The sequence below is a fragment of the Chryseobacterium sp. DT-167 genome (genome assembly GCF_058310155.1).
Map to the genome: position 1 here is coordinate 1 of NZ_JBZEEQ010000017.1, position 57,671 is coordinate 57,671.

The window sequence follows — 57,671 nt, forward strand, 5'->3', positions numbered from 1 at the left end:
AGGAAATACCATTTCTTATGACTTAAACGGGAACATGACCAGTCATCTAGATAAAGGAATTCTTGAAATAAAATATAGTGAGCTGAATCTGCCATCTTATATAAAATTTAATAATTTTGTACAAAGAGTTGGCGGTGATGTATACCGGAACCTGAGCTATTCTTATCGCGCAGATGGAGTAAAAATAAAAAAGACACACCATTATTTCTCAGGAAGAAACAGAGCAGATGCTTTTGCAGTTACAGAATACATTGACGGATTTCAATATAGTGAAGATACCGCAAATATTGGCCTTGCCGGGCAGAACTTAAAGTTTTTTTCAACTTCAGAAGGATATTTTGATTATCAGAATAATCGTTATATTTACCATTACATAGACCACTTAGGAAATGTGAGAGTCAGCTTTACTAGAGAAGGCGGCACGGCGATCATTGTAGAGCAAAACGATTATTATGCATTTGGGTTAAAACACGGCGGTCCTACTGTTGATCTTAACGGAGTGAACTACAAGTATCAATACAACGGTAAAGAATATCAGCAGGAAACCGGCATGTATGATTACGGTGCAAGATTCTATATGCCTGATTTGGGAAGATGGGGTGTTGTAGATCCTTTGGCAGAAATGAATACCAGATTCTCACCGTACCATTATGCAGCCAACAACCCGATGAGATTTATCGATCCTGATGGAAGAAATGCAATGGATACGATGATGCAGCTTGGCGGAACGTGGCAGAATGTAGGATATGGTTACTTTAATGCTGAACTCGGGAAATACATCGATTACGAAGGAAATGTGATGAATGCTGCTCAGGTTCTGGAATCAAGAGCCTTTATTAACGGCGGTGGTGGAGCTGGAAGTGGTGCTGTAGATGTTGTTCTGCAAGAACTAGTGATGACTGGTAAGGGCAGTAAAAAAACGTTTAATAACTTTGAAAATCTGGACTATAATAGATTTATCCTGTCAAACAGTATATTAGGAGCTTTAGGAAACTGGAATTATGATGTTAACAGTGCCAACATGGGACAATACATCATGAACTCTAAAGCCTCTATGGAGGTGGCAGCGGTTGAAAGATTCTTATTTATTGATATACCTTTGTCTTTTGCGGGTGGGGAACTTCTTGCTGCTGGATGGAGAGCTGGTAATTTTAGTAAACTTGGACTCAATTTATATTCAAGAATTATCTCTTCAAATACAAATAGAGTTTTTTGGTCTGGAGGTCGAGATGTATTAAAAGCAGCAATGCAATATGCTGAAAATAACGGAGCTATTACTCTAGAAATGACAAAGGTAGGAAAAGGATTAAGTTCTTTTGGCAATGTATTGGAGAAAGTTGTTGGAAGAGAGACGTCTTGGAAAATAATGGAACCAGTATGGAAAACAACATCCAAAGCTTATGCAACCGGAACAAAAGGTGTTGTACAAGTTTTTCATAATGCTACATATGGTATTAGAATAGACAGCGTTTGGGGAACAACAGAATATGGAATTTTAAATGGAAGAAATCCGATAATATATAATAACGTTTTTATACCATGATAGATATAAAAAAAACAAAAATTTATTTTTCATATAAAGGTAATATTGATGCCTATGCTAGGGCTACGATTAATCGTCAACCTGAAATTACTACTAAAGAATGGATGATGATTGATAGTTTTGTTCAAGACACATTGCTTATAAAAAGAAATAAAGCTTCAACTACTTTTGCTGAAAAGTTGTTTGAAAAAATGAATGAGTATTGTGAAAATAAAGAAGTAATTGATTATATATTACAAAAGGTAAAATGATTGTTATACTCAAATATAAATCTTATGACTACTATCACGAAATTTGGTAATGTTCCAAGTTAATGATGGGCATTAAAAAAAATACAACTCGCTGATTTTCAATGTCTATTAATAATTATAAATAAGAGTAGGCATTCCCTACTCTTGTTTATTTTTGGCGATAAAAACATATCTAAATGACTGAAGATCATTCCTCGTGTATCAGAATTAGTGATGAGCTAATATTATTTAATTTTTATTTTTAATCAAATTATTTAAATTTACCTAAAAATATTACCAAAAACTCTGAAGTTAGCAGTTATACCTACAGAGCAGACGGAGTAAAAGTAAAGAAGCTCTTTAACGGTTTAGAAACAGATTATCTGGACGGTTTTCAGTATAAGTTTACCCATGCCTGGGAAGCTCCTTCGGGAACGATGACCAGTGTTGAGATGAAACTGAGAATCATCCCTACATCAGAAGGATATTATGATGCTTTGCGGAATGCTTATTTTTACAATTATACCGATCATTTAGATAGGCGAGTAAAAGAAAATCTTTTACGAAGACTACGAACGTAGTTCAGTAAGAGTAAGCTACAGTGACAGAGACGGTAATGATGAAGTGACGGGTGATATTGTAGTAAACAATTGTTATGATACTCCGGACGGACAGATATGTAACAATTACATTATCACAGGCGAAACGGAAGGGGTTACCAATTACTATCCTTTGGAATGATGGACACCATTGAGTACAACATTTTTGATAATGCCTACCTATATAAGTACAACGGTAAAGAACTCCAAGAGACGGGAATGTATGACTACGGAGCAAGAATGTACATGCCGGATATCGGTAGATGGGGGGCATAGACCCGCTGGCCGAAAAAGCCCAAGATTGGACTTCGTATCGATATGCCTTTAACAATCCAATAAAATATTTGGATACAAGCGGCTTATACGAAACTGATGGTCATTTTTGGACTGTTTATTTAATGGCAACTATGATGGGTAGAAAAGATGCTTACACATTAGTATATTATGCTGAAGCTCCTGACAATATAATGGCTAGAAATGGTGAAGTAATTTCTACTGTTGGTTTTATGGGCTTACCGACCTCCAAATCAATACAGAAGAGTACACATGCATTCATTGGGGGTTCCTCCCAAAATGCACGTAATATTGCATATAATATGTTATATAATGCTAGTAATAATGAAGACATTGGAACTGCTCTACATTATTATGGCGATAGTTATGCTCATTCTCAACTTGGCAATGAAGAAATGATGTATTCTCCGGGAGCGGGTCATCTGGGAGATTGGCACGATCCAGATTATATTTCTAAGAGACCAGAATTGTATCTTGACTACGTAAATAATTTATCAAACGCATTAGGTTCTAAAATTGGTGGAGGAAAAATTGATATGTTTACATTCAATTACGTTGCAAGTAGTGGTGGAACTACTGAGCAAAATAGTGCAGTTTTTGAAACTGAAATAAGAATCAGGGAGGGAGCTCGCACATTCTCCGTAGCAGGTAATCAAGTTGGAGTGATTAATAATTATATGAAAGCGAGAAATGGTCATTTTAGAGGACAGGCTAAATCAAATGTAATTAATACAAATGTCGATATGTATAAGAGAAATAAAAAAGGAGAATGGGAGAAGACAACCGGAAATAGAACTTTTGTAACTTTTGCCCAATAAAAAAACATTATGAAACAAAAATTTTTATTCAGTTTGTTATTTCATGTGCTGTTCTCAGTATTATCCTTCATTTTAATAAAATTATTTTTACATGATTTCGATCAAGAAATGTATTCTTATTTTTTTTACTTTTGTATCGGATATTGTCTTGTGAATTTAATATCTATGCTATTATTAATGCTATTATTACCTAAAGCAGTCAGTAAAAGTTTACTATATTTATGTGTTTTTTTATTATCAACTTTTGTATTAAACTTCTATTCATTTTTTATATTTAAAAAGATTTTATTTTTAGATATCTTTGATACAATGTACAAATCTAGTAGTGGTATCGCACTAATATTACATATAAGTATTTTGCTTTCAATTCTGACTATTTCTTTCAAAAAAGATTACTTAACTTAAAAATTCAATGTACATGGCTAATAACGATGACAATTGATCTAAATAACTAATAACAATTTCAAAACCTCAATTCTGCCGTTTTGTACTCTACTGCTCTAAGTTATAAACTTGGAGCAGTAAATAAGCAAAATTTCTGAAATTTTAATTTCTTTATTGATGTAATGCTAGCCTTGTCTATATATTATCACTAAAAAAAACTTAGAAGCACTTATCAAGTTGATAGATTAGTCAATGTTAGGCAATTTAAAAATTTTCACACAATAAGATAATATTGTCACAAAATGCAAAGTTGTCATTGATCCGATGATAATGAATAGTGATAAACTCGAAGTGTCTTGAACCTATGATGTATCAAGATTCTATTTCACAGATATTAAACTACTAAAAAAAGAAGGGATGTTTTTACATCCCTTCACTTTATTACTGAGGTTGAATTTCAAACAAGGTATCACCGCAAGAAGTTTCATCCAACTGTCTCAGGGTCTGCCCGTTGAATGTACAGACCTCAATTCCATTGGTATCACAACTTTTCGGTGTATCCACGCAAGCTGCTTCGCCCATGTTACCTAAACGGTAACCAATTTCAACAGCTTTCTTGCTGTCACTTTTTTTCGCTGCAAAAGCAGCTCCCGTAGCCATTACCATAATGACTGCCGGCATAATGAACTTTTTCATAATAAAAAATGTTAAGTGTGTGCCTACTCTGTAAGGTTTTCGGCTTTCCCTTTATTTTAAAGCTTTCAGGAGACTTTCCCTGAAGCCGTAAGAAATGATTTCAGTTCCGATGATTGCATACAAGTGATCTTCTGTAATCATTAAGCCGCTCACTTTTTTATGATTGCGATCCGGAATATAAACACTGCCCACATAGGTGCGATTCTCAATGTTGTAGATATCAATAATACTTGCTGATTTCCATTTTTTCTTGGATTCATTTTTTCCCATGAGATTTGAGTTGTTGAATAGGTATTTTTTGTAAATCGCCTGCAGCTTATTCACTCTGTAAGATGGTGCACTCATTTTTTTGCGTCCATCAGATAAGGTGGTTGTTTGTATTTTGGCAATTGAAGTCGTATCAATGGTATTCTGGATGAAGTGATCACCAAGATTTTGATTCATTACGATCAACTGATTTCTGTAAGTGTAGGTGTAGATCAGTTTTTCTCGATCTGATTCTGATATCAATAATCCATCAGAATCAAAGATTCCGTCCATCTGTTTTTTTAGTAGTTCAGGATGGAGCTTTACTTTTTTTGCATCATTCAGATCAAGAATTCCCAATGTAAAGGCTGTGGTTCTACCGCTGATCGTACGAAACACCAATCTTGTACTATCTACTACAGCAAGCTGATCAAAATAAGCATCTTTATAACTTATAGTTTCAGCAGCAGAATTACCAATAATTCCTCTGAAAATAACCGGCACGCTTCCATCATGTAAGTAGTAATAAGGTGATTTGATTTGTAATCTTAAATTCTTATACAGGTAAACATAGGTGTCTAATTGTATTTTAAAATCCGAGGATGTGGAAAGATTTTTGGATAGAATTTTTGCTTCTAAAGGACGGGTGATATTTCCTAAAAATATGTTGGTTAGATCTTGACCCGCAAAATAATAGAAGTCACTATCGAGTTCTCTCTTTTCCTGCTCGATCAATCCATTAGGAAAAAACCTTCTCGTAAAATTATTCTCTTTTTTAATAATATGTTCTGATGAAATGAATAGAATAATAACTAATGCAATACTCGATAGATTGCTGATGACAAGGAGGTAAATACTTTTCCTACGAGATAAATTTCTGATTATATTTTCTATATAAATAGCTGCAATTCCAATTAAAACGCAGATTATATTAAATATGAGATGTTCCGTCCAGTTCATTTTCTCCAGAATACCTCCGCATGAGCAGGGAACAAATTCACTGTAGTTTAAGATCAGGAATATATAGATGGTAAAAGCGGACATCAAAGCAGTGGAAGCGTAGAGGCCCGATAATCGGGTCAGCGGAATGGTGAGCATTGCTACGATAATGAATTCAATAAGGATGACACCATAAGAAGTGGCTTCTGCATAGGCAGTTAATAAAGGAGACTGTCCAATCTGCACCTGAAAGTTTTCAAAATCCAGTATTTTGCTGATTGCTGCATAACAAAAAAGCAGTATAAAAAAATAGGTAATCACTTTAACGATTATAGGATATGTCTTTCTCATGGTAGATATTTATAAATTTTAACAGACTTGAATCAATCTCCATTTGATCTTCCTTCCACAATAGTCAGGCATTTTCTCACCCTTCAATAATGTGATTGTCGTTCTAAAATTCCCCATACTTTCCCAAATGCCGCTTTCTGGACATGGTAAGCCTGTGACAACTGATATGGGGGTATGGGGAATCATAAGTCATCTATTTTAATTAATTATTCGGAACAACCCGCCAGTTATCGCCATCTCTTACCGGCGGGTCGGGATCTACAATTTCTTCTGATGTTTTGGCAGAATCTCCTTTCATCATCATAGTTTTTTCAATCTGATCAGATCGATCATCACGTACATTGATTTCCTCATCTCGATGGGTACAGTTTTGCATAAAAACTGAAGCTATCGTTATACTAAAAATTGGGATAAAATTTTTCATTTTTAATTTTTTTGGTTGGTTATCCCGGCCGGATTGAATTAGAATTCTGAAGCCAAAGTTATAGGACGAAAATCCCTGAAAAAACTGTTCTATGGGGCGATTTTAAAATAGGCACGGATCAATTTTAAAATTGATACATCAATAAATTACCTTTTATCGCCTTATCAATCGGTATTCCGTAAAAACAGCCATGGGTAAGGTTTCAGTTCTCCGAAAACTGCTTTATTTAAAGGCAAAATGTTTAATTTTGAGATGGTGAGGTTCTAATAATCAGTACATGAAAAAGTTAAATTACTTTCTCGTCCTATTTTCTGCATTTTCACACCTGCTATTTTCCCAGCAAAAAAAAGAAAAGACGTTCAGTGTGATCAGAAAAAACTACGAAAAAATGACCATTGACGACATGGATGCGATGCCCTATGTGAAGCTGTACATACAGAAGGCTAAAAGTGAAAAAAATCTTCCGAAATTAATTCAGGGATATCGGGACGGTCGGCAGTTTGATTACCACAATAAAATCAAGTATGCTGACAGTGCGATAGCGGTCAGTTTAAAACACGGAACCAAGGACGACATCAGCAAAGATCATCTAAGCAAGGGCATCATCTACTATTTTTATCAAAAAAAATACAAACTGGCTTTGGATGAATATCTGAAGGCATATGATTATTCAAAAGGCTCAAAAGATGACTATCACCATCATAAGGTAATTTATCATCTGGGAATTGTCAAAGAACATTTGGGGTATTATGATGAGGCTTTAGAACACTTTGAAGACTGTGCTGCTTTTTATAGTTTAAGACCCAAGAAGAAACTTCACGACAATGAGCAGTTCAATTACAAAAAGGCTTATCTGAACAGCCTTCATCAGATGACAGTCATAAACCGATACGGTAAAAACTTTAAGAAAAGTGACAGCCTTAGCCAGTTGGGCTATCAATTGACCTTAAATGATCGTGATTTTGCACTTGAAAACTCCTATTTTCTTAAATGCATCGGCATTTCAAAATTTCATAAGAAAAAGTACGCTGAAGCAGAGAAAGACCTGGAAAGAGCACTGCCTGTTATTCTGAAACGAAATGACTTTGCTTGGGCTTCAGTCATTTACTATTATCTGGGCAAAATCTCCGAGGCGCAAAATGATATTGATCGGGCGATCCAGTACTACGGTGAAATTGATATGATCTTCGAAAAGCATGAATTTATACTGCCTGAGGTTTACAGGAGCTATCATTTTCTTATTGAATATTATAAAAATAAAAAAATTGATGAGAGCAAACAGCTTTATTACACCAATCAACTGCTTAAAGCCGACAGTTTAATCTCCAAAGATTACCCTTATCTGTCCTTAAAGCTCCATAAAGATTATGACCGCAAAACATTGATCGAGCAGAAGGACGATCTGGAGAAGACCAGTACAAGAAAAATAAGATTTGCAAAGATCCTCATATTTTCAGGATCAATTGTCCTTGTGCTTTTTGCCGTTCGATACATCAAGGACCGGAAAATAAAAAAACAATATGATCTGCTGCAAAAAAGGATAGCTGACGGTACCTATATTGTCAAAGACATCATACAGGATGAAACCGTTGAAGACACATCACGGAAAACCTCTTTGACACCAGAAATGAGTCTTGAGATCAGGGAAAAACTTGAGAAATTTGAAAAGGAAAAACAATTTTTGAAGAAAGGACTCACCGAAAAGGACGTTGCAGTAAAACTGTCAACCAATTCCCATTACCTGTCGGTCTACATCAATGAACACAAGGGGATGAACTTCAATAAGTATATGGCGGAGCTCAGGATCAACTATATCACCCATCTTCTCAATACCAATAACATGTATCTCCGATTTACCATTGAGGCGCTGGCGAAGGAGTGCGGTATTGCATCTCGCCAGAATTTCTCCAACCTTTTCTTTGATATCAACGGCATACGTCCGACCGACTATATCAAGAAGCGAAAACAGGAGTTGGGGATCAGCTGATTGTAGCATGTATAAACGATTTTTTGTAAATTTCTGAAAAAAGGACATGGTAACAAAAGCTGTTTTTAGAAAAATCACAAAATTACATGACGATCTGGAGTTGAAGATCAATGAAGTGTACGACGATGATCAGGATATGGTCAAGGTCGCAGAGAAGTCCTTGATCATGATCGATGAATCCATCAGAAAGTTAAAGGAGATGATCTCGTCCCATCATTTTGAAACTGTCGCCGAAGAGGTTTACTTCTTTAAAAAACTAAAGCCCCAATTCATTTCAAAATTCATCTACTATTCTACGATTTTAGAACTCGAATCCCACAAACCAAATGCCGGCGACAAGACTTTGAAGAAATACTATGAGGCAGAGCAGGAGAAGCTCAACAATTTTTATCTCGAGCAGGCAGAGTTTTACAGTTATTACCGGCGGGAGGCGACCTATCTCGATCACAAGATATTTGTCAGAAATTCTTACGACCTGAAAATGAAATTGTCGTTCGGTTTTTACAATTTTGACACCAGTTTTACCACTTCTCACGATCATTTGATCGCAAGATTCATTGCCATCCGGCAAATCGACCAGTATCTAAAAAAGCAGCTTCAATACCTAATTAAAAACCCCAATGGCAAAGCTTTGTCGCCATTGGTTTGGTCAGCCTCCAAGGTGGGCTTGATAGAACTGGTTTATGCCCTGTATCAAATGCGGTGTTTTAACGGCGGCAATGTGGAACTCAGTGAGGTCATCAAATTTGTGGAGAAATCTCTGGACACGGACTTGGGGAACTTTCACAAAACGATTTTTGAGATCAGGAACCGTAAACAGGGTCCGACAAAGTTCCTGCATTTGGTCAGTGACCATCTCACTCAGCACTTTATGAATACCGAAGGGGAGTGATTTTTTTTGAAAACCTCAAATGGGATTGGACATTTGAGGTTTTCTTTTAATCTTTATTGATCAGATGTTTGAGATCAGGGTCATTTGAAATTCTTTCCATTTCCTTTTCAATAATGCTGCGGATATCAGCTTTGATGTTCTTGTAGTTGTCTTCAATCTCTTCCCGCATACAGTTATTTCCCTGCTCATCGACAAACGAGCGGATCTGAGGTATTTTTTGATAATCCTTTTCCTCCGCAGAAAGTTTAATGGTGTCAACGACAATCTCCGAATGGAAGATTTTTTGTTCAATTCGTTCATCAAAATTGTCAGAAACCGCACCGACGAAAAATCCCTGTGTCAATGTTGAAATCTTAGAGGCTGGGATCAGGCTGTCCAACTGTGTAGAAATGGACGTTGAAGTGTCATTTCTATTGATGGAGATGCTTTGTCTTTTCTGCAAGACCTTCCCAAACCTCTCTGACAATGATTTAGCGGTTTCGCCGACCACCTGTCCGCTGAAAATATTGCCTACGGTGTTCTGGATCACTTTGCTTTCTTTATCTCCATAGTCCCTTGTCAGCTGGGAGAAATCCTGAAACCCTAAACAAACCGCCACCTTGTTGCTTCTAGCCGTTGCGATCAGATTGTCCAGTCCTCTGAAATAAATCGTAGGAAGTTCATCAATGATGACTGAGCTCTTCAGCTGACCTTTCTTATTGATCAGTTTGACAATTCTTGAATTATACAGTCCCAATGCCGCAGAGTAGATATTCTGGCGATCCGGATTATTGCCTACACATAATATCTTCGGTTCATTCGGATTGTTAATATCCAACGAGAAATCATCTCCTGTCATCACCCAATAGAGTTGCGGAGAGATCATTCGTGACAAAGGGATCTTTGCTGAGGCGATCTGTCCCTGCAATTGATCCTGTGCGCCACCTTGCCAGGCATCCATAAAAGGGGAGAGGTAGTTCTCCAATTCTGAGTAGGAAGTAAGGATCGTAAATACATCCTCATATTTTTTATTCAGCAGTTCAATGGCGTGGGGAAAAGTACAGTATTTACCATCCTCATAAATTTTCAGAAACCAAATGATGGCTGCTAAAAGGATGATCGGGCTTTCCACGAAAAAATCGCCCTGCTTTTGGATCCAGCTTCTGTTCAGATTAAGCATAATGGTGTAAGCGGCCTCATAGGCATCAGAGATGTCCGTCATAAAATCCGGATTCAGCGGATTGCATCGGTGGCTTTTCCTGGGATCATCAAAGTTGATGACGAAGAATTTTGGCTTTACCTTGTACTTGTCACTGTGCTTCAGCAGATGATTATATGCAATGCTGGAAAGGTCATCGAACTTAAAATCGTAGATGTACATCGAGAATCCCTTTTCAATATGCTGTCTGATATAATTATTCACCACTGCATAAGACTTTCCTGAACCCGGAGTGCCCAGCACGATCGTAGCCCTGAAAGGATTGACCACATTGATCCATCCGTGATTCCACTTGCCTTTGTAGTAAAATTTTGTGGGAAGATTGACGGAATATTCGTTTTTCATCAATTTGGTCTCTTGTTGAAAGCTCTCATTCTCGTTATTGAATACATCATCCATTAAGTGATTTTTTAGAAGACGACTCATCCATACGCCTGCCATCAGTAAAGCAATATATCCGAACGAGATCGTAAAGATATAAATGAAAGCGCCAGTTACTGTAGACAGCTTGAGCAACGGAGTATTCAAAAAGAACAGCACAAATCCAATGCCCAAAGCCACGTAAATTTTGGACCAGGTGATCTTTTCGTTCTTCACACCCTTTGTGCCCAAGCAGCTCAATGCCAATAATACCAAGGCAAAGACTTTAGTGTAAAAGGGATGTGAAAAAAGTCCGGCTGTCCGCTGAAAGTTGATCAATATCTTGTTGATCACCGCCAATGTCCAGCCACGTTCTACAAAGAAACCGTAACAGAACCAATGAACGTGCATCAGAACCAAAAGAATACTCACTGCCCGCATAAATGCCATAACCTTGGCAAGTCCTCTTAAATCGTCTTCTCCCTGCATTATTTAAGTTTTAATGTTGGGGCGTGAAATTAGAGGCTGTAAAGAATGGTTATAGTAATGTGGCAGTCATTGACCGGAAGTTGCTAACTTTGTCCATTGTGACTGCTTCAAAATGATGCAGAAAAGTGGCAAAAAATGTGTTAGGAGATTTGCGGTATCAATGGAATCCTTTACCGTGAAAGGTACACCGTGAAGAGGTCCCAATTTCTCACCTTTCAAGACCGCATTTTCCGCAATTTTGGCTTCTTTCATTGCACTTTCTGTAACAGTTACGATGGCATTGATCGATGGATCATAATCTCGATTCGATCCAGATGCGCCTGAACAACTTCTACAGGAGAAACTTCTTTGTCGCGGATCATTTTTGCCAAGGTTGTAGCATCCTGGTAGTAGATAGGCAGATTGTTGTTGAGTTTTGTGTCCATTTTTTTTATTTTTTATTGATCAACAATGTTGATTTCTAGGACAAAATTGGGAAAACAAGAACGTTGGAGACAAAGTCATATGACACTAATTCTTAGTGACAATTATCACACACACCCATTTCAGAATGTTTCTATCGCTGCGTTATCCAATTGGAATGGTGAGAATTTGGTCAGTACATACACTAAAACTTACAATTCAGTTATTGAAAAGCCTAAGAAAAATTATCAATAACTAGTTTGTGTGTTTCATAAATTGCTTAGGAACTAGGTATGAAGATGTGTAATCATTCAGCAATTGTTTAAAGACAAAACCAGTCAAAGCCTGCTAGAGTTTAGTTCAAGGTTCAATTAACAAGCATTATCCAACCTTAGCCAAACTAAAAAAATCATGATTTTGTTATCATAAACCGCAATTGGGTTACAAACAACATTGTAGATATGATGACCTTTGTTTCACAAACATTTAAAATAAAAGAAATGAAAAAGGCATTAATTACTGGGGCGAACAAAGGCATTGGTTTTGAAGCAGCAAAACAATTGCTACAGCAAGGCTACTATGTTTATCTGGGTAGCAGAGATTTAAAAAATGGTAAAGAAGCCGTCGAAAAATTAAAAAATGAAGGGCTGAAAAATGTTGAATTGTTAGAAATAGACGTTACCAATCAATATTCGGTAAACAATGCCAAGATAGAGTTGGGCAAGAAAACACAGGTACTGGATGTACTGATCAACAATGCCGGAATCAATGGAATAGAATTCAGCGATGGCAAACCGGTAATGCATACCGCAACAGAAACGGATGTTGAAGTTTACAAGAAAGTCTATGAGGTAAATGTGTATGGTGTGATAAGAGTTACACGAGCGTTCCTGGATTTATTACGAAAATCACCAGCACCTAGAATTGTCAATGTAAGTTCAAGCCAGGGTTCGCTCAATTTACACAGCGATCCAAATTTTATTCACTACAACTTCAAAGGCTCGGTATATCAATCTTCAAAATCGGCCCTAAATATGTACACCATTGTTTTAGCGTATGAGCTGAAGGATTTGCCATTTAAGGTAAATGCTGTCAGCCCAGGTTCTACCAAGACAGATTTTAACCACAATCTGGGGCAAGGTTCTGTTGAAGATGCCGGCAACCGTATTGTAAAATATGCCATCATCGGCGAGGACGGGCCGACAGGTAAATTTTTCTCGGAAGATATGAATACGGATACGGGAGAAATTCCCTGGTAGAAAATCACTAAATTTATGAGATGAAAAAGGACAAAAATATTCCTTACAATTACAATTCACTTACAGAGTTGCATCGGGTGCTTGGGTTACCTAAACCCTTGCACCCGTTGATTAGTTTTTTTGACAATACCGATAGAAAAATAGATTATAGCAACATAGCCGACCTGCGAACTTCGGCGTTTTATAAGATCTCTTACAAGTCAAATCTTACCGGGCAGTTAAAATACGGGCAACATTATTATGACTTTGATGAAGGCGGACTGTTTTTTGTATCGCCCAATCAGGTTACTGCAAACAGCGATAATAACGGCGACCATTCCGGTTATACGTTATTAATTCATCCCGACTTTTTATTGTCTTATCCTTTAGCAAATAAGATAAAGCAGTATGACTTTTTCAGCTATTCTGCCGATGAAGCATTGCATCTTTCAGATAAAGAAAAAGATACCATTATTTCAATTTTTAAAAATATTGATGAAGAATTACAAAGCAGAATTGATGATTTCAGTCAAGATGTAATGATCTCACAGATCGAAACTCTGCTTAATTACAGCAACCGATTTTACAAGAGGCAATTCATCACCCGAAAAAAAGTCAACAACGATGTCTTACAGAAAATGGAGGAAATTTTGGAAGAACTGTTTAAAGATGAAAATCTTTCCATCCAAGGTATTCCGACAGTTCAATATCTTTCAGAAAGCCTCCATCTTTCACCAAATTATTTGAGTGATATGTTGCGCTCTTTGACAGGACAAAGTGCACAACAGCACATCCAGAACAAAATCGTTGAAAAAGCAAAAGAAAAATTATCTATTTCCAAATTATCAATTTCAGAAATAGCCTATGAATTAGGGTTTGAATATTCGCAATCTTTCAGTCGCTTATTTAAAGCTAAAACCAGGCTATCGCCTTTGGTATTCAGAAAGTCTTTTAACAATTAGCCTTTATCACAAAAGGATGCATTTAAGGTAGCTCCGTATTATTTCATACATTTATCTATTTCTTTTGCGTTTCCTTTTCTTCTTCATATTGTTGGCAAAACCCTGTTCCTCATAATCTTCGCCCTGTGCTTCGGGAAATAAAATCCCTAATGCTTCAATCATACCGTCTTCTTGCTTTTCAGAAGAATTAAGGAGGCCGAACAAATAATGCGCTTCTTGCGTAGGAAGATCCGCATCATTTGTTCTTGATGTTTTCGAATGTTGTTTAATTGGTTCCTTAATGTCGGGTTTGATATTATTGTTCCAGCAATCATTAAAGGTATTGGCTGAAAGCTCCTTGCCTAACTGTGAACCGTTCCAAACGGTTTTTGAATTTTGGTCTATAAAGGTGATTCCGTAAATGCGCTTCGCAATATTTCGTCGCACAACTACATCAATGCGTTGTTTGCTTAACTGTTTTTTGAAAGTCTGCTCATCAATTGTTGATTCCAGACCAATGGTAACAGTAGTTTTGATGGTTGGTCTTATCGGGTGGTTTTTTAAAACTTTTTTGCATTTCTCGAAATGCGATTCTAAAAAAGGAAGCCCCGCACTTTTTCCGAACAATGAAGCCTTGAAAGGATTTCCTACTCTTTCGCCTTTCTCACTTAATGGAACGTACAATAAACCTCGCCAATGCCTTCCCATAAATTCTCCCTCCACTTTCTCCACAGTAATATTGAACAGGGAAAGCAGGGCATTGTACTCCCCCAAAGTCTGAAATTTGTAATAGTCTGGCAAATGACGAACGACAGCAGCTATCTGACTTTTCACATCACCGGCCTGATAATTCACCGGGCTGAAAATCTTATCATTCCGCTGATGTTTTTTACCTATTGTCTGTATCAGTCCGTGTTTTCTTTCCAGTTCCCGGCAGACTTTCATTGAGCGAATCTTTTCAAATTGATCAGAGATCTTTTTTCCCTCTTCATCTACACAAACTGAAACGATGTGGATATGACTGCGGTCAATATCGTTATGCTTGAACACAATGAAAGGCTGATCTCCGTAACCCATTTCAGTCATATACTGTTGCGCCATTTCTTTGTATTTTTCATCAGTGACCTCGTCTCTAGGATCGGGGTTTAATGAAATATGCAACGTATGCTTTTCGGTATTTCTATTTGCCAATAGGTATGGTTCAAATGATTTCGCTAATTGAGAAACAGAATAGCTTCCGTCAGCTGTTTCAATCATTTTGTTGGTCATCAGAATTTCTCCCTTTTCCTTTTCAATTTTTTCATTGTTGTAGGATAAGGTACCGTAGAGATTACTGCTTCTTCCAATTTTTGCGATCATTTTATTCTGAATCTTTCAAATGCTTTTCATCAAATTCTTCTGTCAGCCTTTTCACTTTTTTGAAAATATCGACCATTTCTATAGTTTGTTTTTCCAATTTATAGAGAAGAGCGGCCGCCTTTTTCTCAGAAAAATTACTGTATAAAAGTTTCACGATCTGATTATAATTTACTCCAACAGCCCGAAACTGGCTGTGAAATGAGGTCAGTCTCATATAAAAATCTACTGTTCCCTTATCCACTTTAATGGTCTTGATCGTCCTTTCAAAAATGCATGAAGTAATAAAGTGAGCCTTCACTCTCATACCCGACTGGTCAAAAAGTTCAAGAAAGCGGGAATGTTCCTGTTCATTAAATGAGATCGTATATCGAATCTTTGCAGGATCCGCCTTTGGAGGGCGTCCTGTTTTTTTCTGTGGTTTACCATTATGATCATTCATCAGCTATCCAATTAAATTTATAAAACATCGACTTTGGAGATTGTTTTCTGACCCCTGCAAGGGCAAGTTGTTTTGCGCATCCGAAAACGTTTCGAGATGCTCAAAACACAACTTGCCCCTTTCGGGTGAAAGGTCAGTCCTATTAAATGCAATAGATCAGATCCTTCTGATTTATGCTTTGAGATTAAAAAATGGAATAGTAAAAATTTCTCAAGACCATTCCATTCTCCAGTGACAAAGTAATTGACAATGCCTAAAAGTGTATATGCATTAGATAATGCCAAAAACAACCTTTTCCAGCCAAAGACAACAGCTCTGAAACCCGACATTGCGGATATCGGTTATTTGTACAGGAATCTCAGTAGGCGTGCTGTATGTCAAAATTGTTTGAGACCCTGAAGGCAGGCTTTCCAGCTTTTCGGATTGCAAGATTGCCAGAAAGCCAGCAGTACTGACCACAATCAGTCAGGAATTACATCCTGACTGAAGTACAGGAACATTTCACAGCGGTACGCTTGATCGCAAGACTGACTGAAAGCTGATCGTAAAGTTGCACATCAGGAACGCGTTCAGGCTTTAAAGATCTCAGAACGAGCAGATCTCATTCAAACCTGAGCGAAAGCCATCCTGATATTGATTGAAAATAAAGTTTAACTATAAAAATCAAAGAAAATGGAAACAAAAAAGCAACCGCTCATTATTGCCTTTTCGACTCAGAAAGGAGGGGTAGGCAAAAGCACTTTCACAACATTGGTCGCCAGCATCCTGCATTATCGGATGGGATATAATGTTGCAGTATTCGACTGTGATTTTCCGCAATACAGTTTAGTACAAATGCGGGAACGGGATCTGAAGACCGTGATGCAAAATGAGGCACTGAAAAAATTGGCTCACAGGCAATTTACAAGCCTTAATAAAAAAGCATATCCCATTTTTCAAAGTAAGGCCGACACGGTTCTGGAAGAAATGCAGGAGTACACCAATAATTCAGAGACGGCACCCCATGTTATTTTTCTGGATCTTCCCGGAACCGTCAATACAGCAGGTATTTTGCGAACGCTTGCCAGCGTACATTATATCTTTTCTCCGATAGCGGCAGACCGCGTTGTGCTGGAAAGCACATTAAGTTTTACGCATGTGCTCACGAATGTCCTGATGAAAGAAAAACAGACTGCCATTAAGTGCATACAGCTCTTCTGGAATCAGGTAGACGGAAGGGAAAAGACGCTGCTGTATGAAAATTACAGCAAGGTCATCAAGGATCTCGGGCTTCAGCTTATGGAAACTTTCATAAGCGACAGCAAAAGATTCCGTAAGGAAGGAGAAACGGTCGCAAAGACGGTCTTCCGTTCAAGTTTATTGCCTGCAGATCCTAAATTGATGACCTTATGCAGGCTCGACAGTTTTATGGAGGAGTTTTTAAAAATTGTCAATCTGTAGAAGTATGGAAAATGATAAAAAAAACAACGAAGACAATGGTATCGATGAACAATACCTAATGTCCATTATGGCTGGTAGCAACAAGAGGGAATCGCAAAGCCAGGAGTTGGAAGCTCCAAATGAAAAGCCCATGACGAAGCAAAAAATGAAAAATAAAAAAAGCAATGAGCTAAGTTATGTCGAGCAGTTTCTGAGCCATCATTCCATGACAAAACGCGGAGATAAAAGCATTTACATCCGTGCAGAATATCATGAACGACTTTCAAGGATCATCCAGACCATTGCGGATGATCAGATTCCTTTGTACGCTTATGTCGACAATATCCTCGCTCATCACTTTGAAATGTTTGAAAAAGAAATCACAGATGATTTCAACAATAAATACCGTCCCATCTTTTAATACTTAGTTATATGGAAAAAATAATCATAATAAGTCTAATGATCATTATCGTCATTCTGCTTTTGGATAAGAAGTTTTCAAGAAATTACTCCAAGGAAAAAAACACCCATAATCAGCTCGATATGCCTTCTGTTATGGGAGAAACAAAGGCAGAAGAGAGAAAATCAATGTCATTTAATTACGCTCACAACCAAAATTCTCTTATTTTATCGAACCCTGATAATTTTGAATCAGAAACCAAAAAGGAAATTTTCGACAAGAATGATCAGAAGAAAGATCTGGATGACATATTGGTCAAAAATAATGATTGGGAGGAAGAGGAAGAAGACTGGCAATATGTGGATGATTCTGAGATTGAAAGCGGGTTTGCCACAGGGGTTACCTTTCAGGAATTGAGTACTGCGGGACAGATGCTTCAGCAAGATGAGCTGCAGCCTCACTTAGAACAACAAGCAGTTAACATCATTCAAAAAATTCAGGGAACTGAGCTTTTTGATCTTTTAGAAAATTCATTAGGTAACGCTTCAAAACGTATTGCCAATTTACTGAGCCAGAGTATACAGAATGCTGATGAAGTCATTGCTTCCAAACTTAATGATGGAGTAGAAGGTTTCGATATAGGGGAATTTGTTTAAGCAGACTCCCCTTTTATAATTATTCAATATCTGGAACAGCACCTAAAGTAAATTGCATTGACTGTTCTAGATATACGTTAGGGTAACCGGTGGTGGGGACGATAAGTGTAAGATAAATTCTTTCACCAGGCTGATAATTTCTCAATGCCTCTGAAAAGCTTTGCATATCGTACACATCATAAGATCCTATTGATTTAATTAATGTTCCAGGTAAAATATTGTTAAGATGGAAAGCACCACCCACAGTAATTGGGCCTGCAAATATACCTCTTACATTTTGCAATTGCGTGCTGTATCCGTTAAACATATATAGTTGACTATTAAAAGGGACAACATCAATTACACCTATGGTAGCTTTGTATTTTACTTCTTCTTTAGGAATAACAGGCTGCGTCACTGCGTGCTGAACAGAAATGGTTTTGATTTGGCTATAGTTATTTGTCATAGTTGTCATTTCCGAATCGTTTAAGACTCTCTTCAGTGTTGTTTGCCCATTTCCGCTATTATTGCCCCAACGCACTCCATTCGCAATGAACCCAATGTAGTCTTTCTTTCCTAATGCAGCTACTGCAGCTTCAATATTAGGGGTTAAGTTAGGGTCATTTTTTGTTAGGGCTTCTGCATACTTTAAGTGAAAGTCCTGTAATTTATCATTTCCTTCAACTTTAGCGATTTCAGCGGCAGCAAGATGATTTTTAATTGCATCATCCTTTGTTAATTCTGGAAAGAACATTTTTTCAAAAGATTCAATCATATCATCGTCTGCATCATATATTTCTATTCTTGTACTGTTTATTGTTTGATTGGTATACTGGGAAGAGACTTGTTGATTGAATGATGATTTCATTGATTTCTTACTACTGCCGAAACCAAGAAAAGCCCATCCGCTAGATTTTGATGAAGTACTATTTTGGTATGCTTCACTTATTACCTGATTTACAACGGATTTAGCATCAATCTGTGCATTAATAGAACTAACTTTTGAATTCTTAAACTTGTAGCTAACCGTGATATCACCATTTCCACCTGCCAATACATTTTTTACATATTCTGTAGGGTATTCGATTTTAATATTTTTGAAGTTTGCTGATGCAATGTATGTACCTGGTACAATTTTACTATAAATTATTTCTCCACCTGCTTCAACCATAAACTCTACCTCATTTGGGGAAATAATCTGGCTTTGAAAATTGGTATTAAAATCATTAATTAATTGTTGCTGTGGCGTAATAACTTTAGCTTCATATTGATTAGCTAATGAAATAAAATGACTGGTTAGTAAAGGATTCGAATTTAAGTAAGGGCTTAATACCGGTTGACCATTTGTATTCTTAAGAATAGGAGGATAATATCCAAAAATTGTAGTACTTCGTATTGCTGCGCAAATAGATGCTTTTTGGCTTTCAGTCGGTAATATCAATTCCTGGGTTACTGGGATAATTAAAGTACGGACGTCTTTAGAGCTTTGATACGTTTCTTTTCCCTGACTGTCAAGATACTTAATATTATTAATGTCAAACTTAAGAATCGGTAAAATATAAACTTTCCCAACACTGCCTTTAGGAACACTTTCATAAAATCCATGCGTATTATAAGTTGCATACTTTCCATTACCATTTAAGGTAATGTAATTGGTCACAGAAAACTTGTTTGTATTTGGAGGGATTGGTTGTGCTTGAAACAATTCTGTGCTGAAAACTAAGAGAAAAATGACCATGTAATTTTTCATGATTGTTTAATTTAAAGGTTAAAATAATGTTTTTATTGGGAGTACTGATAGGGGTAGAAGTTCCATAAAAGACTTCTCTGAGCTTAGTATATGCTATATTGCTATTAAGTACACTACATGTTGAACGATCCGTTTTCATACCTATTAATAAACATCTTTGATTTGTTGAGTATAGTTTCCCATGTGAATTTGTACACCCTCTCTGTCAGGTACGTTTTAAAGTTGTATTCTCCAATCATCATTATGATCATAGCGCAAAATTCCTTTATAAGACCCTAAAGGAATACAACTTACATTTTTTGAATTATTTTCCCAAGGTAGTTCCAATGTGTGACAAATAACTTTTTTATCAATAATTGAATATCCTGATGTGCAAGTATCAGATGATATTTTTCTTTCAATGGTTATTTCAAAGTTTTTTTGAGCGTCAAGATTCAAAAATAAGAATGTAATAAAAAAGATTGTGAAGAATTTAGTTTTCATGGTATCACTTTTAATAATTTACGTTAAAGCATGTAAGTAATATTTTAAGATGTTTTTCTGGAAGTCATTGTTCTATTAGCTAATAAAGACATATTTATTTCACTGTAAAATTAGTAGTTAACTACATTGACGTCAATACCACTTTTGGGTAATTTTTTTTCACAAATATTTGGTTAATACCAGAGATAGCCCATGTAAGCTAAATACTTCCTTTCAAAGACATATTCTAATAAGCTCGTTTTTCCACAACAAATTTGTTCCTGAGTCCTGCATAGAGCAGTGCTCAATAACCAATTAAATGTTTATAAAATGGAAAAACAGAGAAAAAAACTGTTGTATGCTATGTTAGCAATATTCCTTGCTCCCAGTGCTTTCACACAAGGCAACGGTACCGCAGGGATCAACGAGGCCACACAAATGGTGACCTCTTATTTTGAACCGGCTACCCAATTGATCTATGCGATTGGGGCGGTCGTCGGACTCATTGGAGGGGTCAAGGTGTATAACAAGTTCAGCAGTGGTGATCCCGATACCAGCAAGACCGCTGCCAGCTGGTTTGGTGCATGTATCTTTCTGATCGTGGCTGCAACGATCCTCCGTTCATTCTTCCTTTAAACTGTGTTACTATGAATACCTATCATATCAACAAAGGAATCGGACGAACAGTTGAGTTCAAAGGATTAAAAGCACAATACCTGTTCATTTTTGCAGGGGGATTATTGGGAATACTCGTATGCGTGATGGTCATGTACATGGCTGGCGTCAATACCTATCTCTGCCTTACGATTGGCGGAGCAAGTAGTGCCATACTTATCTGGCAGACCTTCTCACTGAACGGAAAATATGGCGAGCACGGCCTGACGAAGTTAGGCGCTCAAAAAAAGCATCCGAAGTATATCATCAGTCGAAAATTCATCCATCGCTACCTGAAAAATAACCGTCAAAAAGCTTCAGCATGAGAAATACCTCCAAAGCCGCAACCTTAGAGAGTAAATTTCCACTGCTTGCGATAGAAAACGACTGTATTATTTCGAAAGATGCAGATGTCACGGTCTGCTTCAAGGTCATACTACCTGAACTGTTTACGGTGGCATCGGCAGAATATGAAGCGATCCATTCAGCCTGGTTCAAAGCCATTAAAACCCTTCCTGATTTTACGGTCGTACACAAACAGGATTGGTTTATCAAAGAAAACTACAATCCCGATCTGTCAAAAGAAGACCAGAGCTTTCTGTCAAAATCTTTTGAGCGCCATTTCAACGAGAGACCTTTTCTGAATCACTACTGCTATCTGTATATCACGAAGACCAGTAAAGAGAGAATGCGGATGCAGAGCAATTTTTCCTCGCTGTGCAAAGGCAAACTGATCCCAAAAGAGATCAAAGACCGAGAGGTTATCGCCAGATTTATGGAGTCCGTTGATCAGTTTGAAAGGATCATGAATGACAGCGGCTATGTCCATCTGAAACGTATGACCGAAGATGAGATCTCGGGAACCCGAGAGCAGTCAGGATTGCTTGAACAGTATCTTACCTTATCAAAGGAAGTTAATCCGTCTCTACAAGACATCAAGCTCGGATCGGAAGATATGCGCATCGGCAACAATCGGATCAGTATGCATACCTTATCGGATACGGATGATCTGCCCGGTACGGTCTCATCACACAGCCGCTATGAAAAACTCAGCACGGACAGAAGTGACTGCCTGCTTTCGTTTGCTTCTCCGGTAGGACTTCTGTTAAGCTGTAATCATATTTATAACCAATACCTGTTTATTGATAACAGCGATGACAACCTGAGTAAATTTGAAAAGTCCGCCAGAAACATGCATTCACTGGCAAGATACAGCAGGGCGAATCAGATCAACAAGGAATGGATCGAAAAGTATTTGAATGAAGCACACTCTTACGGCCTGCAATCCATCCGTTCGCATTTCAATGTGATGTCATGGTCAGATGATCCTTCCGAACTCAAACAGCTGAAAAATGATACCGGCAGTGCATTGGCACTGATGGAATGCAAACCACGCCACAATACGACGGACACAGCAACCTTGTATTGGGCAGGGATCCCGGGCAATGCAGGTGACTTCCCGAGTGAAGAAAGCTTTTACACGTTCATCGAACCGGCCTTGTGTTTCTTCACGGGGGAAACCAATTATCAGGACTCCCCATCACCGTTCGGGATCAAGATGGCTGACCGGCTGACCGGAAAACCCATTCATCTCGATATCTCCGATCTGCCGATGAAACAGGGAATCATTACCAACCGAAACAAGTTTATCCTTGGACCTTCAGGAAGCGGTAAATCATTTTTCACCAACCATATGGTCAGACAATATTATGAGCAGGGCGCTCATGTGTTGCTGGTCGATACCGGAAATTCCTATCAGGGATTGTGTGAACTCATCAAGGGCAAGACAAAAGGGGAAGACGGCGTATATTTTACCTATACAGAAGACAATCCGATTGCTTTCAATCCATTCTATACCGATGACGGCGTCTTTGATATTGAAAAAAGAGAAAGCATCAAGACCCTGATCCTCACTTTATGGAAAAGGGATGATGAACCACCAAGCCGTTCAGAGGAAGTGGCCTTGTCCAATGCCGTGAGCGGCTATATTGAACAGATCAAACACAGTGGTAAATTTCCTTCATTCAATGGATTCTATGAGTACGTGAAAGATGACTACCAGAAAGTTCTGGAACAAAAGAAAGTCAGGGAAAAGGACTTTGACATCGCCAACTTTCTCAATGTTCTCGAACCTTATTACAAAGGCGGCGAATACGATTATTTGTTGAATTCAGAAAAGCAACTTGACCTGCTGTCCAAACGATTCATCGTGTTTGAGATCGATGCGATCAAAGACCACAAGATCCTGTTCCCGATCGTGACCATCATCATTATGGAGGTCTTCATCAATAAGATGCGAAGGCTCAAGGGCATCAGAAAAGTGATCCTGATCGAAGAAGCCTGGAAAGCAATCGCCAAAGAAGGCATGGCAGAGTATATCAAATACCTGTTCAAGACGGTCAGAAAATTCTTCGGTGAAGCCATCGTAGTGACACAGGAGGTGGATGACATCATCCAGTCTCCGATCGTCAAGGAGAGTATTATCAACAATTCAGACTGTAAGATCCTTTTGGATCAGCGCAAGTATATGAACAAGTTCGATGACATCCAGGCGATGCTTGGACTGACTGACAAGGAAAAATCTCAGGTACTCTCGATCAATATGAACAACGAGCCGAAAAGACTCTACAAGGAAGTCTGGATCGGACTGGGCGGAACACACTCGGCGGTCTACGCTACGGAAGTTTCTACTGAAGAATATCTCGCTTATACCACCGAAGAAACTGAAAAAATGGAAGTGATGAATCTGGCCTCTGAACTTGACGGCAATGTGGAACATGCCATCAAGAGGATCTCTCTCAGGAGGATCAAATCAAACAAACAAAATTAATTAATCATTTAAAATTTATAGCAATGAAAAATTTAATCATTCAAACAGCAATGGTAGCGATTTTCGCTACCGCAACCTATGCCAAAGCACAATTCGTGGTAACCGATCCTGCCAATCTCGCTTCCGGAATTCTGAACAGCGCTAATGAAATTGTGCAGACCTCGTCGACCGTTTCCAATGTCGTTAAAAATTTCAACGAAGTTAAGAAGGTCTATGAACAGGGAAAGGAATATTATGACAAACTGAAAGCCATCAATAATCTGGTCAAAGATGCTAGGAAAGTGCAGCAGACCGTGCTGATGGTCGGAGACGTATCAGAAATATACGTTACCAACTTCAGCAAGATGCTCAATGATCCCAACTTCAATGCTCAGGAACTGACGGCGATCGCCAACGGCTATTCAGCACTATTGACTGAAAGTACGGAACTTTTAAAAGAGCTGAAGGAGATCATTACGGCCAATGGGCTTTCACTCAATGATAAAGAAAGAATGGATGTGATCGACCGGGTTTACAAAGAGGTCAAAGAGTATCATAATCTCGTAAGATATTACACGAACAAGAATATTTCTGTAAGCTACTTAAGAGCAAAAAAACAGAACAATACCCAAAGAGTGTTGGATCTATATGGTACTGCAAACCAAAAATACTGGTAAGATGGAACCGAATAATCTACACGAAGTCCTTCGTTCAGTCTATGATGAGATGATGCCATTGTGTGCCGACATGGCTGCCGTAGCAAAAGGGGTTGCCGGATTGGGAGCACTGTTCTATGTCGCTATCAAGGTATGGCAATCGCTGAGCCGTGCCGAACCGATCGACCTGTTTCCTATGCTGAGACCCTTTGCCATCGGTATCTGTATTATGTTCTTTTCAACTTTGGTATTAGGCAGTATTAATGGCGTATTGAGCCCGATCGTCCAGGGAAGCCATTCAATGCTCGAGGATCAGGTTTTGGATCTGAACGATTTGCAACAGAAGAAAGACCTTCTGGAGCGGGAGGCTATGTTGAGGAATCCCGAAATGGCCTATCTGATCTCAGATGAGGAATTTGATAAGAAGCTTGATGAGCTTGGATGGTCACCAGCGGACCTAGTCACGATGTCCGGAATGTACATCGAAAGGGAAATGTTTGATATCAAGAAAGATATCAGGGACGGTTTTCGTGAATTTCTGGAAATTCTCTTCCAATCGGCAGCTTTGGTTATTGATACCATTAGAACATTTTTTCTCATTGTACTGTCCATATTGGGACCTATCGCCTTTGCTATTTCAGTATGGGATGGTTTTCAGACCACGTTGACCCAATGGCTGACCAGATATATCAGTGTTTATCTATGGTTGCCGGTTGCTGATATTTTCAGTTCAATCCTTGCAAAGATACAATCGCTCATTTTGGAACGGGATATTGAGATGCTGGCAGATCCGAATTTCATTCCTGATACTTCCAACACCGTGTACATCATCTATATGATCATCGGGATCATCGGATATTTTACGGTTCCAACCGTTACCGGATGGGTCATTCAGGCAGGGGGCGCAGGCAACTTTATGCGCAATGTCAACCAGACCGCCACAAAATCAGGAAATATTGCAGGTGCGGCAGCCGGGTCGGCTACGGGTAATATTTCAGGCAGGTTATTAAAATAAATACTCAAAATAATGGAATTTAAAACTTTAAGAAATATAGAGAGCAGCTTCAAGCAGATCCGCTTATTTACATTCGTTTTTGCGGTGCTCTGTTTTGCCGTGGTAGGCGTGGTCGTTTTTAAGTCCTATCAGTTTGCAGAAGAACAACGTCAGAAGATCTATGTGCTGGATAATGGTAAATCGCTGATGGTCGCACTGTCTCAGGATATGTCGATCAACAGACCTGTCGAAGCCAGGGAGCATGTAAGGCGTTTTCACGAGCTGTTCTTTACCGTGGCGCCGGATAAAAATGCCATTGAAAGCAATGTCAAAAGAGCTTTCAATCTGGCAGACCAGTCTGCATTCGATTACTACAAAGACCTGCAGGAGAAAGGCTATTACAACCGGATCATCTCAGGGAATATCCAGCAGAGGATAGAGGTTGACAGTGTCGTTGCCGACTTCAACAATTACCCTTATCCGGTGAAGACCTATGCACGGCAGTTCATTATCCGATCCAGCAATCTGACGATACGAAGTCTGATCACCAATTGTGCACTAGTGAATTCGGTGAGGTCAGACAGCAATCCCCAGGGATTTACCATTGAAAAATTCAATGTTCTTGAAAATAAAGACATCGAAACTGTTGAACGTTAAAATCAAAACAATGAAAAAAATCAGAGATACCATTGAAAATTATGTTTTGCAGGCAGAAGGACGGTGGAAAGCGATCCCTGCAAAGCGGCAACGGTTTTTTACCAAGCTTTTTTTTGCTGGTTACGCTTTTCTTACGGTAATCGTTATGATCAGTATAGGGATGTCTACTGCCAATAAAACCAACACAATGTTCATCGGTCATATCAATACTATTTCAGATCATAGTTTTTCGAAGAAAGCAGCTGAGGATCATGTCAATTCAACCATTAAAAAATAAAGCTATGAGAGATTCAGATAAAATCAAAGTCACCGAAAGCGAATCGCCGGAGTCGGAAAACGAACCGCAGGGGATACATAAATTACAGTGGGAGCGATTGAAGAAACCGGTCATTTATTTTTTAATGGCAATCGTCTGTGCCTGTAGCCTCTATCTTATTTTCAAGCCGCAAGACAACAAGATCATTGAAGAATCAGGGTTTAATGCAGGGATACCACAGGCAAAGGATGATCAGATGCAATCTGATAAACAGAAGGCCTACGAGCAGCAACTGTTGGAACAAAAGAATGAAGAGAAAAGAAATGCGATCACTTCATTGTCTGATTACTGGAACGATCAAAACAATTCCGGTCAAACATCATTGCCGGGTCAAGCGAATGTGCCAGCTCAACCGGATCAGAATGCAGTGAACACTTATCGCCAGGCGCAGCAGACCCTGGGTTCTTTCTATAGCAGGGATGAGCAAGAGGTCAATAATCTCAGAAAAGAGATTTCCAGACTTAAAAATGAAGCGGTACAGCATAGTGCTGTTCCGGCCGGTCTCGGAATGAATGACCAGTTAGAGCTAATGGAAAAATCCTACCAGATGGCGGCTAAATATCTTCCCCAAAGTAATAGTAATAAGCAGGCAGAATCTGATACAAATGCAACGGACGTTAAAAAGCCCTCTGAGACGAAAGCAATCCTCAAAGCAGTAAGACCAGCTCGTCAGAATATCGTCTCCGCTTTATACAGGAAGGTATCAGACAGTGCCTTTCTGGCTGGCCTGAATGATCGGAGGTTGTTCGGAACTCAGGATGAAACCAATGATTCAGAACAATCTAAAAATGCGATCAAAGCCATTGTACAGGAGTCAATGACGATGACCAATGAGGCTACATTGTCAATCAGGCTGTTGGAGCGCATGCTCTTAGGTCGTACAGAAATTCCAGCAGGAACATTGCTGAAAGCCAATGGTAAATTTCAGGGTGGGAGATTGCAACTCAAAATTTCATCCATTGAATTTCGGGGAAGTATCTATCCTGTAGAGATCAATATTCATGACAACGACGGTCAGCCTGGTCTATCTATTCCGTATTCGCCGGAGCAAAATGCAGTCACTGATATTGTAGGCAATATGAGTCAAAGCTCAGGCACCAATATCATGATGACCCAATCGGCAGGACAGCAGATCGCCTCGGACTTAAGCAGGGGCTTTGTACAGGGTCTTTCAGGCTATTTCCAAAAGCGGGTCAGACAGTTAAAGGTCAACGTGAAGGCTGGTCATCAGTTATTCCTTGTCCCTAAAAAGTAACCATTAAAAAAATAAAAAAATGAACAAAATAAAAAGCCATTATCTACTGATGATCGTATTTCTGCTCTTTTCAGGAAGATCACCAGCTCAGGATTCCGCTGATCCCTATCTTACACTGGAGGAAGCGAGGTTGGAACCCTTTAAAATGCAGGTCACCTATCACAAGACCTCGCACTTATTGTTTCCTTCACCCATCAGGTACGTTGACCTTGGAAGCGATCTGTTGGTCGCCAATAAGGCAGAACCCATAGGAAATGTTCTCCGGGTTAAATCGGCGGTAAGGGATTTCGAAGAAGAAACCAATTTTTCGGTCATTACCGAAGACGGAAAGTTTTACAATTTCGATGTTTTTTACAGTTCCCATCCGGAAACACTTAACTACGATCTGCTAAAACTGCAAAGGGCAGATGAGCACCGACATTCTCCTGATGTCTTGTTTGAAGACCTGAAAGGAAGTTCGTCCTCTTTGACGGAACTGATCTTGGAAAATCTGTATGAAAAAAGCAGCAGAACCATCAAACACATATCTTCCAGAAGCTTTGGAATTCAGTTCTCTGTTCGTGCATTGCACGTCAACGACAATAAGTTCTACTTCACCTTACAGGTTAAGAACAGCAGTAATGTCGCATTTGCCATTGATCTGGTGAATTTTAAAATTGTTGATAAGAAGAATTTAAAAAGAACAGTGGTCCAGGATAAACTGTTAGAGCCGGTTCGAATCCATTTTCCGGTGATGACCTCCATTCATCATTCGGACATTTTGGGAGTTTATTTGTTGGACCAGTTCACTCTTTTGAAAAATCAGGTTTTGGAAATTGAAATTCTTGAAAGGAACGGCGGACGTCATCAGAAAGTTCAGCTTGAAAACGCAGACCTTATCAATGCCAAACTCATCAACAGTCTAACCATAAAAGCGAAGTGAAATGCAAAGGATATTTTTGAGTATGCTGTTATTATTAATAGCAAACATCAGATCAAATGCTCAGCAGATGATCCCGAAACAAAAGGGATTTGAATTGACATATTCAGTATTTCCGCAATCTCCTGAAAGACAAAATTACGCTTTTAGTACAGGGCTCATTTCTTACGCTAAGAATGGTAATTATTTTTTTGGATTGGCAGAGTACAGTAAAAAATATTACGAATATTCCAATTATGATATTCCAATAGATACCTTTCTGTTTAACGGAGGTTACAGTCTTTATCTATTGGGAGATGCGATGAGAAATGTCAATATCAATCTGGGTTTAGGCGGAGTTGCTGGTTATGAGCAGGTGAATAAGGGTAAAGCAATCATCCAGGATGGCGCTATGATTAGTACCACTGAAAGTTTCATCTACGGTGCATCAGGCAAGCTGTCATTAGAGAGCTACCTTACGGAACATCTGGTATTTTTAGTGAACGGACAACTGCGCTTTTTACAAAACAGCCAGCTTGGCGAGTTTTACGCCTTGTTTGGTTTTGGATTAAGGTTTAATTTTTAAAAACGATTGCAATGAAAAATCCAATCAACAAAAAAGTCACATTGATGTTCAGATATTCTCTGTTACTGTATTTATTAGCTTTTATTTTAAATTCTTGTCAGGATATTGAAATTGAAATCCAACAGGACTTTCCATTTGAGGTAAAGGTTATGCCTTTTCCTGCGAAAATAGGAGAGGGTGAGACCGTAGAGATCCGTATCTCACTTCTGACAGATTCAGACTTTAATGATACCAAGTACAGCATCCGATATTTTCAGTATGAGGGAGCAGGTCAGCTTCAGTATTACAGCGATTTGCCTTATCTGCCGAATGATGAATATCCACTGCCAAAAAAAGAGTTCAGGCTTTACTATACTTCTACATCTTCCGAATCCCATGAATTCAGTATTTGGATCAAAGATAGTTTTGGGAATGATAGAAAGGTTGATTTTGAATTTGACAATGCATCTTAAATTGCTAATTGAATTCTGGCGGCTTGGTATAAAAACCAAGCCGCTTTTTTCATACGAACATTCAAAGCAAGTAAAAGAATTTAGAAAATATTTTAGCAGATCTAATCTATTGATAGGACATCAATTTTTAGAAATACACAACTTTTATGAAGTGTTAGGCTTTTAGGGATGTAATCATAGGAGTTGTAATAGTCTAAACTGCGAAAAGATGTTTCCGACCATAGGAAGGAATGGTCTTTTCGCCCGAATTTGAAAATACACGACAATTCAAATATTGTCGTGTATTTTGTTTCATAATATGAATTCATTTACAAAAGACCTTCGTCGGCAAATGATAAATGATCGGTTGATGTCAGAATGAAATGATCCAGTAATTTAAGATTTAAAAATTCTGATGCGCTTTTAATGTTCTGCGTAATTTTTAGATCTTCGGCGGACGGTTTCAAATTTCCGGAAGGATGATTGTGTGCCAATATTACAGCGGAAGCGTTACAAAGCAGTGCCGCCTGCATGATGATACGAACATCGACAACCGTGGAGGAAATTCCTGATTCAGAAATTTTTCTTATCCCTAAAACTTTGTGAGACTGATTTAAATATAATGCAAAAAATGATTCCCTGTAATCCATTTCATCACGGTCAAAATGCTGACGAAATACATCAACGGCATCCCGCGAACTACTAACTAATTTTTCAGCATTTCCCTTTCTTGAATAACTTAATTTTATCTCGTTGACTATATTAAATTTCATTGATTTTGCTCTTATACGGCAGAGACTTATTTTTCCCGTACTTATTAAAATGGTTTTAATAATGCAACCGCCAGAAAAGATGGTTGCCTTTATTTTTAATTCAGATTGAAAATATCCTGTCCAAACTTTGCAAATCCTGTACACAGTTCAAAAGATTTTTGTGATTTCAGTTGTGCAGTGCCACCCAGAACGATGGACTGTAGTTTGGCTTCATCGTCTTTGTATGTTTTGACATTCTGATAATATCCTGTCACTGCGTTATATGCTCCGAACAACGTCCCTTTTGTTGTTTCCATTTGTTGGGTGTCGCTCATCATCGCATAGGCAAAAGCATCATCAACGGTATTTTTAAAAACGGTCGATAATTCATCAAAATTTCCTTTCTGCAAATAATTTAAGGTTTCTTTATTGGGGCAAAGTGCCAACTGAATCAGCTTTTTCATTTCATTGTCACCAATCTTGATATTTGCCCAATGATTAAAAGTGCTTTCTAATTCTTTATTCAATGTATTGGCTAAACCCATCACTTTGTGAGCATCTTCCAAGCGTTGTTTTGCCCCTGCGGTATGTCTGATTCGCACCACATTGCTCATATTTTTTAGAGAGGCATTTAAAGTGTTTTGACAAACGATGCGCACAGGGGTAAATGCGGCGGTGATGCTTCCGCTTCCATCGTGGGACGTGGTAAGGAAAATATATTTCTCTGTAATGTCGTCACCGTTGCCAACACGGATATAACCGGGTAATTTAGCAGTGATAAAAATGCGTTCCCCATTTCCCAAAGCTCCTGCAGTCTCGTATAAGATTCCATCTCCACCGCCTACAATAACATCAAAAAATGAAAAGGCTTCACGGTTTTGTACGATCTGGTAATCTTTTCCGACTACGCCTAAAACGGTGTTATTATCGGTGCGGATATTGGCAAAGTAGTTGGGAACTTCCAATTCTGAATCGATCATTTCTATTCCGTTGGTATTTTCGATAATGCCTGGACCTTTTGTAAATAGGGGAGATTTTTCGACCTCGTAGTCAACTCCTGCAAATTTGATGGCTTCTTCACTTGTAGGGTATTCCTGTACGATCTGCCCCAAGTTGTGCCATGCTTTTTCCTTTACGCTGAAAAATGAATATTTTCCTGTTCTGTTGTTGAAATTTAAATTATGTGCCATGATGTTAATCTTTAATTGTTAGAGAATTCTGTTTGATGATTTTAAAATGGTAGGTCATCATCTTTTTCGCTGTCGTTGGATTTAGAATTAGAAATTTCCTTCTTATCTTTTTTATTCGATTCAGTAAACTTGTTTTCAATTCTTTTACTACTGCTGTGAACTTTGATCTGTGAGGTGTGGAAATTCAATCCTGCATGGGGTTCTCCATCTTTTCCTAACCATGCAGAGGTGTAGGCTCTTCCGCTTAATTCTACCAAAGTGCCTTTTGTTAAAAGGTCAGCAACTTTTGGAGAGATCCAATAGGCGCATTCAAAATAGGTGGTCTGTTCGATCCGTTCGCCCTGTTTGTTGCGATAATTGTCATTCGTAGCAATTGAAAAATTAACTACCTGTTTTTCATTTGGCAAGTTGCGCACTTCCGCATCCCTTGTCAGTCTTCCGATAATGTTCATAACCGTAGGTTTTTAAGATTGTACATTTTGATCTGTTCTCAATCTCTTCTCCGTGATTTCTCTGAAAGCCCCTCTGGGCTTCGCTGAATATTTTTCAAAAGAAAAACCGGAAAAAAGAAAGCAGATAATCTTAGCGGGCAAAGGGAAAAAGCCAAAAGGAAACGGAATAATTGGAGGGTACCTTCAGGGAGGAAACCGTTTATGCCGTAGTCTTTTGGCTGGATGGAGAAATGGATGACCGATATACCTTAGCTGCCTTTTTACCGGTTGATTATGAAAAAGATCAGTTGTATGTAATATTTAATAATTCTCCCTGATGGTCAGTTTTAGTGTTTTTCGATTTGTATTTTACACACTAAATACACTATATTTACAATATTCATTTAAATCTTGAAGACCTATGCAGATCAATGCTTTTAACGAATACTACGATAAGCTTACTACCGTTGAGAAGAAAAACAGTCCTAAAGAGTTATTTTACCAAGGGGACTTTTCGTTATTGGAAAATGGAAGAAGGGTAGCCGTCGTTGGTTCCAGGAAGGTTTCTGAACTGGGTATTAGAAGAGCAAGGAAGATAGCGAAGGTCCTGGTTCAAAATGATATCACTGTGGTCAGCGGGTTAGCGGAAGGAGTTGACTCGGTCGCACACAAAACTGCTATTGAATTTGATGGTCATACCATCGGTGTTATCGGAACACCGCTTAATAAATATTTCCCTGCTGAAAATAAAGACCTTCAGGATTTTATTGCTGAAAATCATTTGCTGATCTCGCAGTTCCCCGAAAACTATCCCGTAACTCCAAAAAGTTTCCCTATCAGAAACCGCACAATGGCGCTGATCAGTGATGCAACGATCATCATTGAGGCGAGTGAGAAAAGCGGAACCAAGCATCAGGGCTGGGAGGCATTGAGGTTGGGAAGACAGTTGTTCATTATGGAGAATGTCCTCAACGATAAAATTTCATGGGCTGAAGAAATGCTCAATTATGGTGCACAGGTATTGACCCATGATAACTTTGAATTTTTGATTGAAAGCATTCCCTATTTAACAACAAAGAAAGAGTATGTCTTTTGAGTTTCTTACTTTTTTGGCCTATTCTCCAAGAGGTAAGTCCGAGATAGAAATTTCTTCAAGGACGGTTGCCGGTTCCTGTAAAAACGGAGATGTAAGCTTCAGTATGAGATTAATCCAAAGAATAAAAGAAGCAAATCTATCAGATTTTTTTTTAAACTCAGTTTTAGTTCCGGTACCAAGAAGTACACCTTTAGTAGATGGAGCTGTTTTTCCGGCGAAGATAATCTGTGAGACACTTGCCAGCAATGGAGTGGGAGATAGTGTAGCCGATTGTCTGAAGCGTAAGTATGCAATCCCCAAATCCAGTGGACAATTTCATGCCGATACCAGAAATACGGTGCAAGCACATCAGGAAAGTTTAGAAGTAAATCCAATACTAATCACTGAACCAACCATTATTGTGGTTGATGATATTCTTACATTAGGTAGAACTTCGATGGCCTCTGCACTAGAACTTCAAAAAGTCTATCCTGATAAGGAGATCAAAATTTTCTGCGCCCTAAGAACTAGAAGTTGGAAAGATCTTGAAACGATAATTGATGTTAGTAAAGGACATATGCTACTTGCTAGTAACGGCGGTGTCCAATTGCCAGATTAGGAAAGAAAATTGAAAAATAATTTAGCGTTTAAATTGTTGCCCATCGTTGTGTCAATTACGACCTGATTTACCAATTTAATTTTGTCTGTAAGCACTATCGTTTATTTTAATGCAAGAAGTTTTAGCTCGATGACCGCCGTCTTCGAATTCAATTTTTTTCTCAAATGTGTTGAAATGTATTTTTGGAGGTTCAAGATATTCTTTATTGATCCAATGTTGTATGATTCTATATATTCTATGATGATTAATATTTTTAATATTCTAATGAAGAAATAGCGTTGTCATATCTACCTCTTTAAAATCAGAATTTTTAACCAATTCCTCTGTTCTTGCAAAATGTGTTGTAAAGCGGCCTTCTTCAGATAATAAATCGGATGCTTGTATAGAAGAACTATTTTCATTGACTGCCCAATATGCAGTTGATGAAAAACTGTTATAATGCTTTGGAAACCTTTGAATACCTCAACAAAAATGAAGTGGATTTTATTTTTATAGATTTGAATATGCCTGTTTTAAAAGGTTTTGAATTGAAAACCTTGCAAAACCCACCCAAAGTAATCGTAACAACCGCTTATCAGGAATTCGCTCTGGAAGGATATGAACACAATATTTCGGATTACCTGCTAAAACCTGTAGGTTTTGAACGGTTTTTAAAAGCTGTAAATAAATCGATTAGTTCGGTAGGCCATAAAAATGTTTCTGCTGAAAAAAATGACGTTCCAAACCGAATCTTTGTTCAAAGCAATAAAAAGCACATTCAACTGTAAACAGAGAACATTTTATACATCAAAGCAACGGGCAACTGCACCAAAATAATAACCACGACTGAAACCATTACCATTCGTGAAAAATTTCTGTATTTTTGGAACAATTGCCCAAAATTGAATTTTTACAGGTTCATAAATCATTTGCGTTTGCTCTAAAGCAGATTAATAGTGTTGAAGGAAACATTATATTTATTGCGGATTGCAAATTCAAATTGGCAAAATTTATAATATTAATATCGTAAAATTATTAAAGTAGTTTATATGTTAAATTCTTGATTTCGTCAGAATAGATATAAAAAAGCTTCTTAACTCATATTTCAAATGATAATTGAAATATGAGTATAATAGGTAAGTAACTAAATAAAGACAAAAGTGCAGCGCAAAGGGGAGATTATCCATTGTAGAGCGATTAAAATTAGATCAGTTTTGTACTATCAATTAATAACAAATAACAACTTCAAATTTAATTTCAAGATTATGAAAAATTTAATTTTAACAATCGGATTATTGACAACATTCTCTACTTTAGCCCATGCGCAACAAACAGGCGTAAAACGAATTGACCTTCAACGACATACTATTGAAGCAGAAGGGTATGAAACTATACAAGCACGTATCGAGCTACAGGAGGGTGCAGCGGTCGGAATGCATGAACATCCCGGAGAAGAGGTGATCTACGTGCTGGAAGGTGTTTTTGAATACCAGATCGAAGGAGAAAAACCTGTTGTTCTCAAGGCTGGTGAAGTGCTTTTTATTCCGGCCAGAAAGTATCATTCTGCAAAGAATATCGGAAAGGGTAAAGCATCAGAGCTGGCAACGTATATTGTTAAAAAAGATCAAACCCTGCTAAAATTTAAAGAATAAGTAAAAAATAGTAAATAATACCACTTTAAGCCCTAACAATGATCAAAGAATTTTCTTACAAACAATTTGGCAGCGTAGAATTCAGCAAATCTTCCTTACCGGATCATTTGCTGAACTCAATAGAAGGACATATCAAAATCCTTTTCATCCCTGAAAATGCAATTATTCAGGTTGATTTTGAGGAAATTGAATTGAAAACCGATGCGCTGCTATTTATTAACCCTAATGTTGTCTTAAAAGCATGTGAAACCGTCAGTGGTCAACTGATGCATTTTAACAAAGATTTTTACTGCATAGAAATTCATGATAAGGAAGTGGCTTGTGACGGTATTTTATACAATAATGTCTTTGAAATTCCTTTTATTAATCTGAATACAGAACAGTCGACTGAAATTCAAAGGATTATTAGTGAAATCCAAACGGAAATGAATGACGAAGATTCAACAACCGAGGAAATGTTGAGGATACTTGTAAAAATGATTATTTTAAAATCTACAAGGATCTGGAAACAGCAGCATCAATTGACCGATATTGAGCAGCAGGAAGATGTACAGTTTTTAAGAAAATTCAGTAAACTGGTCGAAATGCATTATAAAAAACTCCATACAGTGGCTGATTATGCAGATCTGCTCTTTATTACCCCGAAAAACTTAAGTAAAAAAATAGGGCTGGTCAGCAAAGAGACTCCAAATGAAATTATTAAAAACCGAATTATACTAGAGAGTAAGCGGCTTTTGGCTCATACCTCCATGACCGTGAAAGAAATTGCCTATAGTCTGCATTATGAGGATGATGCCTATTTTATCCGTTTTTTCACAAAAAATACGGGAATTTCACCGATCACTTTTAGGAAACAGTTCAAGTAAGAATATTTCACCCGGATAAGAAAGCACAATCTGTCGATTGTGCTTTCTTATATATAAAATGTTCAAAATAACAGTTATGAATCTATACTTATCCCGAAAAACTTAGTCTTTTAAGTAAGAAGAGAAAAAAGTGCAATCCAAGGGGGAAACTGTCCATTGTAAACCGGCTGAAATTGGATCAACTTTGCCATATCAAAATAATAATAACAATAACAATATCAAAAATTATGAAAAATTTAATCTTAACTTTCACACTGTTTATTATCTCCATTTCAAGCTCATTATTCGCACAAACTAAAAGAATTCAGGCATCATTCGGTCGCGAAGAATATATCGAAGTAGAAAAAAATGTCCGTCTGCATGTAACGGATCTTGGTGAAGGCCAGCCCATTGTTCTGATCCACGGTTGGCCGTTGAGTGACGCGATGTATGAATACCAGTATGCAGATCTCATACAGAAAGGGTACAGAGTGATCGGTATCACATTAAGAGGATTCGGTCTTTCTGATAAACCGGCGGGAAAATATAATTATGATGTTTTTGCAGATGATATCAAAGTTATACTGGATAAACTAAAAATCAAGAATGCGACAATAGGTGGTTTCTCCATGGGCGGCGCAACCGTAATCCATTATGTAGCTAAATATAATGCAGCACACGTTTCAAAAATGGCTCTTTTCGGTGCTGCGGCACCAATGTGGACAAAACGTGATGATTTTAACTATGGCTTCTGGACAAAGGAAGAAGTGAATGGATTGATCGATCTAAACAATACCAACCGCCCAGAATTATTTGCTACATTCGGTAAGATATTTCCGGCCAACGAAAGCAGCGTATCTCCCGGACATGGCGCTTGGTTGGGAAATATTCAGGCTCAGGCTTCACCTTATGCAATGGCGGAGGCATTAAAAACATTACGTGACAGTGATTTGCGTGGTGACCTGAAAAAAATTATAATTCCTACATTGATCCTTCATGGAAAGCAGGATAAAATTTGCTCCTATGATCTTGCCGAGCAGATGAACATTTTACTTAAAAACTCAACATTGGTTCCATTTGAAAAAAGCGGTCATGCGCTCTTCATCGAAGAACTGGAAAAATTCAACACTGAACTATTCAATTTCATTAAAAAATAAATAAAAATTAAAAGAGGTTGGTTGACAAAAATTAACCTCTTTTTTATTAAATACCGTCATGAATAAAACTATAATATTCCTGTTTTTATTATTATTGGCCTCTTGCAATATAAAAAAGGACATCATCATACTAAACCATTCCAATTTGCCAAAGCCAATAGGACCCTATAGCCATTCAACGAGCTATGGAAACCTAATATTTATTTCAGGTCAGATAGGGCTGGATTCAAAAAGCAACGATCTGAAACAGGGAATTGAAGAGCAGACCGTTCAGATTTTTGAAAACTTAAAGGTCATTCTTGAAAATAATCATTCTGATTTAAAACATATCACCAAGACAACTATTTTTATAACAGATATAAGGCAATTTGAAACAGTAAATAGAATCTACGGTGAATATTTTAAAAATAATTTTCCGGCGAGAAGTACGATCCAGGTTGTATCACTTCCTAAAAATGCCAGCATAGAAATTGAATGTATAGCCGTACAAAGGTGAATGAAGTTATATGCCAGCTAAGCCACATTAATATTTTAAAAAAAATGTTTTATTTAGCGTCAGTGTCCCGACTTGTTTTCGGCAATTAATATCGAAATTTAAGGAATATTCTCTAAGTGAAATCTCTTCAAAGTAATGCTTTCAAAGATGCCGTAATATTGGCTAGAAGTATTATGATAAGTCTGATAATTGATCTCTAATAAAAAAATGAAGAAATATTCTAATATTGGTAGTTCCAGTCAATTTGAACTAAATCCCATGATGAAGTTTAAGACGATGCCTTTAAATGTTGCAATGAAAAAACTTAAAGATCTGGAATCTCAGTCTAGGAGGCAGAGGTCAGTGAAGTTTTAATTATTACATACTCTTGCAGAAATTATCATCAATGAATTTATATTAGCTAAAGAATGATTTTGGTTTGCTCCTAATTTACAATTCTGAAAATCCCTGAAAATGAAGTTTTTTTCATAAATTAATTTTCTTTACAACCCTCTTACTCTAACCTATAAAGAAGGTAATTAAGGTTATAGGCTATCCTATACTTAACGGGAATACATTTTTACTAATAAAATGCTATTATTACATTAGTTAGATCAAAAATTTGTATTTTAGCTTGAGAATTATAATTGCTATATGTCTGTTATTTGAAAAACAAAAATATTTGTAGGACAACCTATATTTTTTTGTGGCAAAATCGTGGCATAGCTGACTTTACAGTTTAAAAAAAATAGATTTGATAGGAGTTTTTTAATATAGGTTCGAATCCCTCTCTCTCCGCTGGTTGAGAAACTAAAATAAGCTAAAACGCTGTAAACATCAATGTTTACAGCGTTTTTTTGTTTTGCGTAAGTATCAGAAAAAATCAAAACAGGTCACGATTTTTATGACCTTTTCAGTGACCAATGCAAAAATCGCAAAACAGGTTACTAAAAACTCAGGGAAACCCGACCAATAGGGAGTTTAACGATTTGTACAAATCTGGATATGTTTTAAAATAATCTTTTGCAATCTGAGGTTCTTTATACATTTTTCAAAATTTTAAATTACTGATGCTGTAAGAATCTGAATACAAAAGCAGACTATTTTGGTTCAGTTTGAAACAAAACAATCTGCTCTGTATTTTTGTTTGATTTAATTATTGAGCAACATATCCACCGTCAATTATTAGATCTAATCCGGTAATATAGCTTGCCTCATCAGAAGCTAAAAAAGAAACGCCATTTGCAATTTCTTCAGGTTTTCCTGCGCGTTTCATTGGTGTTTGATCAATAACCCACTGATTTAGCTGTTCATCCTGACTGTCCGTTAAAGGAGTAGAAATAAATCCGGGCATAACTGCGTTTACACGCACACCTTGTTGCGCATAAGTAACAGCGGCATTTTTAGTAAGACCTATAACCGCAGCTTTAGCAGCATTGTAGGCTGCAACGCCAGATGCTCCAACTAATCCCCAGATTGAAGAAGTATTAATTATAGAACCCTTACCTTCTTTAATCATGTGAGGAATCACATGCTTCATTCCAAGGAATACTCCTGTCTGATCTACTGCCACCAAACGGTTCCAATTTTCCAGTTCAAGCTCATGAATAGGAGTATAGTCGATGAGTCCGGCATTATTTGCAAGTATATCGATGTGACCCGCTTCTGAGATTACTTTACCTATAGCTGATTTCCATTCCTCTTCCTGGGTGACATCTACTTTAAGGAATGTTACGTTTTCTCCATATTGAGCACTGTCTTTGACGTCAAATGCATAAACTTTTGCACCTTCTGCTACAAATTTTTGTACAATAGCTAAACCGATTCCTTGGTTAGCACCTGTTACTACTGCAACTTTGTTTTCTAAATTTTTCATTTTTCTGGATTTTATAGTTATTATTGCTTTCATTACTGCTCATTTCTGAGCTTAACTTTTATTGATTTTTTGATTTTTTGAAGATATATACTCCTAAATAATGGAAAAGAATTCCAATTCCCCATCCTAAAGTTGACCAAAGAGGCCATATATACGTTCTATCTGTTAAGTACCAAATCAGCCAGATTACCGGAGTTAATAAAATAAAAACTAACAGGTGAATTCTGAAACCTTTTTTAGGATCTGCTGGTGACGGATTCCAATTTGTTTGATGTGTCATAATGTTTAATTTTTTTTAGGTTAATTTTTGCTGTTATAAGGCATCGTTAGTCCTGAATCAGTAGTTTTAGCTATTACGATTCTTCGACTTGTAAGCGTTTAAAAAGAAATATTTAATAAAAATCAGAAATTAAAAATCTTCTCTGGCTCTATGAGATGTATTCCATCAGGAAGCACTTTCGGAGATTTGGCTATTTTTTCTGCAAGAATATCTGTTGGCAGGGGACGGAATTTTTTTAATATTCCAAATTTATTAATGAAATGTAAAAAGGGTATAATGAACTGCTCGTCAACTCGATCTGTTTCTCTGCGCTGTAAACTTGCCGGTCTGAAAATTATATATTGGTCAAAATTGACTTTTTTTATATCTTCTTCCAGCCTTCCTTTCATTTTAAAATAGTTGATTTTACTGGTTGCTGACGCTCCATAGGACGAAAGTAAAACCATTTTTAAAACGCCATTCCTCTTCGCTGTTTTTGCGAATTGCAAAGGAATTTCATAGTCGATATGCCAATGCTTTTCTTTAGATCCCGCAACTTTTGAAGTTGTTCCGAGACATGAAAACAATATATCTCCGTTGATAAATTCACTTACACTTTCTAAATCTTCAAAATCGGTTAAAATTTCCTTCGCTTTGGGATGATTTATGTTTCCTGTTTTGCGGACAAATAGTACAACTTCAGTATATTCGGGGTCTTGCAATAAAATGTTAACCAAATCTTTTCCTGTAGCTCCGGTAGCTCCAATTACCAATGCTTTCATATTAAATTTATTTTAGTCAGAGAATTTTGGGTTAATTAGCAACAAGTTTTCCCGACTTTTATTTGTTAATTAATGTTTTTTTACCAACCAGCTTTCTACAGCTTTTGAAAAATCTGCTACATCTATAGGATGACGACTTGTAATTATGTTTGCGTCAGTAACGACAGGCTCGTCTACTACAGTTGCACCGGCATTTTTTAGATCAACCTGAATATTCCAATATCCTGTTAATTTTCTTCCTTTTAAAATATCTGCTGAAGCCAATACGACAGGAGCGTGACAGATTGCAGCGATTAGTTTTCCTGATTTGTTAAAATCCTGTATAAATTTGATTACATCTTTATCATAACGAAGGTTATCAGGATTCCAGGCGCCACCGGGAATGAAAATTGCATCGTAATCATTGACCTTGATTTGGTCAGCAGTTTTATCAAATTTGATCCATCCGACAGGCTGTAAATATTGGATTGCCATAATATGTGTTTTAGACATTTCAGGATAAACCAATCCATATCTTGCAGGTGCAGGATTAAATTTCGGAGCTACAATATCGACTTGAGCTCCCAATTGTTTAAAATACCAGACGGGTCCCAGTAATTCAATCTCTTCAAACCCATCTGCTGCGATTACCGCGATCTTTTTACCTTTAAGAATTGTTTTATCTTTTACAGGTTTAAAGAAAAAATCTCTCAATATTTCGTTTCCCGGAGCATTTAATAATTGGGAAACCGGCATATTAACGACAGCTGGTTGTGAAGAAAGTTGGTTTACCACTTCAAGCTCGTGGCTGTTTTTTTGTGCGTGTAGACTTGAGATAGCAAACATACCTATGACGGTTGCTAAAAATGTTTTGTAAATTGTTTTCATAAGTAAGATTTAAGGATTATTGTTATTATTTTATGTTGCTTTATTCACGGGTTAAAGGTGCAAATTCAATCAGGTTGTGAAGACCTTTTTGAAACGGTTGCTCTTCGATACTGGTAGTGAGGTAATCAATAACAGGTTGGATTGGAGGAAACTTCAAATGATATTGAAAAGCATCATCTCCTCTAAATTTTTCAAAAGTCACAAACTTTGTTGGGTTATTTTCAAACTGAGACAATTGATAGGTTACCACACCTGGTTCACCTCTGAATTGTGGCATCGCAATATGATAAACATCTTTAAAAGTCTGCTGTGTTCCGGATTTTGCATCAACAAACAACATCACTGTAAGTTGGTTATCTTCTTTTTTTGAAGTTTTGCGCCACTGTTCTTTTGAAATAGGCTCAAGATCTTGAATATAGTTGATTTTGATGGGCTGTTCCAATGCTTTTTTAGCTAAAGAAGTAAGATTTTGCCCCTGCAAATCATTATTGAATCTCTCTAATTCACTGATATTTATCCAACGCTCTATTAACCATAAGACCGTGGTTTTTTCTTTTTCATAATAAGCTTCAGACATTACATTTCCTCTTTCAGAAAGAGATTTATTTACATAATCACTAAGTGCTTTTTGGAACTGTTTTACGTATTCTTTTTTTACTTCGAATCGAGTTAATTTTGCGACAATTTCTTGTTGTTTAAGTTGTTGCATTATTGCTTCACCAACGGCTTGAGCTGATTGTGGATTTTGCCCGGTTATTAATCGTTGATCTGTCACTACGTGAGACTGCCAAAGACCTGACTTTTCAAATTTTGCTCCGCGTTCTGTTAATTTGTCTTCTAATAAGAAAGGAACAACATTGTTTAATTTTACTGCAATTTCTTCCTCATTGCTAAAAGCATTCAGTTTCTTACCATCCACAAGATATTTTCCATTTGAAAGTTTACTATTTACAATTCCTGCCGGACCATGACAAACTGCGCTTACAATACCATTTTGTTCATATATTTTGGCTGCGATATCAGATAATTGTTCATTTTCTGGAAAATCCCACATGGCACCGTGTCCTCCTGCGAAATGTATGGCTGCATAGTCTTCAGGTTTGATATCAGATGGTTTCAATGTATTCTCAATTTTCTTTCTATATTTTGTATTTTCCCAAAATTTTTTGTTAATAGAATCTCCAAGATTAAACCCATCAACTGGAGCTTTTCCTCCTTTTGGACTTACAAAATCAATTTCATATCCTGAATTACTGAGAACATTCCAAGGATGAGAGACTTCTGATAAGTAAAAACCTGTTTTTTCCCCAGTATTTCCTTTTTGATCGTGGCTTGTCACTACGAATAATATTTTCTTTTTCATTTTATTTGAATTTTGTGCTTTAGCATACACACTACACACTAATAGAAATGCAGAAAAGATGGCAATAGCATTATGTGTGACAGACAATAATAATTTAGCTACTGTAATCATAATTTTGGGTTTTAAATGTTAATAGGTTGTAGTAGATTTATTTGCGTCTCAATTTCTATTACAAATCTACCACTGCATGAAATCCTGTAGAAGGACAAGAATCACAAAAAAAACGTGATTTCAGTCACTGAAATAATGTGATTGGAATCACATTGAATTGTTGTTTAAATAGAGAATTATTGAATATTATTTAATAATGTATCAAAAATGACCAACTCAAAGTTGGTCATTTTTAATTTTTGATATTATAATCCAACTTTAATAAGCAAATCTGAAATAGCATTCGGCTTTGACAAAAATGGTGAATGACTGGTATTTACTTCATACACTTTTGAAATTCCTGCTTTGCTTATCATCTGATCCTGAAAATCGGGAGAGATAACAATATCCTGAAGTGTTTTAATATAAATTTTTTGTACACTTCCAAAGTTCTGAGCTGTTAATGTGATTTTATTCCCTAGAGGAATAGCCGGTTCCGGACGGTAATTATTCACAACGAGATCTTTTGCTGCTTGCGAACCATCATTAATGAATAAGTGCACTAAGTTTTCACTTTTTATATCAAAAGTTAACTGATCCGCAGACTGTACTAATGAAGCCCCCAATTGTGAACCTGCATCTAATTGTGCCAGATCACCTAAAGACTGCCCAGACTCCGGTAAAAAAGCGCCGATAAAAACCAATTTATTAATTTTGGAAGGAACTTTTTCAGCAACATTGGAAATAACCATTCCGGCCATACTGTGACCAACCAAGATTACTTTTCCATCTGTCATGTTTATGGCATCGATTACTTTGTCACGATAAACATCTAAACTTAAAGTATGAGTAGGTGTATTATCAGACCCATGTCCGGGCAATTCTACGACAATTACTTTTTGACCTTGTTTTTCAAGGTTTGTCTTTACTGTATTCCAGACATAAGGAGCTTGCCAAGCACCGTGAACCAAAACATACGTGTTGGGTGATGTACTTACGTTATCATTATTATCTGTAGTACATGACGAAGAGGTGAAAATTGTAACTACTGCTAAAAGCAGTGATAAAAACATTGTTTTCATTTTTTTTGTTATTAAATTGTTGTTTAAATTATTCTTTAAGAAAAAATCTGTAACTCTTTATTGATAAATAAAAGTTCCTCTTGGGTAAGATTGATATCTATTGATTTTGCATTACTTATGGCCTGCTCACTGTTTCTCGCTCCTGCAAGAACGACTGTAATTCCCGGTTGTAGGGTAGTCCATCTTAAGACCAACTGAGCCAGTGTTACATTTTTATCATCAGCTAGAGGTTCAATTTTGCTGAGAAAATTTTTCACTTTTTCAGGATCAAATTGTCCGAAATATCCGTTTCTGTGGTCATCAGATTTTAAATGTTCTCCTCTAAAATATTTTCCACTCAACAGCCCTCTTTCCAATGGACTATAGGCAATCAGACCGATATTATTTTCAATTGCACTAGGGACTATATCTTTTTCTATGTGACGGTTAAGCATGCTATACGGAAGTTGATTAGATGCCAATTTTAATGTTCTATTGGCTTCCAGCATTTGATTTTTATTATAATTACTTACCCCTGCAGCACGAATCTTTCCTTGCTCTATCAATCTTAATAATGCTTCCATTGTTTCTTCGATCGGAGTGGTAGAATCTGGCCAATGTAATTGCAACAGATCAATGTAATCTGTATCTAATCTTTTTAGACTTTCTTCTGTCTCTTTTATAACATTTTCTTTTGAGGCATATTTATATAAAGGGTAAACCTTTCCATGATCTTCCTGCTGCCACATATAATCTCCTTTGCCTTTGTTACTTCCGTCCCATACCATCCCGAATTTTGTAAGAATCTGAACTTTTGAGCGATCCATACTTTTAATTGTTCGCCCAATCAGTTCTTCACTAAATCCTAATCCGTAAAATGGTGCCGTATCAATAGTTGTTACACCATAATCAATTGATGCTCTGATAGCATTCTGAGCTTCATTTTCTTCCGTTCCTCCCCACATTGTTCCACCGATAGCAAAACTTCCGTAAGTAATTGCTGATAATTCGAGACTGGTATCTCCTAATTTTCTAAATTCCATTTTATTTTATTTTATTTTTCTAATTTATAAGACAAAGTTACTCGTGTAAATATCTTGAAATAAAGGATTTAAGTCACTTTAAATATGTGATGAAAATCACTTTAACGGGCGTTGTTTTCTGGAGCGGGAATATCAAATCCATTTAAAATTATGGCAATAAGACTATAGCTGCCAATAAGGAAATACAGTTCTGCGACACCTTCGTTCCCCAAAAGCTCAACAGCGTACTTATATGTGGAATTGGAAACAATCTTTCCTTGTGTCAATGCATTAGCAATGTCATATGTAATAGATTCTTGTTCATTTAAACCTTCCGGACGAGATCCTGAACAAATTGAAGCAATTATACTTTTCGACAGTCCAAACGCTTCCGCCATAATTTCATGGACATACAACTCGAAACGTGCTCCGAATTTACTTCCGACGGATAGAATTGCAATTTCTCGAACCTTTTTATCTAATGTTGCGTACGTGTCAAGAGTTTTGATAAAACTTAAAGCAGGAATTCCAAATTGAGGAAAGTGGAGCATTGCTGGGAATGGACCTAATAAAGCTCCCTGCGAATTGATCATTGAAGCTTGTCCCTGGCTCCGTGTAATAAGATTTGAGATCTCATCATGGACGAAACGCAGTTCTGGACTCAGATTTTCCGGTGGTAATGGCTGTAAACGCATAATATTATTTTTTAAGGTTAAAATCGTTGGTAAACTGTCCATCAATAAGAACGAACGCCATACGACAAACTTTTCCTGATCTGTTTGCCCACGCATGATTTGTCCCTGCCTGAACAACAATGTCTCCTGCTTGAATGGTTGTTTCTTCCTTATCTAAAATCATAGTAATTTCGCCTTCTAATACAATTCCGTAATCTAAAGTTTCTGTGCGGTGCATTAAGGGATGTGGTCCTCCCTGTGATGATGTTGATGCCTTTTCGTCGCCCATCGATTTAAATTTTTCAACAGCTTCTTTTTCTGTAAGATTTCTTATTTCATCACCCTCCGGAGGAAATTCGATCACTCTTATTCTTGTTCCGTTTTTTGGTGGGGGCAAAACCAAATTGGGTTCATCAACTTCGTCCGGTTGTGGATGTATCAGTACCGGAGTTTCCACAGTATGCCATATTTCAAAAAAAGTTGGTCCTCCGGGACCTCCAACTAAATGTGTATTAATTGGGGATGCGTCATTTACAATGATTGGTTTCCCATCTGAATCGTGACCTGTCACAACTCGTCTAAATGTTTTGTTCTGTGTTTTCATACTATTTATTTTTTAAAGTTTTTAAAAAAATTAATTCCCAGATAATGAAAAATTATTCCTACTAACCATGCCGGAGTAGACCAAAGAGGCCATATATAGGATCTGTCAGTGAGATACCATACTAACCAGATTAATGGTGTCGTAATTAGAAAAACTAAAAGGTGAATTCTGAAGCCTCTCGCCTGATTTACTTGCTTTGAAGCTGTGCTTGAATGTTTTGAATGTTTCATGATAAATAATTTATTAAAGATTTCAATTTTTAAATAGCATTAGATTGCATATATGAGCCTGTCATCACGAAAAAGACTGATGACAATTGCTCTGAATATTCATCGCAATTTGTTTTGTTTTACTCTACAAAATTGCTAAAGAAAGAAAAGTGATACCTGACACAAATGTGTCAAAATTATTTATGTGCTAATTTTTGTCTTATACGAGTAAGAGATTGTCTTTCTATACCCAAAAAGCTGCAAAGATGGGATAAGGAAATCCTGTTGAATAAAGAAGAATGATTTTTAATAAAATGCAGATAACGTTCTTCTGCAGACTGAAAAATAAAACTTTCTATGCGCTCTTGTTGCCTTTTTAAAATCTCTTCAGCAACCAGGCGTCCATATTTTTCAATATTGCCGGATTTTTTGTACATCGCTTGGATATCTTCATAAGAAAGACATGCAAAAGTTGTAGGTTCCAGACATTGTATTGAATAATTACTCGGTTTCTGAGAAATAAAAGAAGGATAATGAGTGGCATAATCTTCTTCTGCATAAAAACCTACGGTAATTTCATTTCCATAAGGATCAACATAAGAGGAGCGAACCAATCCTTTGCAAATGAAGCCTATTGATTTTTGAATCTTTCCTGATTCAAGGAAAAAATCTTTTTTGTTTAACTGCACAAAATGAAGCCTTGAAATAAATTCACCAACTTCTTGATCCGTAAATTCAGGACAAAAAGATTTTATTGATTTTATGTATATTTCAAGAGCCTGTGTCATGACTTATATGAAAATAATTTAAAGTAAAATATTGTTTTTTGGTTGTATCGGCTTTGGAATATCTTCTTCTCCAATCATCTGCAGCAAATCAATCTCAATTGTTCTGCAAATGGATAACATGGGAATATCATTTTGCAGTCCTTCAAAAGGATTTTCAGAATAATCACCGATTAATTCCATTACAACATAAATAAATCCTACAATCACCCCAACAGGAATACTTAGCCACACCATATCATGTCCTAATTTTGAAAACTCTCCAACAATACCAAATGGCAGAAGAAATACAAAAATGCAGACGAATACAAAACTGAAGCTAGCGTACTTTCTTGGAAACGGAAAGTTCTTAATTCTTTCTGTTTTTCCTTGTTCCTCGTAAAAACTGTTAATGACAGATTGTAACTCAATTTGTTGCATATAGTTAATAGAACCTTCATTAAAAAGATCTTGTATAAGCTGTGTCTGTCGGTCCAAAAGCTGTGTTGCGGCATTGTTAAAAAGCTTTAATCTTTCCATCTCTTCGTTGGAAATATACCGTAAATAATGAATGTTTTTTAATTCCTCTTCAAAATCATTAAATATTCTGTCTCTTCTTTTCTGATTATAAAATCCAAAAATACCATACAAACTTACATGCTCCCACTGAACAGGTCTCAAAAGCTGTTCACGCAACTGATACAGATAAACGATATGATTATATATTATTTTTTTTCTTATTACATCAGTTTTCTCATTCGATATGAAACTTTGATTTTTAAGGTTTTTCACCATTGTACCCAGCTTTCGACTGCTGTTTACCATCGCGCCCCATATTTTTCGGGCTTCCCAAAGCCTGTCGTATGATTGATTATTTTTAAAACCAACATAAAAGGCTACTGCTGTACCAATTAAAGAGAGAGGAAGCCATGGAATTATTATATACTTCCACTGTGTGAAATGATATAATGCTGTTACAAAAAACATCCAGGGAAATAGCCATAACAGATGCTGACCTGCAAATTTGTAAATATCTTTTAATGAGAGATGTTTTTTGACAAGCATGGTTAAAATTTTACTTTGTAGTGTAAAATTATAATTATCTTATATTAACAACATTGACTTCAGTCACAAAAAAAGTGTGACTCAAATCACACTTTGCCTGGTTATTTTGCTTTCGGATATAATCTACTTAAAGTTTCTCTACTTACACCAATGAATTCTGCTATGAATTTCTTGGGAACCTGTTGTAACAGATCGGGATACAGACGTGAAAATTGTTCGTAACGCTGCTGTGGTGTGCTGGATAATAATAACTTAATTCTCTGTTGTAAGGCAACAAAACCATGGGTGAGTTTAACTCTGAAAAAATGTTCCATTTTATGCATATCGGCGGCGATTTTTTCTCTTCCATGCAGGCTAAGACATAATACTTCACCTGGTACTATACACTCAAGAAACATAGATGCAGGAACCTGATTAAAAAAAGATTTATAATCAGACATCCACCAGTTTTTCTGTGCAAACATGCAAATATATTCTTTACCGTCTTCATCAAGATAAAAGACTTTGTAAATCCCCGATAACACCAGATATTCGTTCCTAACATCATCTCCTTCCTGAATTAGATATTGATTTTTACGAACTTTTTTCAAGGTGAAAAAAGATTGAATATATTCAAATTCACCATCATTAATTGGAGTTATTTCTTCAATATGTTTTCTTAACAATTCCATTTAAGCTCTCTATTATTTATTAGTTTATGATAAATTTAAAAAAATAAAATAAAAAATAGATGTGAAATCGATTTAAACTTCCGAATTTGACAATTCAATTCGTAAATATTAGCGTTTAATCCTGATCTATCTGTTTATATTTAAGAATATTACAATTTTGTATTAATTATTTGTTACTATTATCTCAATAGATTACTGCAAAACTGGAAAATTCTGTATTTTGGATAGAAAAAGGTGTACAGAATCTAATTCTGTTTTAAAATGCTGACAATTCGGTTATATCTGTACCGAAAAAAATGATTGAATAAGATAACTATTGATATTTCTGATTTCATTTATATAGGGAAATGAAAAACCTTAATGTAGTTTATATTAAATAATTGCAAGAGTTTAATTTTTGAAACAGTCGAGACAGATTTTGCTCAGTAAACTGAATTTCACTACATATTATAAAAATATTTTTTTAAATTTAATACCTATTTAGATATTTAAAATTCCTGTATGCTTGAAAATTTTGAATTTTATCTTTTTTTGGTTCTGCTCATTACAATGCTTATCATGCTGGCTAAAAAAATTCAGGTTGCATATCCGGTTTTACTTGTATTAGCGGGGCTTTTTATAAGTTTTATTCCTGGTGTGCCACCCATTAAAATAGAACCCGAATTATTATTCATCATTTTTTTACCCCCTTTGCTTTATGAAGCCGCGTGGTCTACCTCATGGAAGGAACTCTGGCGATGGCGCAGGATTATTTTCAGTTTTGCTTTTGTCGTTGTTTTTTTTACGGCTTTATCAGTCGCTGTGTTTGCCAATTTTTTTATTCCCGGATTTTCTTTAGCTCTGGGATTTTTATTAGGCGGAATTGTTTCTCCTCCAGATGCAGTGAGCGCCGGAGCAATTTTAAAATTTGTAAAAGTGCCGAAAAGATTGACCTCGATTCTCGAAGGTGAAAGTTTGCTGAATGATGCTTCTTCGCTGATAATTTTCAGATTTGCAATGATTGCTGCTGCAACCGGACAATTTGTTTGGCATGAGGCTGCCGGAAGTTTTGTATGGATGTGCGTTGGTGGTGTGGGAATCGGGCTTGCTATTGCATACATTTTTATGAAAATGCATAAAATTTTACCCACCGATTCAAACACTGATATTTTACTGACATTTATTGCTCCTTTTTTAATGTACTTGGCAGCAGAACAACTTCATGCATCCGGAGTTTTAGCGGTAGTAGCCGGTGGATTATTTCTCTCTTATCGCAGTCATGACTTTTTAAGCAGTGCATCAAGAATACGTACGGTAACTGTTTGGGAAAGTTTTTGCTTTTTGTTAAATGGAATTGTTTTCATGCTGATCGGCTTAGATTTGCCAGAAATTGTTTCCGGATTGGGTAACACAGATATATTTACTGCGATCGGTTATGGAATTGCAGTCACTGTTGTTCTGATTATTGTAAGAATTATAGCAGGATATGCAGCGGTAATTACAACCTTAATTATGAGAAATTTCATTACCGTAGCAGATGCAGAATCACCCGGCTGGCAAACCCCCATGATTATTGGCTGGACTGGAATGAGGGGCGTAGTTTCCTTAGCAGCAGCACTTTCGATTCCCTTGACTTTGGATGACGGAACTGCTTTTCCACAAAGAAATATGATACTCTTCATCACATTTATTGTTATTCTTTTAACCTTGCTGTTACAAGGGCTTACACTTCCTGTTTTACTTAAGAGGTTTCCTCCAGTAGACCGGGACTTTGTAAAAAGCGAGAAAGAGATAGATTACGAAATTCAGAATAGTCTGGCAAAAGTGGCGATTGATAAAATACGCAATGATTATGCTCACAAGATAGAAAGTTTCCCCGCATTGAAAGATCAATTACAGAAATATGAGAACCAGCTGAGCAGTTCTGAAATTATTCTTAATTATGAGGAATACAGAAATATTTATATTGACATTCTTGATACTCAGAGAAACTGGCTGATCAGGAAAAACCGCGAAGAACTTTTGCTGGATGAGGAAATAATTAGAAAACACCTCCGGCTACTTGATCTTCAAGAGGAAAGATTGAATATGAAAAGCTGAGACTTTATAACCAATATTATATGTAACTGACATATCAATAAAGGAAATTTATTTCAATAGCTTTCTCGCAAAGATGATAAAGGAAATGTTTTTTATCATCGATAAGGGATAAAAAACATTTGGTCTCGAAATGTTTTTTGTTTTGTCCTGCTTCGAAATTATGATAACGGAATCAGGACTTGTTTCCTTGATAATAGTAGCTTTGAGCTTTATATAAATTGATATTCTAAATTATTTCTGTCTTAGGCAATCCAATCTCAAATTCCTGTGGATGAGGCTTAAGGGCAATCATACTCATGTCTTCACGAGGACTTCTTATTTTCTGTGCTTTCTCTTTATCTATAGTATATCGTTGATCATCAAAGAGTGGCATTTTTTGCCGTTTTGGTAATGACAATTGTTGGAAAATGGTAATCTACCTCTACGGTTCCAGTAACAGACAAATATCTCTTTCTTTAAAAGGAAGTTTTCTAAAGATGTTGGAAAATGTGCTTTATCAAAAATAATTTCCTTTTTAGCAAAGCAAAAATTGTTTACGATTTTAAATAAAGCTGAAGACTGTTTTATCTGTTGTAAAAACCGGCAAATATTCCTTTTAACTACAACTTCGCGAATTTTGGATACACCTGCTCGGCGATATTGTCAGAACTTTGCATCAACAATAACAGGAAAATATGGATTTAAAAAACAACACCATCCTGATCACAGGAGGAACCAGCGGTATAGGGCTGGAACTTGTCAAACAACTTACCCAGCAGGGGTCAACGATCATCGTTACGGGTCGTAAACAGGAAGCCTTAGATAATGCCAGAAGACTTTTCCCAAAAATACACGTCTTTCGAAGCGATGTAAGTGATCCGCAAGATATTGAGCGCCTGTATAAAGAGGTGACTCAACAATTCCCTGATCTGAATATGATCATTAACAATGCAGGTGAAATGCGGTTGCTTGATGTTCAGGACACGAGCAAGAACCTGGAAAACATAACCCGTGAGATCGATATCAATCTCACAGGAACAATCCGGATGGTTCATCAGTTTTTGCCGCACCTGATCAAAAAACGTTCGGCGGCAATTGTAAACGTTTCCTCTGCCATTGCTTTTATGCCTTACTCCACCGCTCCGGTTTATAGCGCTTCAAAAGCAGGAGTTCATGCTTATTCCCAGGCTCTGCGCCTACAATTGGACAGAACCAGTGTCAAGGTAATCGAACTGATTCCTCCGGGCGTCAATACCAATCTTCAGAATGATTGGGTGCTGCCACCGAATCCAGGCCAGATGATGGATGTCGATAAATTGGTCAGTGTGGCTATTAAAGGGCTGTTGAATGACACGCCTGAGATCAAGCCATTCCTGGTGAATATTATAAAATTTCTGAGCCGCTTGATACCCAACCAATTGATGAAGTTAGGGCACAAGGAATTCAAAAAATTTAAACAACTTAATAATCAACAATAAACAATCAGTTATGAAAAAAACAATTTTAGCAATGTTTGCGATGCTGTTATCATTGGCGTCTTTTGCGCAGAAACTACCTGTAGATCAAATTGTAGGCATTTGGAAATGTGAAGATTACAAGATCGAGATATTCAAAGCTGGCAATATTTACTCAGCCAAACTCTTATGGTCGAAAGAGATGTTCGAAGCCGATGGCAAAACGTCAAAGAAGGACGTTAAAATCCTAATGAAAAACTCCGGAGCAGGTCTGTGCAAGGTATTACACATATCACCGGTCTTGTGTATAAGGAAGGCGAGTACGTAGACGGTAAGCTGTATAGCGTACAGGATGGAAACACTTATAGTTTGAAAGGAAAACTGAAAAGCCGTAATGACCTTGAAACCCGGGGCTATAAAGGGATTCCAATGGTGGGAAAATCATTTAAATGGAAAAGGGTTCAGTAATTAATTATAAAAAACAATGCTTATGAAAGATAATAAAGACAATTTGTCGAGGTTTTGGTTCGTCGTGTCCAATGCTGTTCCTCCTATAGGGTTCTTCCTATACTTCAGGCACAGAAAAGCATATCCAAATAAGGCCAGGAAAGCGTTAACAAGCGCAATAATCGGCGTACCGATCGCAATAATCGGAGGTTACATCATGAACACATTTATACTAATTAAATCATGTTGAAAAACATTATTTCCACAGTGTTGCTGCTTATTTCGGTAACACTTAGCTTCAAACATGCCTGGGATTCCTTATATTACAAAAACAATCCGGAATCTGTTAAGATGATAGAGAGTTTAGGGATCAGCGAAACGTTCATGCCATACATGGCTGCTGTAGCTATAGTAATTGGGATACTTTTGCTCATCCCGAAAACTTTTTTCCTGGGCAATATGCTAAATGCGTTCATGATCGTTATGATCATGGGGCTTGGGCTGCGGGCAGGAAATTACCGTATCGCGTTAATAGAGATACCGTTTTTAGTGATGCCATTAGTGATGATATGGCTCAAATATCCGTTTAAATTTAAATAATTGCAACATGGCTAACAGTAAACCTTACCGAATCAGTTCCATAACAGAAATACACCGTTTGATGGGACTTCCAAAACCTCATCACCCGCAGATCAGCATCGTCGATTTGAAAGGTCTCAGAAATGATACAGGTATAGATGCGGTAGTATTCGACCTGTATGTGATTTCAATGAAAAGAGGATGTGATGGTTTGCATTACGGGCAACAGAAATACGACTTTGATGAAGGATTAATGGCTTTTATGTCCCCCGGTCAGATCCTGCGTGGCGAAGACAATGGCGTACCTTCGCATCTGGAAGGCTGGATGCTTTTCGTACACCCTGATTTTCTCTGGAACACATCACTTGCTGCCAAGATCAAGCGATACGAATACTTTAGCTATGCTACCAGTGAAGCGCTGTTCCTCTCAGATAAGGAAGAGGTAGTGATCAATGACCTGATCAAAAATATTAAAACTGAATATCATTCCAATATCGATAGGTTCAGCCAGGACATTATTATCTCACATCTGGAGACCTTACTGAATTACGCCGAACGTTTTTATCAACGCCAGTTCATCACCCGAAAGATCACTAATCATCAGGTATTAAACCGCGTGGAAGAGCTCTTAAGCAGATATTTAGACAACGAAGCACTGCTGTCTGAAGGATTGCCAACTGTACAATACTTTGCCGATGCATTGAACATATCCGCTAAGTATTTAAGCAGCCTGCTGAAACAACTGACCGGTCTGACGATGCAGCAGATCATCCACGAGAAACTGATTGAGAAAGCGAAAGAAAAATTATCTACAACGCAGATGTCTGTAAGTGAGATCGCCTATCATCTCGGTTTTGAGCATCCTCAGTCGTTCAATAAATTATTTAAGAGCAAGACCAAACAAAGCCCGCTGGATTTCCGGCAGTCCTTCAACTGAAATTCCATTTAGTCTTTAAACGAGTTGGAAACTTTCTGGTTGTTTTATCATATTGGCTATACAATAAGATAGGTATTATTAGTCTTCCGTTTTGACCAGACCAACTGTAGCAGCTCTGCCGAAACAGATGGCAAAGCAGAGGTAACATTAATTCTCTCGTTGCTTAATTGAATGGCTTTCTTAAAGCTGGATCATAATTTTGTTCTCGTTTCATAGGTGAAATTAAGGTATAAGCTTAATTCTAATTGGATGCTAAATTAGTATATCCATTATACACTTCTTGATCTATACTGCACCTGTTAGTGATTTCACTTTAACTTTACTATCTATTTCGGATTAAACTATCTACCAATTTGATAGTGAATGATACGCATTGCAAAACCCCACTTTTATAACCTCCAATATAATATTTAAGCTTATGTGTGAATTAAATGTGTCTTTTATAGTTTTATATCTTAAAAATTAGTATTTTTAGACTTCAAAACTAAAACCATGCTTAAAAAAACGTTCTCCTCAACTATTGAGGTCCATAAGGGCTTTCATAAAACTTTCGGTTTGAAAAAGCCATTCTCCATCTGTTCATATCTATTTTCAGCTTCTCATAGAAGGGATTGTAGGCTTGAAAACGCTTCATAAAAATTAGATTTGCAATACACGTTTATAATATATCTTTAATGAGTATGCCACCGTCATAAAATTAAAACTAATAACCATTAAAACACCATTTCATGAAAGCAACCCTGCTTAACATCATGGAGATATTAAAGAAATATCTCCCAAAACACAATATGCCTGAAATATTGTTTGACTCGCCTTTAACAAATAAAGAGTACAACGACAAAAGGCAGATATTTAATACCTACTACCAATTGCGACCTACCGCAATTGTATTCTGTACCAACACACAACAGGTCTCGGAAGTCATTAAACTCATCAGGCAGTACAATTACACTGGTCCTTTAAGAATCCGTTCTGGCGGTCATGATCATGAAGGGGAATGTTCGGCAACTGATGCCTTGGTAATAGACCTCTCAAAAATGACAACAGTTGATATTGAGGCAGATCTCAATTATGCAACCATTCAGCCCGGCATCATGTTTATTGACCTTATTAAACAGATGAATGCCAAAAATGTAGGATTACCGCATGGTACGTGCTATTCTGTACGCATTGCAGGATTTACATTTGGAGGCGGATGGGGACCATGGACCCGCCAAAAGGGAATGGGATGTGAAAGTCTTGCCGGTATAACTATTGTACTGGGAGACGGCTCGTACCGTACCATCATAGACAATAAACTTATCCCGGAATATAAAGGTCAGACGGTTTCAGATCTTAATGAAGAAGACCGGAAACTTTTGTGGGCATTACGCGGTGGCGGTGGTATGAGTTACGGTATTGTTACTGAACTCATTTATAAAACTTTCACTATGCCTGATTATACGACTAAATTTACCGTTGCATGGGAGCAGAAATTCGGACAAGATATTCCACCTGCTGTTGATATACTTAAACGCTGGGAAGAGCTTATAGGGTATAACGAAAATCCTGACCTGCTAGGTACCAATCTTAAAATAGTTGCCAAATTTAAAGATGTGCAGGATACCACTCCGGTAGAAAAATCTTTGCATGACTGCTATTTCTACGGATATTTCATGGGAAACAAAGATAAGTTCCAGAGCCAACAGGATTTTGAAGCAAACCTGAGAAAAATCATTGAAGAAAATTGGTTTCCAGAAAATCAGTTTGGACAGTACAACGTTAATTTTGAAGACAGTATTGAGGCGGTATTGTCTAATAACGTTTCCAATCGTTCTGGTAAACTGACGGCCGTACCTGATAGTAACAGACGGCAATGGAGCATATTTTCAGCTTGGGACAGAGTTGTGAAATGGGATACTGAGCAGGAAAAACATCCGGTGCTAGAAAGGTTATATGACACCGCTTATTTGCCTCATCATTTCCAGGCTATTCCACCTGAAATAGACAAACCCGCTCCACATAAAATCACTTCAAGATTTGCCATTGTTACAGAAGATGAAAAACTTGCCTTCCAAAGGAGGATTAAATTGATAGAAAGTCTTGAATCAAATCTTTTAGCTACAGAAGGTGAAAATGAAGGGATGAACACTTATTTTACTTTAGGAGCTATTACCGGGGAATATTACCGCGATTATAATTTTAATGCAAACCAATTTCCGGAAGGAAGTTCTTTTGCATATAAAAAATGCTTTTACACGATTCAATATCAAGCCTGGTGGGACAATGACGGCATTGAAAACCCGAAAGTACAACCCTACGTTAATCGTGCTATAGATTGGTTAGAGGTATGCAGGAATTATGAGATACCTGCGACCTACGGCGCTTTTATTAGTTTTAAAGACGATAGCATTCCAACCCATGTTTATTTTCAGGAAAGTTATGACAGGCTTAAAGAAATAAAAGAAACCTATAGTAAAGACCCAAACAATATACTCAGTAGCAGAAAAACGATTATCTGATAAAATAAAATACCATTGGTAAACTCAATATGTGCTAACTTCTTTTTAGTAAATAAATACGCAATAAAATTCAACTAATAATCAAAAACATACACGACATGTCTGAAATTAAACAAGTAATCATCCATCCGGCCATAGGAGTTGCCAGGGTGGGTAACAGTCCGAAGGAATATTTTCTTTTGCCAGATCTCATTAACGAACCGATCACCGATCCGGGTAATTTCCGGGATAGCGAGGGGCGTATCAAACGTCAGGCGGCCCGTTTCCGGCTTTATGGCGCAGATGAGGAAGGTAATATCATCCGGGAACTTACTGCAGAAGATGGTGATATCACCTGGACCGTACATGTAGCCAATAAAAAGGCAGCCTGGTACAATTTCGATCTTGCCCTGGATATCCCCCAGGCTACAGGTGCTTTCTCTGGATACCCACCTGTGGAAAGTACCTTGCGCAATGTAACTA

Annotated in this window: 61 protein-coding genes and 1 pseudogene (1 of these 62 running past the window's edge); 36 read left to right on the forward strand and 26 right to left on the reverse strand. The window is 37.2% G+C overall.

Annotation, left to right across the window (positions count from 1 at the left end; translation table 11 throughout):
• The 3 genes from AC4FQ5_RS18180 to AC4FQ5_RS18190 all read left to right on the forward strand — a co-directional run.
• A partial coding sequence (locus AC4FQ5_RS18180) for an RHS repeat domain-containing protein (RefSeq protein WP_491145639.1) occupies window positions 1-1,543 on the forward strand: 1,543 nt, incomplete at its 5' end.
• Window positions 1,540-1,794, forward strand: coding sequence for a hypothetical protein (locus tag AC4FQ5_RS18185; RefSeq protein ID WP_491145640.1), 255 nt, complete (start codon window positions 1,540-1,542; stop codon window positions 1,792-1,794). The genes AC4FQ5_RS18180 and AC4FQ5_RS18185, both read left to right, overlap by 4 nt.
• Window positions 1,795-2,635: 841 nt before the next feature.
• Window positions 2,636-3,484: a hypothetical protein gene (locus tag AC4FQ5_RS18190; RefSeq protein ID WP_491145642.1), complete on the forward strand. Its 849-nt coding sequence runs from the start codon at window positions 2,636-2,638 to the stop codon at window positions 3,482-3,484.
• A gap of 825 nt (window positions 3,485-4,309) precedes the next feature.
• Here the strand turns inward: AC4FQ5_RS18190 and AC4FQ5_RS18195 are convergent.
• The 3 genes from AC4FQ5_RS18195 to AC4FQ5_RS18205 all read right to left on the reverse strand — a co-directional run bounded on the left by AC4FQ5_RS18195 (window position 4,310) and on the right by AC4FQ5_RS18205 (window position 6,524).
• Window positions 4,310-4,564, reverse strand: a complete 255-nt coding sequence (locus AC4FQ5_RS18195; protein WP_491145644.1) for a DUF6520 family protein — start codon at window positions 4,562-4,564, stop codon at window positions 4,310-4,312.
• Between the two features lie 51 nt (window positions 4,565-4,615).
• Window positions 4,616-6,100 carry a MauE/DoxX family redox-associated membrane protein gene (locus AC4FQ5_RS18200; RefSeq protein WP_491145645.1) on the reverse strand — a complete coding sequence of 495 codons (1,485 nt, stop codon included), beginning with the start codon at window positions 6,098-6,100 and terminating at the stop codon, window positions 4,616-4,618.
• A 202-nt stretch (window positions 6,101-6,302) separates the two neighbouring features.
• Complete coding sequence (locus tag AC4FQ5_RS18205) at window positions 6,303-6,524, reverse strand: hypothetical protein (protein ID WP_491145646.1); 222 nt, start codon at window positions 6,522-6,524, stop codon at window positions 6,303-6,305.
• Between the two features lie 277 nt (window positions 6,525-6,801).
• Here AC4FQ5_RS18205 and AC4FQ5_RS18210 point away from each other — a divergent pair, with 277 nt between their 5' ends.
• Complete coding sequence (locus AC4FQ5_RS18210) at window positions 6,802-8,511, forward strand: helix-turn-helix domain-containing protein (protein ID WP_491145648.1); 1,710 nt, start codon at window positions 6,802-6,804, stop codon at window positions 8,509-8,511.
• A gap of 46 nt (window positions 8,512-8,557) precedes the next feature.
• Entirely contained in the window at window positions 8,558-9,403 is an 846-nt protein-coding gene (locus tag AC4FQ5_RS18215; protein WP_491145650.1) for an RteC domain-containing protein, read from the forward strand.
• Between the two features lie 46 nt (window positions 9,404-9,449).
• Here AC4FQ5_RS18215 and mobC read toward each other — a convergent pair whose 3' ends face one another.
• The 3 genes from mobC to AC4FQ5_RS18230 all read right to left on the reverse strand — a co-directional run bounded on the left by mobC (window position 9,450) and on the right by AC4FQ5_RS18230 (window position 11,875).
• Window positions 9,450-11,450 carry a conjugal transfer protein MobC gene (mobC, locus tag AC4FQ5_RS18220; protein ID WP_491145652.1) on the reverse strand — a complete coding sequence of 667 codons (2,001 nt, stop codon included), beginning with the start codon at window positions 11,448-11,450 and terminating at the stop codon, window positions 9,450-9,452.
• A gap of 66 nt (window positions 11,451-11,516) precedes the next feature.
• Window positions 11,517-11,702, reverse strand: coding sequence for a hypothetical protein (locus tag AC4FQ5_RS18225; RefSeq protein ID WP_491145654.1), 186 nt, complete (start codon window positions 11,700-11,702; stop codon window positions 11,517-11,519).
• A gap of 17 nt (window positions 11,703-11,719) precedes the next feature.
• Window positions 11,720-11,875: a hypothetical protein gene (locus tag AC4FQ5_RS18230; RefSeq protein ID WP_491145656.1), complete on the reverse strand. Its 156-nt coding sequence runs from the start codon at window positions 11,873-11,875 to the stop codon at window positions 11,720-11,722.
• Between the two features lie 477 nt (window positions 11,876-12,352).
• On the opposite strand from AC4FQ5_RS18230, the gene AC4FQ5_RS18235 reads away from it, so the two are divergent.
• Complete coding sequence (locus tag AC4FQ5_RS18235; RefSeq protein ID WP_491145658.1) at window positions 12,353-13,111, forward strand: SDR family oxidoreductase; 759 nt, start codon at window positions 12,353-12,355, stop codon at window positions 13,109-13,111.
• A 20-nt stretch (window positions 13,112-13,131) separates the two neighbouring features.
• A complete protein-coding gene (locus AC4FQ5_RS18240) occupies window positions 13,132-14,052 on the forward strand; it encodes a helix-turn-helix domain-containing protein (RefSeq protein ID WP_491145659.1) in 921 nt (306 codons plus the stop codon).
• 51 nt (window positions 14,053-14,103) lie between these two features.
• On the opposite strand, the gene mobB is transcribed toward AC4FQ5_RS18240, so the two are convergent.
• Window positions 14,104-15,390: a conjugal transfer protein MobB gene (gene mobB / locus AC4FQ5_RS18245; RefSeq protein ID WP_491145661.1), complete on the reverse strand. Its 1,287-nt coding sequence runs from the start codon at window positions 15,388-15,390 to the stop codon at window positions 14,104-14,106.
• 1 nt (window position 15,391) lies between these two features.
• Window positions 15,392-15,829: a conjugal transfer protein MobA gene (gene mobA / locus AC4FQ5_RS18250; protein WP_491145663.1), complete on the reverse strand. Its 438-nt coding sequence runs from the start codon at window positions 15,827-15,829 to the stop codon at window positions 15,392-15,394.
• A 672-nt stretch (window positions 15,830-16,501) separates the two neighbouring features.
• On the opposite strand from mobA, the gene AC4FQ5_RS18255 reads away from it, so the two are divergent.
• The 3 genes from AC4FQ5_RS18255 to AC4FQ5_RS18265 are packed head-to-tail and all read left to right on the forward strand — an operon-like array spanning window position 16,502 to window position 18,304.
• Window positions 16,502-17,269, forward strand: a complete 768-nt coding sequence (locus AC4FQ5_RS18255; RefSeq protein ID WP_491145664.1) for a ParA family protein — start codon at window positions 16,502-16,504, stop codon at window positions 17,267-17,269.
• Between the two features lie 4 nt (window positions 17,270-17,273).
• Complete coding sequence (locus AC4FQ5_RS18260; RefSeq protein ID WP_491145665.1) at window positions 17,274-17,669, forward strand: DUF3408 domain-containing protein; 396 nt, start codon at window positions 17,274-17,276, stop codon at window positions 17,667-17,669.
• Between the two features lie 11 nt (window positions 17,670-17,680).
• Window positions 17,681-18,304, forward strand: coding sequence for a hypothetical protein (locus tag AC4FQ5_RS18265; protein WP_491145667.1), 624 nt, complete (start codon window positions 17,681-17,683; stop codon window positions 18,302-18,304).
• A gap of 19 nt (window positions 18,305-18,323) precedes the next feature.
• On the opposite strand, the gene AC4FQ5_RS18270 is transcribed toward AC4FQ5_RS18265, so the two are convergent.
• Together AC4FQ5_RS18270 and AC4FQ5_RS18275 are read right to left on the reverse strand one after the other, a co-directional pair.
• Window positions 18,324-20,033, reverse strand: coding sequence for a hypothetical protein (locus AC4FQ5_RS18270; RefSeq protein ID WP_491145669.1), 1,710 nt, complete (start codon window positions 20,031-20,033; stop codon window positions 18,324-18,326).
• 216 nt (window positions 20,034-20,249) lie between these two features.
• Window positions 20,250-20,516 (reverse strand): DUF5675 family protein, encoded by a 267-nt coding sequence (locus tag AC4FQ5_RS18275; protein WP_491145671.1) that lies wholly within the window; start codon window positions 20,514-20,516, stop codon window positions 20,250-20,252.
• A 309-nt stretch (window positions 20,517-20,825) separates the two neighbouring features.
• Here AC4FQ5_RS18275 and AC4FQ5_RS18280 point away from each other — a divergent pair, with 309 nt between their 5' ends.
• From AC4FQ5_RS18280 to AC4FQ5_RS18330, 11 genes are read left to right on the forward strand one after another with little or no spacing between them, the layout of a single operon-like run.
• On the forward strand, window positions 20,826-21,131 hold the full coding sequence (locus AC4FQ5_RS18280; protein ID WP_491145673.1) for a DUF4134 domain-containing protein: 306 nt from the start codon (window positions 20,826-20,828) through the stop codon (window positions 21,129-21,131).
• A gap of 11 nt (window positions 21,132-21,142) precedes the next feature.
• The gene (locus AC4FQ5_RS18285; protein WP_491145674.1) at window positions 21,143-21,475 is read left to right on the forward strand and encodes a DUF4133 domain-containing protein; all 333 of its coding nucleotides are present in this window, start codon (window positions 21,143-21,145) and stop codon (window positions 21,473-21,475) included.
• Window positions 21,472-23,979 (forward strand): TraG family conjugative transposon ATPase, encoded by a 2,508-nt coding sequence (locus AC4FQ5_RS18290; RefSeq protein ID WP_491145676.1) that lies wholly within the window; start codon window positions 21,472-21,474, stop codon window positions 23,977-23,979. The genes AC4FQ5_RS18285 and AC4FQ5_RS18290 overlap by 4 nt, the downstream gene beginning before the upstream one ends.
• 23 nt (window positions 23,980-24,002) lie before the next feature.
• Window positions 24,003-24,635 carry a DUF4141 domain-containing protein gene (locus AC4FQ5_RS18295; RefSeq protein WP_491145678.1) on the forward strand — a complete coding sequence of 211 codons (633 nt, stop codon included), beginning with the start codon at window positions 24,003-24,005 and terminating at the stop codon, window positions 24,633-24,635.
• Window position 24,636: 1 nt separating this feature from the next.
• The gene (gene traJ, locus AC4FQ5_RS18300; protein ID WP_491145679.1) at window positions 24,637-25,629 is read left to right on the forward strand and encodes a conjugative transposon protein TraJ; all 993 of its coding nucleotides are present in this window, start codon (window positions 24,637-24,639) and stop codon (window positions 25,627-25,629) included.
• 12 nt (window positions 25,630-25,641) lie between these two features.
• Complete coding sequence (traK, locus tag AC4FQ5_RS18305; RefSeq protein WP_491145681.1) at window positions 25,642-26,265, forward strand: conjugative transposon protein TraK; 624 nt, start codon at window positions 25,642-25,644, stop codon at window positions 26,263-26,265.
• A 10-nt stretch (window positions 26,266-26,275) separates the two neighbouring features.
• A complete protein-coding gene (locus tag AC4FQ5_RS18310; RefSeq protein WP_491145683.1) occupies window positions 26,276-26,542 on the forward strand; it encodes a hypothetical protein in 267 nt (88 codons plus the stop codon).
• 4 nt (window positions 26,543-26,546) lie between these two features.
• Window positions 26,547-27,836 (forward strand): conjugative transposon protein TraM, encoded by a 1,290-nt coding sequence (gene traM, locus AC4FQ5_RS18315; protein ID WP_491145685.1) that lies wholly within the window; start codon window positions 26,547-26,549, stop codon window positions 27,834-27,836.
• A gap of 19 nt (window positions 27,837-27,855) precedes the next feature.
• The gene (traN, locus tag AC4FQ5_RS18320) at window positions 27,856-28,758 is read left to right on the forward strand and encodes a conjugative transposon protein TraN (RefSeq protein WP_491145686.1); all 903 of its coding nucleotides are present in this window, start codon (window positions 27,856-27,858) and stop codon (window positions 28,756-28,758) included.
• A 1-nt stretch (window position 28,759) separates the two neighbouring features.
• Entirely contained in the window at window positions 28,760-29,320 is a 561-nt protein-coding gene (locus AC4FQ5_RS18325) for a conjugal transfer protein TraO (protein WP_491145688.1), read from the forward strand.
• Between the two features lie 11 nt (window positions 29,321-29,331).
• Window positions 29,332-29,772 (forward strand): TraQ conjugal transfer family protein, encoded by a 441-nt coding sequence (locus AC4FQ5_RS18330; protein ID WP_491145690.1) that lies wholly within the window; start codon window positions 29,332-29,334, stop codon window positions 29,770-29,772.
• Window positions 29,773-30,080: 308 nt separating this feature from the next.
• Here the strand turns inward: AC4FQ5_RS18330 and AC4FQ5_RS18335 are convergent, their stop codons facing one another.
• The 3 genes from AC4FQ5_RS18335 to AC4FQ5_RS18345 form a co-directional block, all read right to left on the reverse strand.
• Complete coding sequence (locus AC4FQ5_RS18335; RefSeq protein ID WP_491145692.1) at window positions 30,081-30,524, reverse strand: JAB domain-containing protein; 444 nt, start codon at window positions 30,522-30,524, stop codon at window positions 30,081-30,083.
• Window positions 30,525-30,619: 95 nt separating this feature from the next.
• Complete coding sequence (locus tag AC4FQ5_RS18340) at window positions 30,620-31,693, reverse strand: DUF932 domain-containing protein (protein ID WP_491145693.1); 1,074 nt, start codon at window positions 31,691-31,693, stop codon at window positions 30,620-30,622.
• A 41-nt stretch (window positions 31,694-31,734) separates the two neighbouring features.
• Window positions 31,735-32,145 carry a single-stranded DNA-binding protein gene (locus tag AC4FQ5_RS18345; protein ID WP_491145695.1) on the reverse strand — a complete coding sequence of 137 codons (411 nt, stop codon included), beginning with the start codon at window positions 32,143-32,145 and terminating at the stop codon, window positions 31,735-31,737.
• 170 nt (window positions 32,146-32,315) lie between these two features.
• Here AC4FQ5_RS18345 and AC4FQ5_RS18350 point away from each other — a divergent pair, with 170 nt between their 5' ends.
• The 8 genes from AC4FQ5_RS18350 to AC4FQ5_RS18385 all read left to right on the forward strand — a co-directional run bounded on the left by AC4FQ5_RS18350 (window position 32,316) and on the right by AC4FQ5_RS18385 (window position 37,947).
• A complete protein-coding gene (locus tag AC4FQ5_RS18350) occupies window positions 32,316-32,462 on the forward strand; it encodes a hypothetical protein (RefSeq protein WP_491145697.1) in 147 nt (48 codons plus the stop codon).
• Window positions 32,463-32,545: 83 nt separating this feature from the next.
• Window positions 32,546-33,220 carry a DNA-processing protein DprA gene (locus tag AC4FQ5_RS18355; RefSeq protein WP_491145698.1) on the forward strand — a complete coding sequence of 225 codons (675 nt, stop codon included), beginning with the start codon at window positions 32,546-32,548 and terminating at the stop codon, window positions 33,218-33,220.
• Entirely contained in the window at window positions 33,210-33,818 is a 609-nt protein-coding gene (locus AC4FQ5_RS18360) for a phosphoribosyltransferase (protein ID WP_491145700.1), read from the forward strand. The genes AC4FQ5_RS18355 and AC4FQ5_RS18360 overlap by 11 nt, the downstream gene beginning before the upstream one ends.
• A gap of 422 nt (window positions 33,819-34,240) precedes the next feature.
• Window positions 34,241-34,585 (forward strand): LytR/AlgR family response regulator transcription factor, encoded by a 345-nt coding sequence (locus tag AC4FQ5_RS18365; protein WP_491145702.1) that lies wholly within the window; start codon window positions 34,241-34,243, stop codon window positions 34,583-34,585.
• Window positions 34,586-35,062: 477 nt separating this feature from the next.
• Window positions 35,063-35,449 carry a cupin domain-containing protein gene (locus AC4FQ5_RS18370; protein ID WP_491145704.1) on the forward strand — a complete coding sequence of 129 codons (387 nt, stop codon included), beginning with the start codon at window positions 35,063-35,065 and terminating at the stop codon, window positions 35,447-35,449.
• A gap of 38 nt (window positions 35,450-35,487) precedes the next feature.
• Window positions 35,488-36,315: a helix-turn-helix domain-containing protein gene (locus AC4FQ5_RS18375; protein ID WP_491145706.1), complete on the forward strand. Its 828-nt coding sequence runs from the start codon at window positions 35,488-35,490 to the stop codon at window positions 36,313-36,315.
• A gap of 227 nt (window positions 36,316-36,542) precedes the next feature.
• On the forward strand, window positions 36,543-37,451 hold the full coding sequence (locus AC4FQ5_RS18380) for an alpha/beta fold hydrolase (RefSeq protein ID WP_491145708.1): 909 nt from the start codon (window positions 36,543-36,545) through the stop codon (window positions 37,449-37,451).
• A 145-nt stretch (window positions 37,452-37,596) separates the two neighbouring features.
• The gene (locus AC4FQ5_RS18385; protein ID WP_491145709.1) at window positions 37,597-37,947 is read left to right on the forward strand and encodes a Rid family detoxifying hydrolase; all 351 of its coding nucleotides are present in this window, start codon (window positions 37,597-37,599) and stop codon (window positions 37,945-37,947) included.
• Between the two features lie 1,135 nt (window positions 37,948-39,082).
• Here the strand turns inward: AC4FQ5_RS18385 and AC4FQ5_RS18390 are convergent.
• From AC4FQ5_RS18390 to AC4FQ5_RS18450, 13 genes are all read right to left on the reverse strand, one after another.
• Window positions 39,083-39,835: an SDR family NAD(P)-dependent oxidoreductase gene (locus AC4FQ5_RS18390; RefSeq protein ID WP_491145711.1), complete on the reverse strand. Its 753-nt coding sequence runs from the start codon at window positions 39,833-39,835 to the stop codon at window positions 39,083-39,085.
• Between the two features lie 25 nt (window positions 39,836-39,860).
• Window positions 39,861-40,082: a 2TM domain-containing protein gene (locus tag AC4FQ5_RS18395; protein WP_491145713.1), complete on the reverse strand. Its 222-nt coding sequence runs from the start codon at window positions 40,080-40,082 to the stop codon at window positions 39,861-39,863.
• Window positions 40,083-40,204: 122 nt separating this feature from the next.
• On the reverse strand, window positions 40,205-40,843 hold the full coding sequence (locus AC4FQ5_RS18400; protein ID WP_491145715.1) for an NAD(P)H-binding protein: 639 nt from the start codon (window positions 40,841-40,843) through the stop codon (window positions 40,205-40,207).
• Window positions 40,844-40,912: 69 nt separating this feature from the next.
• On the reverse strand, window positions 40,913-41,710 hold the full coding sequence (locus AC4FQ5_RS18405; RefSeq protein WP_491145717.1) for a DJ-1/PfpI/YhbO family deglycase/protease: 798 nt from the start codon (window positions 41,708-41,710) through the stop codon (window positions 40,913-40,915).
• Window positions 41,711-41,750: 40 nt separating this feature from the next.
• Window positions 41,751-43,184, reverse strand: coding sequence for an antibiotic biosynthesis monooxygenase (locus AC4FQ5_RS18410; RefSeq protein ID WP_491145719.1), 1,434 nt, complete (start codon window positions 43,182-43,184; stop codon window positions 41,751-41,753).
• 245 nt (window positions 43,185-43,429) lie between these two features.
• Window positions 43,430-44,245 carry an alpha/beta fold hydrolase gene (locus tag AC4FQ5_RS18415; RefSeq protein WP_491145721.1) on the reverse strand — a complete coding sequence of 272 codons (816 nt, stop codon included), beginning with the start codon at window positions 44,243-44,245 and terminating at the stop codon, window positions 43,430-43,432.
• A 35-nt stretch (window positions 44,246-44,280) separates the two neighbouring features.
• Window positions 44,281-45,267, reverse strand: coding sequence for an aldo/keto reductase (locus AC4FQ5_RS18420; protein WP_491145723.1), 987 nt, complete (start codon window positions 45,265-45,267; stop codon window positions 44,281-44,283).
• Between the two features lie 101 nt (window positions 45,268-45,368).
• Complete coding sequence (locus AC4FQ5_RS18425; protein ID WP_491145725.1) at window positions 45,369-45,941, reverse strand: carboxymuconolactone decarboxylase family protein; 573 nt, start codon at window positions 45,939-45,941, stop codon at window positions 45,369-45,371.
• Window positions 45,942-45,945: 4 nt separating this feature from the next.
• Window positions 45,946-46,524 (reverse strand): cupin domain-containing protein, encoded by a 579-nt coding sequence (locus AC4FQ5_RS18430; protein ID WP_491145727.1) that lies wholly within the window; start codon window positions 46,522-46,524, stop codon window positions 45,946-45,948.
• A 5-nt stretch (window positions 46,525-46,529) separates the two neighbouring features.
• Window positions 46,530-46,754: a 2TM domain-containing protein gene (locus tag AC4FQ5_RS18435; protein ID WP_491145728.1), complete on the reverse strand. Its 225-nt coding sequence runs from the start codon at window positions 46,752-46,754 to the stop codon at window positions 46,530-46,532.
• 176 nt (window positions 46,755-46,930) lie between these two features.
• A complete protein-coding gene (locus AC4FQ5_RS18440; RefSeq protein WP_491145730.1) occupies window positions 46,931-47,521 on the reverse strand; it encodes a Crp/Fnr family transcriptional regulator in 591 nt (196 codons plus the stop codon).
• An 18-nt stretch (window positions 47,522-47,539) separates the two neighbouring features.
• Window positions 47,540-48,562 (reverse strand): bestrophin family protein, encoded by a 1,023-nt coding sequence (locus AC4FQ5_RS18445; protein ID WP_491145732.1) that lies wholly within the window; start codon window positions 48,560-48,562, stop codon window positions 47,540-47,542.
• A gap of 101 nt (window positions 48,563-48,663) precedes the next feature.
• A complete protein-coding gene (locus AC4FQ5_RS18450) occupies window positions 48,664-49,233 on the reverse strand; it encodes a Crp/Fnr family transcriptional regulator (protein WP_491145734.1) in 570 nt (189 codons plus the stop codon).
• A gap of 501 nt (window positions 49,234-49,734) precedes the next feature.
• On the opposite strand from AC4FQ5_RS18450, the gene AC4FQ5_RS18455 reads away from it, so the two are divergent.
• From AC4FQ5_RS18455 to AC4FQ5_RS18485, 7 genes and pseudogenes are all read left to right on the forward strand, one after another.
• The gene (locus tag AC4FQ5_RS18455) at window positions 49,735-51,312 is read left to right on the forward strand and encodes a Na+/H+ antiporter (RefSeq protein ID WP_491145735.1); all 1,578 of its coding nucleotides are present in this window, start codon (window positions 49,735-49,737) and stop codon (window positions 51,310-51,312) included.
• A 674-nt stretch (window positions 51,313-51,986) separates the two neighbouring features.
• On the forward strand, window positions 51,987-52,769 hold the full coding sequence (locus AC4FQ5_RS18460) for an SDR family oxidoreductase (protein ID WP_491145737.1): 783 nt from the start codon (window positions 51,987-51,989) through the stop codon (window positions 52,767-52,769).
• A gap of 231 nt (window positions 52,770-53,000) precedes the next feature.
• A pseudogene (locus AC4FQ5_RS18465) lies at window positions 53,001-53,213 on the forward strand (DUF2147 domain-containing protein); the annotation flags it as partial.
• Between the two features lie 222 nt (window positions 53,214-53,435).
• Window positions 53,436-53,792 carry a hypothetical protein gene (locus tag AC4FQ5_RS18470; protein ID WP_491145738.1) on the forward strand — a complete coding sequence of 119 codons (357 nt, stop codon included), beginning with the start codon at window positions 53,436-53,438 and terminating at the stop codon, window positions 53,790-53,792.
• Window positions 53,793-53,799: 7 nt separating this feature from the next.
• Window positions 53,800-54,708 carry a helix-turn-helix domain-containing protein gene (locus tag AC4FQ5_RS18475; protein WP_491145740.1) on the forward strand — a complete coding sequence of 303 codons (909 nt, stop codon included), beginning with the start codon at window positions 53,800-53,802 and terminating at the stop codon, window positions 54,706-54,708.
• A gap of 728 nt (window positions 54,709-55,436) precedes the next feature.
• A complete protein-coding gene (locus AC4FQ5_RS18480; protein ID WP_491145742.1) occupies window positions 55,437-57,209 on the forward strand; it encodes an FAD-binding oxidoreductase in 1,773 nt (590 codons plus the stop codon).
• 98 nt (window positions 57,210-57,307) lie between these two features.
• Window positions 57,308-57,671, forward strand: the start of a protein-coding gene (locus AC4FQ5_RS18485) for a LodA/GoxA family CTQ-dependent oxidase (protein ID WP_491145744.1). 1,577 nt of this gene lie beyond the right edge of the window; the window shows 364 of its 1,941 coding nt (coding positions 1-364); the start codon lies at window positions 57,308-57,310; its stop codon lies beyond the right edge, outside the window.

Coding starts and splice junctions, on each gene's coding strand:
- AC4FQ5_RS18185 (WP_491145640.1), top strand. CDS start 1,540: ATGATAGATATAAAAAAAACAAAAATTTATTTTTCATATAAAGGTAAT.
- AC4FQ5_RS18190 (WP_491145642.1), top strand. CDS start 2,636: ATGGGGGGCATAGACCCGCTGGCCGAAAAAGCCCAAGATTGGACTTCG.
- AC4FQ5_RS18195 (WP_491145644.1), bottom strand. CDS start 4,564: ATGAAAAAGTTCATTATGCCGGCAGTCATTATGGTAATGGCTACGGGA.
- AC4FQ5_RS18200 (WP_491145645.1), bottom strand. CDS start 6,100: ATGAGAAAGACATATCCTATAATCGTTAAAGTGATTACCTATTTTTTT.
- AC4FQ5_RS18205 (WP_491145646.1), bottom strand. CDS start 6,524: ATGAAAAATTTTATCCCAATTTTTAGTATAACGATAGCTTCAGTTTTT.
- AC4FQ5_RS18210 (WP_491145648.1), top strand. CDS start 6,802: ATGAAAAAGTTAAATTACTTTCTCGTCCTATTTTCTGCATTTTCACAC.
- AC4FQ5_RS18215 (WP_491145650.1), top strand. CDS start 8,558: ATGGTAACAAAAGCTGTTTTTAGAAAAATCACAAAATTACATGACGAT.
- mobC (WP_491145652.1), bottom strand. CDS start 11,450: ATGCAGGGAGAAGACGATTTAAGAGGACTTGCCAAGGTTATGGCATTT.
- AC4FQ5_RS18225 (WP_491145654.1), bottom strand. CDS start 11,702: ATGAAAGAAGCCAAAATTGCGGAAAATGCGGTCTTGAAAGGTGAGAAA.
- AC4FQ5_RS18230 (WP_491145656.1), bottom strand. CDS start 11,875: ATGGACACAAAACTCAACAACAATCTGCCTATCTACTACCAGGATGCT.
- AC4FQ5_RS18235 (WP_491145658.1), top strand. CDS start 12,353: ATGAAAAAGGCATTAATTACTGGGGCGAACAAAGGCATTGGTTTTGAA.
- AC4FQ5_RS18240 (WP_491145659.1), top strand. CDS start 13,132: ATGAAAAAGGACAAAAATATTCCTTACAATTACAATTCACTTACAGAG.
- mobB (WP_491145661.1), bottom strand. CDS start 15,390: ATGATCGCAAAAATTGGAAGAAGCAGTAATCTCTACGGTACCTTATCC.
- mobA (WP_491145663.1), bottom strand. CDS start 15,829: ATGAATGATCATAATGGTAAACCACAGAAAAAAACAGGACGCCCTCCA.
- AC4FQ5_RS18255 (WP_491145664.1), top strand. CDS start 16,502: ATGGAAACAAAAAAGCAACCGCTCATTATTGCCTTTTCGACTCAGAAA.
- AC4FQ5_RS18260 (WP_491145665.1), top strand. CDS start 17,274: ATGGAAAATGATAAAAAAAACAACGAAGACAATGGTATCGATGAACAA.
- AC4FQ5_RS18265 (WP_491145667.1), top strand. CDS start 17,681: ATGGAAAAAATAATCATAATAAGTCTAATGATCATTATCGTCATTCTG.
- AC4FQ5_RS18270 (WP_491145669.1), bottom strand. CDS start 20,033: ATGAAAAATTACATGGTCATTTTTCTCTTAGTTTTCAGCACAGAATTG.
- AC4FQ5_RS18275 (WP_491145671.1), bottom strand. CDS start 20,516: ATGAAAACTAAATTCTTCACAATCTTTTTTATTACATTCTTATTTTTG.
- AC4FQ5_RS18280 (WP_491145673.1), top strand. CDS start 20,826: ATGGAAAAACAGAGAAAAAAACTGTTGTATGCTATGTTAGCAATATTC.
- AC4FQ5_RS18285 (WP_491145674.1), top strand. CDS start 21,143: ATGAATACCTATCATATCAACAAAGGAATCGGACGAACAGTTGAGTTC.
- AC4FQ5_RS18290 (WP_491145676.1), top strand. CDS start 21,472: ATGAGAAATACCTCCAAAGCCGCAACCTTAGAGAGTAAATTTCCACTG.
- AC4FQ5_RS18295 (WP_491145678.1), top strand. CDS start 24,003: ATGAAAAATTTAATCATTCAAACAGCAATGGTAGCGATTTTCGCTACC.
- traJ (WP_491145679.1), top strand. CDS start 24,637: ATGGAACCGAATAATCTACACGAAGTCCTTCGTTCAGTCTATGATGAG.
- traK (WP_491145681.1), top strand. CDS start 25,642: ATGGAATTTAAAACTTTAAGAAATATAGAGAGCAGCTTCAAGCAGATC.
- AC4FQ5_RS18310 (WP_491145683.1), top strand. CDS start 26,276: ATGAAAAAAATCAGAGATACCATTGAAAATTATGTTTTGCAGGCAGAA.
- traM (WP_491145685.1), top strand. CDS start 26,547: ATGAGAGATTCAGATAAAATCAAAGTCACCGAAAGCGAATCGCCGGAG.
- traN (WP_491145686.1), top strand. CDS start 27,856: ATGAACAAAATAAAAAGCCATTATCTACTGATGATCGTATTTCTGCTC.
- AC4FQ5_RS18325 (WP_491145688.1), top strand. CDS start 28,760: ATGCAAAGGATATTTTTGAGTATGCTGTTATTATTAATAGCAAACATC.
- AC4FQ5_RS18330 (WP_491145690.1), top strand. CDS start 29,332: ATGAAAAATCCAATCAACAAAAAAGTCACATTGATGTTCAGATATTCT.
- AC4FQ5_RS18335 (WP_491145692.1), bottom strand. CDS start 30,524: ATGAAATTTAATATAGTCAACGAGATAAAATTAAGTTATTCAAGAAAG.
- AC4FQ5_RS18340 (WP_491145693.1), bottom strand. CDS start 31,693: ATGGCACATAATTTAAATTTCAACAACAGAACAGGAAAATATTCATTT.
- AC4FQ5_RS18345 (WP_491145695.1), bottom strand. CDS start 32,145: ATGAACATTATCGGAAGACTGACAAGGGATGCGGAAGTGCGCAACTTG.
- AC4FQ5_RS18355 (WP_491145698.1), top strand. CDS start 32,546: ATGCAGATCAATGCTTTTAACGAATACTACGATAAGCTTACTACCGTT.
- AC4FQ5_RS18360 (WP_491145700.1), top strand. CDS start 33,210: ATGTCTTTTGAGTTTCTTACTTTTTTGGCCTATTCTCCAAGAGGTAAG.
- AC4FQ5_RS18365 (WP_491145702.1), top strand. CDS start 34,241: ATGAAAAACTGTTATAATGCTTTGGAAACCTTTGAATACCTCAACAAA.
- AC4FQ5_RS18370 (WP_491145704.1), top strand. CDS start 35,063: ATGAAAAATTTAATTTTAACAATCGGATTATTGACAACATTCTCTACT.
- AC4FQ5_RS18375 (WP_491145706.1), top strand. CDS start 35,488: ATGATCAAAGAATTTTCTTACAAACAATTTGGCAGCGTAGAATTCAGC.
- AC4FQ5_RS18380 (WP_491145708.1), top strand. CDS start 36,543: ATGAAAAATTTAATCTTAACTTTCACACTGTTTATTATCTCCATTTCA.
- AC4FQ5_RS18390 (WP_491145711.1), bottom strand. CDS start 39,835: ATGAAAGCAATAATAACTATAAAATCCAGAAAAATGAAAAATTTAGAA.
- AC4FQ5_RS18395 (WP_491145713.1), bottom strand. CDS start 40,082: ATGACACATCAAACAAATTGGAATCCGTCACCAGCAGATCCTAAAAAA.
- AC4FQ5_RS18400 (WP_491145715.1), bottom strand. CDS start 40,843: ATGAAAGCATTGGTAATTGGAGCTACCGGAGCTACAGGAAAAGATTTG.
- AC4FQ5_RS18405 (WP_491145717.1), bottom strand. CDS start 41,710: ATGAAAACAATTTACAAAACATTTTTAGCAACCGTCATAGGTATGTTT.
- AC4FQ5_RS18410 (WP_491145719.1), bottom strand. CDS start 43,184: ATGATTACAGTAGCTAAATTATTATTGTCTGTCACACATAATGCTATT.
- AC4FQ5_RS18415 (WP_491145721.1), bottom strand. CDS start 44,245: ATGAAAACAATGTTTTTATCACTGCTTTTAGCAGTAGTTACAATTTTC.
- AC4FQ5_RS18420 (WP_491145723.1), bottom strand. CDS start 45,267: ATGGAATTTAGAAAATTAGGAGATACCAGTCTCGAATTATCAGCAATT.
- AC4FQ5_RS18425 (WP_491145725.1), bottom strand. CDS start 45,941: ATGCGTTTACAGCCATTACCACCGGAAAATCTGAGTCCAGAACTGCGT.
- AC4FQ5_RS18430 (WP_491145727.1), bottom strand. CDS start 46,524: ATGAAAACACAGAACAAAACATTTAGACGAGTTGTGACAGGTCACGAT.
- AC4FQ5_RS18435 (WP_491145728.1), bottom strand. CDS start 46,754: ATGAAACATTCAAAACATTCAAGCACAGCTTCAAAGCAAGTAAATCAG.
- AC4FQ5_RS18440 (WP_491145730.1), bottom strand. CDS start 47,521: ATGACACAGGCTCTTGAAATATACATAAAATCAATAAAATCTTTTTGT.
- AC4FQ5_RS18445 (WP_491145732.1), bottom strand. CDS start 48,562: ATGCTTGTCAAAAAACATCTCTCATTAAAAGATATTTACAAATTTGCA.
- AC4FQ5_RS18450 (WP_491145734.1), bottom strand. CDS start 49,233: ATGGAATTGTTAAGAAAACATATTGAAGAAATAACTCCAATTAATGAT.
- AC4FQ5_RS18455 (WP_491145735.1), top strand. CDS start 49,735: ATGCTTGAAAATTTTGAATTTTATCTTTTTTTGGTTCTGCTCATTACA.
- AC4FQ5_RS18460 (WP_491145737.1), top strand. CDS start 51,987: ATGGATTTAAAAAACAACACCATCCTGATCACAGGAGGAACCAGCGGT.
- AC4FQ5_RS18470 (WP_491145738.1), top strand. CDS start 53,436: ATGTTGAAAAACATTATTTCCACAGTGTTGCTGCTTATTTCGGTAACA.
- AC4FQ5_RS18475 (WP_491145740.1), top strand. CDS start 53,800: ATGGCTAACAGTAAACCTTACCGAATCAGTTCCATAACAGAAATACAC.
- AC4FQ5_RS18480 (WP_491145742.1), top strand. CDS start 55,437: ATGAAAGCAACCCTGCTTAACATCATGGAGATATTAAAGAAATATCTC.